Here is a 55847-nt window from a genome sequence, read left to right as displayed (position 1 = left end):
GCTGCATTCATTGAAGACGAAGGTGGAAGATTCACGCCGCCTCAATCCGGTGCATCAAGCGGCGGTGGAAGACATCGCGCGCATGTCGTTCAACGCCTACCAGAAACTGGCGCAGGACCCGGCGCTGATCACCTATTTCCAGCAATCCAGCCCGGTGGAAGAACTGGCGCTGCTCAAGATCGGCTCGCGTCCGTCACGCCGCTTCGGCGCCAAGGGCTTGAGCGATCTGCGCGCCATTCCCTGGGTGTTTGCCTGGAGCCAGAACCGCCATTTGCTCACCGGCTGGTTCGGCCTTGGTTATGCGCTGGATGATTTCCTCTCTGCGCGCGGCGGCGATGGCCTCAAGCTGCTGCGTGAAATGTTCGTGAAGTCGCCGGGCTTCCGGCTCGCCATCGACGAGGTGGAAAAGTCACTGTTCCTCGCTGACATGAAAGTGGCCGAGCAATATGCCTCGCTGGTGCAGAACCGCAACGATGCCGAGCGCTTGTTCGCGCTGATCAGTCACGAGCACAGGCGCACCTCGAAAGTGATCCTTGAACTATCCGGTGACAAGGTGCTGTGCGCCCGCTTCAACTCCTTCAGCCGCCGCTTCGAACGGGTGCGCGAAATGCTGGATCAGGCCAATCAGTGGCAGGTGAAATTGCTCCGCGAAAGCCGCAGCAATGGCAAAGCATCTGATGCGCCCAACATGCCGCTGCTGCTCACCATGAACTGCATCGCGGCGGGGCTGGGCTGGACGGGCTAAACGCCCGCCACCTGCATCACGAAATCTGCGAACAGCGAATTGGCCCAGGCAAACCAGGGCCTCGTAAACTGAGCCGGGTCATCCTTGTCGAAGCTCTCATGCATCAGGCCGGTGCCCCCATCAGTCTCGAGCAGTGTGCTCAGCAACGCCAGTTGTTCAGCGCGCGAGCTTGATGTGAGGCCCTGCATGCAGAGCGCGATCGGCCAGATGGAGTTCGGCGGTGTATGCGGGCTGCCGATGCCGCGCGCGGCGACGCCTGAAAAATAGAATGGGTTCGCCGCGCTCAGCGCAAAGGCGCGCGTGGCAAGGTAAGTGGGATCATCAGGCTCGCAATAGCCGAGATAAGGCATGGCCAGCAGCGACGGCACATTGGCGTCGTCCATCAGGTTGGAATTACCGAGCCCATCCACTTCATAGGCATAGATTTCGCCGAACTCCGGATGCTGCACTTTGCCATGCGTTTCGATGCCAGTGCGAATTTCACCAGCGAGCTTCAGCGCACGGCTTTTCAAAGCTGCATCGACAACGGGAAGGGCTGCAAGCTTCTGCAGCGCCACCACGGCCATCATGTTGGACGGCACCAGATAGTGATACTGGCAGCTATCATCCGATGGACGAAACCCGCTCCAACTCATGCCGGTGTAGCCCACCGGGCTGCCCAGCCCATCATGGCCCAATGTGTCGGTCGGCGGGCAATCGACGCGCTGGAATCTGTAAGATGAATTTTCGTGGCGCTGCTCTCGCTCCATCGTGTCCAGTATCACTTGCGCCGCAGCCATGAAGAACGGGTCGATATGGCCTGCATCGCCCGTCACCGCCCACAGGTCATGCGCCAGCAGCAAGGGCGCACAGAGCGAGTCGAGTTCGTATTTCCGCTCCCAGATCCACGGGCCCATATCCGTCTCGTCGCGCTTGTAGCAATGGCCATTTGGCGCCTCGTTGAAGGCATTGGCATAAGGATCAATCAGCACATTGACCACCTGGCGCTTGACCACGCCGGCGATCAGTTTTGCAAATTGCGAGTCATGCTTCGCCAGCTGCAAATAGGGGCGCACTTGCGCAGCGCTGTCGCGCAGCCACATCGCCGGAATATCACCGGTGATCACAAAGGTGCTGCCATCTTCCATTAACTTCAGCGTGGTGCTGAAGGTGTTGGCGAAAGTTGCGGGAAATACCGCGGCCAGGCGCGGAAACTGGGGCAGGGCAGAAACCACCCGTTCCGCCATTTCAGTCATCGATTGAGGCAAATCAGACAAGGCTAACCTTCCACCGGTCCCAAATGTTTTGCGCCGCGCTTTGAGGCGAGGTTGACCTGCTTTTGGCGTTCGCGGTTGGAGGCCTTTTGTTCCGGTGTGAGAGACGCAGCACAACTAGGGCAGCACACGCCTTCTTCGTAGAGAGGGCTCAAGCGGTCTCCCGCCGACACCGGCTTCAGGCAGCCATGGCACATGGTGAAATCCATCACTTCAAGTCCATGGCCCACGGCCACGCGCTCATCAAACACGAAACAGCCGCCTTCCCACAGGCTCTGCTCCTGCGGCACCTGTTCCAGATATTTGAGAATCCCGCCCTTCAGGTGAAACACATTCTCAAAGCCCTCATTCAACATGAAGGCGGATGCCTTCTCGCAGCGAATGCCGCCTGTGCAGAACATGGCGATGCGCGTTTCAGGCTTGGCCTTCAGCTTCTCGCGCACCCACAAGGGAAATTCACTGAAGCTTTCGGTTTGCGGATCAAGCGCGCCTTTGAACGTGCCCACGCCGAATTCATAGTCGTTGCGGGTGTCGATTACCACCACATCGGGCGCGCTGATCAGCGCATTCCAGTCTGCGGGCTCCACATAGGTGCCGACTTTTTCATTCGGATTGGCCCGCACATTGCCGATGGTCACGATCTCTTTCTTCAGCCGCACTTTCATCCGACGGAATGGCTTGTCGCCAGCGAAGGAAAATTTCGGCTCCAGAGATGAAATCGCGGTAATCTTGGCGATGGCGCCCAACGCTTGATCGATCTCTTCAGGCAGACCAGCGATGGTGCCGTTGATGCCTTCTTCGGCAAGCAGCACCGAGCCACAAATGCCCAAGGCTTTCAGTGCGTCCAGCAGCGGTGGCTGCAACGCCCGAAAATCCGGCAGCGGCGCAAACCGATAAAAGGCAGCAATTTTGTACGGGCCTGACATTCCCGGCTCATAGTCTTGCGACGGTTTGAAAACAATTCGCTTGTCACCCGGGGCAACTTTGGCTTTAAATCCATACATCTAGTTTTTTGGAGTAAAACATCATGAACATTGCAAAACTCGCACTTCTGGCTGCTGCTGGCCTTGTGGCCATGGCCGTCTCGGCCACCGCGGCCGATATGATCGGCAATTGTGAAGTCACTGGAAAGAAGGGTTCGTTCCCAATTGAAAAGCCTGCCAAGGCCGGCCAGTTCACCGTTGAAACAAATCTGCCCGGCCCCGTCTGGTGGAATGGCGACACGCCGGAGACCATCAAGGACGGCATGGAATATTGCATGGCCGCCGAAATCGCCTGGCGCGCTGGCTATGACAAGCTCGTCGTTGCCAACACCGATTGGGATCCGCTGATCGCTGGCCAGACCCATGATTTCGACGTGGCCTTCTCGCAAATCTCGATCACCGATGAGCGCAAGAAAGTGCACGACTTCTCCACACCTTACTTCAACTCGGACATTGGCGTTCTCGCCCGTGCCGACGCACCGGTTGATGCAGACAGCATCAAGAAGGTGAAGGTCGGCGTGCAGCAATCCACCACCGGCATGGCCTTCGCCACCGACAAGCTCGGCCTCACCAACACGCAAGTCTATCCGGACCAGGGCTCGATGTTTGCCGCCCTGCGCGCCAAGCAGATTGACGCCGCCATCACCGACACCTCGATCGTTCTCGCCCAGGAAGTTGAGAGCAAGGGCGGCAACAAGGTTGTCGGCCAGTATCAGACCGGCGAAACCTACGGCGGCATCTACCAGAAGGGCAACCCGAACAACCCCATCATCGACAAGATCATCCAGTCGATGAAGGATGACGGAACCATCACCAAGCTGGGCGCCAAGTATCTGGCTGCCAGTTGGGGCAAAGACCCCGCCTCGGTTCCCGTCTGGAAGCCCTGATCTAAAAGGTGGCAAAATCACCTGACATCAAGAGCGATGCGCCGTCTGACGGCGCATCATCCCTCCATCAGAGGGCTGACCTTCTCTCTCTGATCGCTGTGGCCTTTGCCGCAGTCTGCGTCGCTGCCGCCATCGGCACCGCTTTTCTCGTTGATTACGCGCTTTCCTACATGCAGGCCGAGTTCGGCTTCTTCTGGCCAATCGCCGCCGTGCTGGTTCTCTGCGTGGCGAGTCTTTTCCGTCCGGCGCTGAAATCGCTGTTTGGCGCAGGCCGCGCCCGTTCGGCGCTGGCATCCAAAGACATTACCAAGGCCCGCATCGAAACGGCGGACGCGCGCGAATATGCGCAGATCACACTTGGCTGGGGCGTCTTCGCTCTCATTCTGCTGGCCTTCGTCTGCTTTGTGTTGATGAACAATGTGGCCGTGGGCGATACGTTCTTCCGCTTGCCATTGATCCGTGACAAATGGTGGCTGATAACCTGGCGCTTCCTCACCCAGAATCTTTTCATATTTGTCGTGGCTGAAATCCTGGTTTTGGTCTGGGGCCTGATCGTTGCTCTGGCGCGTCTCGCGCCCGGCCGCGCTGGCCGCCCGATCCGCGCGCTGGCGATTGCCTATTGCGATCTGTTCCGCGGCCTTCCGGCCATTGTGACGCTTTACCTCATCGGCTTTGGCATTCCGACATCCGGAATCTCTGAAATCATTTTAACGCCCATTGTCGGCATGTTTGTCGATCTCAGCGCAATGGATGTGCATGAACGTGCCGCTGCCGTCCGCATCGATGTGATCTGGTGGTGCGTAATCGCGCTGACTTTGACTTATGGTGCCTATGTTGCCGAAGTGTACCGTGCCGGCATTGAAAGCATCCACCACAGCCAGTTCATGGCATCGCGCTCCCTCGGCCTCAGCTATATGCAGACCATGCGCCATGTCGTGGTCCCGCAAGCCGTGCGACGCATCGTGGCCCCGCTGCTGAATGACTTTATCGGCCTGCAGAAAGATACAGCCCTGGTGCAGGTGCTGGGCGTGACTGACGCCTTCAACCAGTCCAAGATCATTGCCTCCAACGCGTTCAATCTTTCGGCGGTGACGGTGGTGGCCTTCCTGTTCGTCATCATCACCATCCCGCAGGCGCGGCTTGTGGACAAGCTTGTCGAACGTGACAATGCCCGCATGAAGGCAGGGGGCTAGACCATGGCATTTCTGGAAATGACCAAGGTCGAGAAGGCTTACGGCCCGGTGCAGATCCTGCGCGGGCTAGACCTGAATGTGAATGAGCATCAAGTCGTGTGCCTGATCGGCCCATCCGGTTGCGGCAAGTCCACGCTGCTGCGCTGCATCAACCAGCTCGAAAGCATTCAGGGCGGCGAGATCCGTCTGATGGGTGACCGTGTGTCGGGCCGTGGCGTGGATGTAAACAAGCTGCGCCAGCGCGTCGGCATTGTGTTCCAGAGCTACAACCTGTTTCCGCATATGTCGGTGCTCGAAAATGTCACCCTCGCCCCCCGCAAGGTTCTCGGCGTGTCGAAGGATGAAGCCGAGGCCAAGGCCATGGTGCTGCTGAAGCGCATCGGCCTCGAAGCCAAGGCGACAGCGTTCCCTGACCGCCTCTCCGGCGGCCAGCAGCAGCGTGTGGCCATTGTGCGCGCGCTGGCGATGGAACCGAAGCTAATGCTTCTGGACGAGATCACGTCGGCACTGGATCCAGAGCTTGTCTCGGAAGTGCTGAATATCGTGCGTGATCTTGCAAGCCAAGGCATGACCATGCTGCTCGCCACCCACGAAATGGGCTTTGCCAAGGAAGTCGCCTCCAAGGTCTGCTTTCTTTACGAAGGCCAGGTGCATGAAGAAGGCCCGCCGGAACAGATATTTGGCACCCCGAAGATGGAGCGCACGCGCGGCTTCCTGAAGCGCATCATTGAGGCAGGGCGCCTCTAAGTCATCCCACTACAGCCTGAATTTCGCCTTACAAGCAATTAAGGTATACGGGCTCACGCAGTTTGCGTGATTCTGATTCAGAGGCAGGAATGACAATCATGAAGTTGAAGCTTGCGGCAAGTCTTGTCAGCATTGCACTTTCTCTCCCGGCGGCTCACGCCTTCGCACAGGCAGAAGCCCCCCAGGCGACGGATCAGGGCGAAGTGGCCGTGCCAAAGCCATTGCTGCAGCTCCTGGGTGACACGCGCGACGTCAAGGACATGGACGACAATGAGCTGAAGGGCCGCTACATGCGCCTGCATCAGGCGCTGAACGGGCTGGCCTTGCCGCCTGATGTCCATGCCAAGTTATTGGAACAGACCAAGCTGGCCAAGGCCGAGATCGATACCCGCAGCCAGGCGGCTCAAGCTCAGCCGCAGCAGGATCAGGCCGCTGACGCTACAGCCACCACCGCGCCAGCGCCTAACAAGATGAAGCGCAATGCCAAGCCAGAATTGAAACTGGCTCAAGCCCAGCAGGATGCGCCCGCTGATGCAGCCCCGGCCCAGGCCGAGCAACCCGCGCAGGATGCCGCACCCGCTGAGTTGCCGCCCGAAGTGGCCAAGCTTTTGAACGAGCAGCCGGACCTCACGCAGATGAGCCCGGATGAGCTCAAGGCCTATGAAAAGAAATTGCGCCGCGCTTCCGGCAACCCCGCTTTGCCGCCGGATGTGCGGGTGAAGCTGGTCGGCATGGCCAATGCCGCGGTTGCCGAGATTGGCATGCGTGCCCCGGCCGAAGAGCCGAAGAAGGCTGAAGCACCCAAACAGGCTGAACAACCGGCGCAGGCTGTCGATGACCAGGCTGCCGCTGATGCCAAAGCCGCCGCTGATGCGGAAGCCGCTGCCGCCGCCAAGGCCAAGAAGCTCGCCAAGATGAAGGAAGACGCCAAGGCCGCTGCCGAAGCCAAAGCCAAGGCCGCTGAAGATGCGCAGGCCGCTGCCGATGCCCAGGCTGCAGCAGATGCCAAGGCCGCTGCCGATGCACAGGCCGCTGCAGATGCAAAAGCTGCTGCCAAGGCCAAGGCTGCTGGCGATGAAAAGGCCGCAGCAGATGCGAAAGCTGCTGCCGACGCTCAGGCTGCAGCAGATGCGCAGGCAGCTGCTGACGCGAAGGCCGCCGCCGATGCCAAGGCCGCATCAGACGCGAAGCCCGCGGCCACTGCCGATGGCAAGACCGATGCCCAAGCCGCTGATGGCAAGAGCGACGCTGGCGCAACGCCATCCGCCAAGCCACCCAAAAAGACCGCTGAAGAGGCGCCTGCAGCGCCGCCCACGAAGCCTCTGGAAAAAGCTGCCGATGTGGCGCCGGCCCCGCCACCGCCAGCACCGCCGCCACCCGATGCCAAGAAGGTGGAGCAGCTGGACGCCAATCCGGTTGATCCCGCCGCCGAACAGAAGGCCAAGACCTACTTGGCAGATGCGTCCGATCTTACCAAGCTGAGCGATGACGACTTGCGCAAGCACCTTGAAGATGTGCGCGAACTTCTCGCCGCCAACCAGCTCTCGCAGGAGACTGAACGTGCCGTGCGCGGCAAGCTGATGAAGGAACGCGAAGTGCTGCGCCAGCGCCTCGCCAACGCAGAATCGGAAAAGCAAAAGCAGGCTGCCGCTGCCCCGCCGCCCGATCCGAAGGTGCAGCAGCAGATCGCCGAACAGGCTGTCGCTGTAACCAAGGCTCCGCCTCCGCCACCACCACCGCCGCCGCCGCCGTCGGGCCCGAAGCTGAACTTCAACATCCAGCTCAACTTCATTTCCAACGACACGCCGCCGGAAGATGTGCTGGGCGACCGGCGTCCGCCGCGTGACCTGCAGATTTCGGAATTGCAGCGCCGTATTCAGGTCTATGACGACGCCGTCACCGACGACCAGTATGATCCGAGCTACCGTGATTACTGGCGCCAGTCGCTGGCCTATGACCGCGAATTCCTGCGCCACCGCATGAAGCTGGAGCGCATGCAGCGCGCCAAGCAGCGCCAGGCGTCGCAGGAACAGTATGACATCGAGATCAATCCGGACCAGTACTGGGATGAAGACCAGCCGCGTTATGCCTATGCTGCGGAAGTCGATGACGCCACGCTGGAACGCATGCTCACCGCAGCGCCGCCGCCCAAATACAAGGCCAAGCGCGAGCATTCGGTGCGTGACATCGCGACCGATCCTTACCTGCGTGACGCGCTGCCCCGTATCGAAGTGGACACCATCCACTTCGGCTACAATGAAGGCTTCGTGCGCGAGGAGGAGCTGTCACACCTCGACGGCCTTGCCAGCCTGATCGAGCAGATCGTGGCGAAGTATCCCAAGGAAGTGTTCATGATCGAGGGCCACACCGATGCGGCAGGCTCGACCGATTACAATACCAAGCTGTCGCGCCTGCGCGCCGAAAGCGTGAAGACGATGATGACCACCTACTACAATATTCCAGCCAAAAACCTGCGCACTGTGGGCTTGGGCGAGGAATATCTGAAGATCCCGACGGCTGATCCGGAACCGGAAAACCGCCGCGTGTCGCTGGTGCGCATCACACCGCTGCTGGCGCAGGGGCAGTAGGGCGGCCTCGCCAACAACTGCTCCACCTGAACCATTGATCTGGCAGGGTTAAGTACATTACAATGGCGCAACGTGTGGGTGACCACACGTTGCTTTTTTGCGTGGGGACGCCTTTTTCAGATGGACAATGGGAACGATCCAAAATCGTCAGGATTGCCACTGTCTGTCGGGTCCGACATTGGCGACGTGGAACGCAGCATGGGCGCTCCGTTTTCTCCCGTTCTCGAAACCTACAGGGAAATTCCGGAAGGGTTGAAGATTTGCAAGGATGCCTTGTCCGCGGACGAAATCGCAGAGGCGGACGCCATCCGCCATGAGTTCCTCGTTGAGGGGCAGTCTGTACCCTATATGCAAGACATTGTCCGCGCCTTCCGCAAGTTAAAGGGAAAATGGACCTATGCGGAAATCGGCACGACTGATCGCAGCAACCTTGCATATGCAGCAAGCCTTCTTGCTGATGATGCCCTTCTGATCGGGGTTTTTTCCAACGCCGATGAAACAGCCGATGCAATGATCCGATCCAGGTTGAAGTCGGGGCAAAACTATATCTTTTTGAAGGGCGACCCCCGGAAAATTGACACGGCGTCCGAGATGTCGCGGTTGCTGGGCAAACGAAAACTCGATGCACTGTTCATTGATCGCGATAACACAGCCTATGCGGTAATGACCGACTACGCCTATTTCAGCCCCATGCTGGGGTCAGGCGGCTTCGCCATGTTCCATGATTGCCTTTGGGAAGGCAATCACCAGTACAAGGGTGCTGCGGATGCCCTGGCTGAAATCGACAGGTTTGAGCCAGTCTATCTTGTGCCTGGTTTTGGCGAATGCCGGCGGTTTGCCCGCCCGCTGTTTCGCGACCCAACCTGGGGCGTCGTGGGCTTCTGTTTCCCGGCACATACGCAGGCCGTGAACAAGAGCACCCAGAAACTTGCTCCTAAGCCCGCAAAGTCAGCGGCCATTGTCAAAGACCGCACAACACTTGAAACGCAAATCCCGCTCAAGCATCCCACCCTGATCTGTATCGGCGCCCAGCGATCCGGAACCACTTGGCTTGCGAAGGCGCTCCAGGAGCACGGGAGTTTCTGGCTCCCGGGCAACAAGGAGTACAACTACCTTGCCCGTTTTCCGCGCAACCGCGTGTTGGACCGTAAGGCATACGACCGGTTGGCACGGAAATCCTGGCTGTTTTTTGGCGGCAGGGACAAACACTGGTGGAAAATCTACACCCGTGACTGGAGCCTCGATAACTACGCCGAATTGTTCTCTCTGCACGAGGACAAGGAATACTCGGCCGATGTGTCTCCCAGCTATTCATTGCTGAGCGAAGGGGAGATCCGAGCCGCGCAGTATTATCTCGAAGGCAGGCCGCTCCTGTTCTTGGCCAGGAACCCCATCGACCGCGCCTGGTCTGCAACCCGCAAGATCATGGACGATGACCCTGAGAGGAATATGGACGTCGTCGCCTATCAAATGTTCGACGTTTATACCCGCGCTTTCTCGGATTATGCGGCAACCATCAAGCGCTACCGCGACGTGCTGCAGGACTGCAATCTCAAGATCGTATTCTTCGATGACATCGAAAGCCGACCGGCGCAGGTCATGTCCCTGTTGACCAGGTGGCTGGGAATAGGTCCCCATCCGGCAGAGCTCAATCCGTCGCTGATTAGCAGCAAGCGCAATGCCGCTCGTGAAATCACGTTGCCGGACGAATTGCGTGATGCGGCAGAGGCCTATTATGCGCCCTTCATCGAAGAGTTCCGCGAAGTCTGCAAGATTCCGGGCATCCTGTTGAGCGAAGATCTGCCGCTTTGGCTTACGGGCACTGCGCCGAAAACTAGGCCGCCCGCACCTGTCCCCCAACCGCAGCCCCAAGGGTTTTTCCGCAGGCTGCTGTCGCGCCGCACATGAATCCCAAATGAATCAAGGGTTCAGCGGGGGCTCAGGCGAAGGTATCTAAAAGCAACAACAAGACGAGACGCGACTGTCTCCGTTAAGAGGTTGTTAAGATGTCGAGCCAGCGCCAAGCCTTTGAAAAGAATCATTTTCCGAAAGGCAGAATCGGGGAACAATGCTCCCCATGAGAGACATTGAACGCGGAAAGACACGTCGGCTGTTCTTCGTCCTGGCCCTGTGCATGGGCCTGGCGATCCTGGCGCCTGTGGCGGTGCTGGCGGCCTAAGCCGTCAGCTTTTCTGCCGGAACGTAGTCATAGCCAAGGTCCTGGGCCACAGCCTTGTAGGTCACTTTGCCAGAAGCAACATTTAGTCCATTGCGCAGATGGGCATCATCAGCCAGCGCCTTTTTCCAGCCCTTGTCGGCAATGGCCACAGCGAAGGGCAGCGTGGCATTGTTCAGCGCAAAGGTTGAAGTGCGGGCCACACCGCCCGGCATGTTGGCCACGCAATAGTGAATGACACCGTCCACCACATAGGTCGGCTCGGCATGGGTGGTGGCATGTGAGGTTTCGGCACAGCCGCCCTGGTCAATGGCCACGTCCACAAATACTGAGCCTGGCTTCCAGTCTTTCAGCATCGCCTTGGTGATCAGCTTGGGTGCAGCAGCACCTGGGATCAGCACGCCGCCGATCACCAGATCAGCTGTGGCACATTCGTCTTCAATTACACTCTGGGTGGAATACAGCGTCTTCAACGACAGGCCAAAACGCGCGGTCAATTCTTCCATCCGATCGGTGGAACGTTCGATGATCGTCACATCAGCGCCCATGCCCAGCGCAATCGCTGCCGCATTGGTGCCCACCACGCCGCCGCCGAGGATGACGACTTTGGCAGGGGCCACGCCGGGAACACCGCCCAGCAACATGCCGCGCCCGCCTTGCGCCTTTTCCAAGCAATGCGCGCCCGACTGCACCGACATGCGGCCAGCCACTTGGCTCATCGGGGCCAGCAGCGGCAGGCCGCCACGGGCATTGGTCACCGTTTCATAGGCGATGCAGATGGCACCTGATTTCACCAGATCTTTGGTCTGTTCCGGATCGGGAGCGAGATGCAAATAGGTATAGAGGATCTGCCCGTCACGCAGCATGGCGCGCTCGGCAGCCTGCGGCTCTTTCACCTTCACGATCATGTCGGCTTTGGCGAAAATCTCTTTCGGCCCGTCAATGATCGAAGCACCTGCGGTCGTGTAATCTGCGTCGGAAGAACCGATCCCAGAACCGGCATTCTTTTCCACCATCACCTTGTGGCCATGGCGCACCAGCTCACGCACCGACAGCGGTGTCAGGCCAACGCGGTATTCGTGATTTTTGATTTCCTTGGGCAGGCCGATGAGCATGGGTTTTCTCCGTTGGATGCGATGCCAGAGACTAGGGGCAGATGGCTGGCGGTTTCTTCCAAACTTGCAGCTGTACATAGCCCGGCTTGGAAAAATATTCCGGAATGTGCTAGTTATTCGGCATGAAATTCGAAAAACGCGACAAATCTGACAAAATCATCCTCGCCGAATTGCAACGCCGCGCCACCATGCCACTAGCGGAACTGGCGGAAAAAGCGGGGTTGTCGGCATCCTCCTGCCACCGGCGGGTGAAGCTGCTGGAAGAGCAGGGCGTGATCATCGGCTATGCGGCGCGTCTCGATGGCCGCGCACTTGGTTTGGCCAATGAATTCTTCTGCGAAGTATCTCTCACTGCGCAAACCGAAGAAGCCTTCGAGAAATTTGAAAAGGCCGTCCAGCGCACGCCGGAAATTCTGGAATGCCATTTGATGAGCGGGCAGTTTGACTATTTGCTGCGCGTGGCCGCTGCCGATGCCAGCGACTATGAGCGCATCCACCGCACCAAACTCTCGCGCTTGCCGGGCCTGCAGCGCCTGCAATCATCACTCGCCTTGCGCGCGGTAAAAAGCTGGGGCGGTTATCCCGTCACCTGAATGGGTCCCGCCCGGCGCTGGTCCATCGCAATCATGAACAGGCCGGCACCGATCACGATGGCCGCACCGAGCAGCGTGTAGAAATCCGGATAATCGCCGAACAGCGTGATCCCGAAAATCGTGGCTGTGATGATCGCCGAATATTCCAGCGGAGCCACGAAGTTCACGGGTGCCGAGAAGTAGGCCCGTACAAAGAACACCGTAGAGACCATTGCGAACACGCCAATGGCCACCATAACCGCAAAGTCGCGAAGGCTGGGCCAAGCGAATTCAGCGGTGAGTGCCGCCAGCGCAGGCGTAGCACTGGCATCGATCTTCAACGCAGTAATCACAATGCCCAAAACCACAGAGCCGAGCAGGTAACAAACGCTCTGCATATTAGCGACGACCAGCGGATCAACCACCACCTTCACCTTGCGGCCAATCAACTGGGCAATGGCATAGGAAAAGCCGGAATAGATGGCGAGCAATGCGGAAGGCTGAAAGCTTTCCCCACCCGGCCGCACACTAATCAGCACGCCGCAGAAACCCAGCGCAATGGCAATCCAACGATAAGCCGGAACCTTTTCACCGAGCACAGGTCCCGCCAATGCGCCCACGAAGAACGGCATGGTGAAATACAGCGCAGTCGCATTCGCCAGCGGCAGCGTGGCAATCGCCAGGCAAAAGCCCAGATAGGATGTGAACAGCAGGAAACCGCGCCACACGATCAGGCTCGAACCACGCGGCAAACGGAACAAATTGCGCCCGTTCCACGCACCCCAAGCCATGAACAGCGCCATTGCAATGATGCCGCGGAACATGATGGTTTCCCAAGTTGGGTAACCGGCATTCATCGCCTTTACCAGCGCGTCCTGCGAGGTGGCAAAGAAAATTCCGGACAGAAGATAGGCCGCGGCCCGCGGCTTGTTATCGGCAGTCATGACGGTTGCTTGATCAGTTCCGATAACAGTTTGATGCCGGGCTCGATCTTCTTTTCATCAATGGAGGAAAAGGCGAGGCGGAAGTAATTGCGCGGCGCTTGAGCAGCGCCAAAGCAGATGCGCCCAGGATTGATCAGCACGCCTTTGGCCGTTGCCGCTTGCGACAGCGCATCGGCATCGAGCTTCGCCGGGCCTTTCACCCAATAGGACGTGCCACCGAATGATGGATTGCGCGCCGACGATGGCAAATGCTTCGACAAAGCAGCCCCCATGATTTCCCAACGGGTGCGATACGCCTTATGCAATTTGCGGATCAGCGCATCGTGATGGCCGAGCGACAGAAACAGTGCCGCCGTGCGCTGGTTGTTGGACGGCGCATGGCGCACCATCAAACGGCGCAGCGCGCGGGCTTCTGCGATCAGCGCTTTCGGCGCCACCATAAATCCCAGCCGCAGCCCGGGGAACAAGGTTTTCGACAGCGAGCCCACATAGATTACCCGCCCGTCATCATCGAGCGATTTGAGCGCGGGGCAGGGCTCGTTCACATAATTGGTCTCGAACTCGTAATCGTCTTCAACGACGATGAAGTTTTTCTCCGAAGCTTTCTTCAACAAAGCCATGCGCCGCTCCAGCGGCATCGTCACCGTGGTCGGGAATTGATGGCTCGGTGTAGTATAAACAATCTGCGCATTGTCGAGCTCCGGCCCCAACATCAAGCCCGATTGATCCACTGGTGCAAGGCCCACATTCTGGCTGCGCAGCTGGAAAATGTTGCGCATGTCCGGATAGCCCGGCTCTTCCATCACCACGCGCGTGTCTTGGTTCACCAGCAGACTGGTGATCAGATAGATTGCATTCTGCGCGCCCAGCGTGACGAGGATTTCATCGTCATGCGCCATGATCCCACGCCGGGGCAGAATGCGGCGGCGGATCTGCTCGACCAGCAGCGGGTCATCCTCATTGGTGAAGTCATTGGTCCAGTCGCCCAGCCATTTCTTGCCCAGCGCCTGCCTGGTGCAATCGCGCCATTCAGCCAGCGGAAACAGCGTATGGTCCACCTGGCCATAGATAAAGGGATAGGCGAAATCCTGCCAATTCCGCACCTTCACGGTATTGGGCTGGTGCGAGGGATGCTTATTGACCAGCCTTTCCCAATTGAGGCCTGTGCCCTTCGGCTTTTCTGGCGAGGCAGCTTTGCGCGCCTTCGGCATATGATCTTCCAGCGCCTTGTCGGAAACGAAATAGCCTGAGCGCTGCTTGGCCAGAAGATAGCCATCATCCAGCAAGCCCTGATAGGCCAGCACCACCGTGTTGCGCGACACGCCGAGCGATTTGGCCATCTTGCGGGTAGAGGGGATGGGTTCCTGCTGGTCCAACTGGCGGTCCAGGATGGCCGAAACCAGCGCCTCACGAATCTGCGTTTGCAGCGAAGCATATTCGCCGCGCTTGATATGGATCAGCCAGTCACGCATGGAGGAAGACTTTCAAACAGAATTGGACCTATATAGGTCCAGTTTGATCTCATTGGCTAGACCCGTGGCAGACATTGCAGCCTACATAAAAACGCATCTCGTCCTCGCACCTGCGAAGGCGGTGCCTGAGATTTTGCTTTATCAGGCGCATCCCAAAAGTGGCCTCACATCCTTTCTGGGTGAAGACGCGCCGCCCCCTTACTGGGCCTATGGCTGGGCCGGCGGCACGGTGCTGGCGTGCTACTTGCTGGATCATCCGGAACTGGTGGCCGGTAAGAATGTCAGGGATATCGGCACGGGCTCCGGCGTCGTCGCCATTGCTGCGGCCAAGGTCGGTGCCAAGGTGACAGCAATTGATATTGATCCGCATGCCGTCGCCGCCGCGCGGCTGAATGCGCAGGCCAACAATGTTCAGATTGAAGTGGAGCAGGGCGATGCCCTCGCTCTGGCGGTGGATGCCGACGTCATTACAGTGGGCGACTTGTTCTACGATGAGGCGCTGGCAAAGCGCAACTTGGCTTTCCTTCAAACATGCCGCGTGCAGGTCCTGATCGGCGATCCGAACCGCAAATCCCTGCCGCGCGAAGCTTTGGTCAAGCTGGCGGATTACAGCGTGCCCGATTTCGGCCAGTCCGCGCCGGCCCCCGCCGCCATCTATACTTTGGCGGGAAAAGCCGCCGAGCGCCGTTGAGGCCGGGACAACGCAATGATTGTGCGTTAACTTCTAGGCTTGCCGCACTGTCGGAAATCATATAAAGATATCTTTATATAGTTTTGAGAGGTCCACATGTCCCGCCCGTCTTTCACTGAAGCCCTGAACACCCGCCCCTGGCTTTTGGCCGATGGTGCCACTGGCACCAATTACTTCCAGATGGGCCTGGAATCGGGCGATGCGCCGGAAATGTGGAATTTTGAACATCCTGGCAAAGTGCGCGATCTGCACAAGCGCTTCATCGCAGCGGGTGCCGATATCGTTCTCACCAATTCCTTCGGTGGCAACCGCCACCGCCTGAAACTGCACAATGCCCAGGACCAAGTGCGCGAGATCAACATCGCCGCCGCCAAGAACGCCCGCGCCGAGGCTGATGCTGCCGGCCGCGCAGTCTATGTGGCTGGCTCAATGGGCCCCACCGGCGAAATCTTCGAACCCGTTGGCACTTTCTCCTATGCAGACGGCGTTGTTGCCTTTGAAGAGCAGGGCAAGGCCCTGAAAGAAGGCGGCGCTGATGTGCTGTGGATTGAAACCATGTCGTCGGAAGAAGAGCTGCGCGCCGCTGTCGAGGGTGCATCGAAAGCTGGCCTGCCGATCGTCACCACCATGAGCTTCGACACCAATGGCCGCACCATGATGGGCATCACCCCGCATGCCTTTGGCAAACTGACCAATGACCTTGCTGTGATGCCAGCCGCCATTGGCGCCAATTGCGGTACCGGCGCTTCGGAACTCGTCGCCACTGTCATGGGTATTGTTGAAGAACGCCCGGATGCAATCGTGGTGGCCAAGGGCAATTGCGGCATCCCGCAATATCATGATGGCCACATCCATTATTCCGGCACACCGGAATTGATGGCCGATTATGCCCGCATCGCATTCGATGCCGGGGCCCGCATCATCGGCGGCTGCTGTGGCACCAGCCCGGACCATCTGGCATCGATGCGCAAAGCACTCGAAGGCCACAGCAAGGGCGCAGCCCCTTCGATTGCCTATGTCGAGGAAAAGCTGGGTGCCGTGTCTCAGTTGGCGAAGGGCGTGGATACCGCCGCAGCTGGTGCTGCCAAGCGTGAACGCCGCCGCACCTGACCTTTTCTTAAGTCTCACCTAAGCCATGGCGTGATAAGCTCACGCCATGGATAATGCGATCACCCAATGGATTAATGCACCGGCAGGGCAGAATGACCTTCTGGACCCAGTGGCTTTAGCCACGACCACTTATGGCGTGCCGCTGATGGTGCTGTTCGTCATCGCGCTGTGGTGGCTGGGAAGCCCGGCACAGGAAGTGCGGCATGGATGCATCGCGGCAGGCATGTCGTTCCTGCTTGGCCTGGGCAGCGCGCAGATCATGCTGCTCTTCATCCATCGCATCCGGCCCTATGAAGCCGGCGTCAGCCATCTGATCGTTCCGCCAACGGCTGATTGGTCATTCCCATCCGATCATGCCATTGCCTCAACCAGCATTGTCTTTGCCCTTTTGCTGAACCGTGTGGTGCCAGTCTGGACTTTAGTTCTTGCCGCCATGGCGGCGCTGGTCTGCGTCTCGCGGATCTATGTCGGCATGCACTATGTGAGCGACATTGCGGGCGGCGCGGGCGTTGCCCTTATCGCCGCCCTGATTGTGCAATTCGCCTATCGCCGCGATACCGCGTTCGATAGATGGTTGGTCAGCAGGTTCTAGTGTTTGCCGATGCCGGCATCCCACACAAACTTCTTCACCACCACCGGCTTGGCCATCATATAGGCATCGCAGATCAGTTGCAGTGGGGCCGTATCGGTGTCTGACTTCTTGGCCTTCAACAGCTTGGCGAATTTCGCGTAGATGCGCTCATATTCTTCCAGCTTGGCTTCGATGATCAGCTTGCCATTGATGTAAAGCACGCTGCCCCCATGGGTGAGCTTCATCTTCATGCCATCGGTCGTTCCGATTTCGATTTCCCAGGTCTGCTCGCCGCGCTGGCGCCAGTCGAACACCGCTTGCATGTCGGCTGGCTTGCCGTCGCCGCGCTTGAAGCTGATCTCAACACCGATGGGCGTGGACCAGTTTTCAGGCACTTCGATCTTGCTGGCTTCTACAAAAACCGGTTCAGGCAGAATCTTAGTCACCGCCGACAAGGCATTGATCCCAGGATCAAAAACCCCAAAGCCGCCAGGTTGGGCAATCCATTCCTGGCCCGGATGCCACTTGTTCACGTCCTCGCGCCAGTTCACCCGCATGAAATTCACGGTCTTGCCCTTCAGGCGTTTCTTGGCGAGGTCCAGCGCATCATTGTAGCGCGAATGCCAGGTGGCATAGAGCACGCGCTTCTTCTTCTTGGCATATTCAATCATCGCCAACATTTCACCCACGGTTGGCGTGGGTGGCTTTTCAATCAGCACATGATATCCGGCATCCAGCGCTTCACGCGCGATGGCCAAGCGCACTGATGGTGGGGTGCACAGAGCCACACAATCCACCTTCACCTTGCTTTTGATCAATTCGCCAATAGTGGAGAAATGCGGCTTTCCGGCCAGCGCATTGTTGCGGCTGACGGTGGCGACAAGATCAAACTTCTTGTTCTTGCTGATGCAGGGCACATGCTGGTCGGTGGCGATCTTGCCCAGGCCGACGACGGCGATTTTATGACTCATAATTCCTCACTTCAGAATTTTATGGAGTGATGCGATCAGCGCATCGACTTCCTGTGACGTGTTGTAATGCGCCAGACCCACGCGCAGCACACCGCCCTTGTCCTGCAGCCCCATGCGCTTCACCGGCTCAAGAGCGTAATTGTGCCCGGACCAAACGAAGATATTATCCGCCGCGAGATGGCGCGCGATCTTGTCCGGATCGACGCCGTCCACGGTAAATGAAACTGTGGGCACGCGGCGGTGCATCGCGTTATCAGACGTCACGCCGCGGATGGTGAGGCCCTTGAAGGGCTTCAGCTTCTGGATCAGTTCCAGCGTCAGCTTCTGCTCATAAGCGGCGAGATTGCTCCACGCCGATTTGATCCGCGCCGCGCGCGTTGCACCAGTGCCGAATTGCTCGACATAATCGACCGCCGCCAAGGAGCCGGCCATGCCTTCGTGGCTCTGGGTGCCGGTTTCAAATTTGTGGCCGATATCGCTATCCGCAACGGCGCGCACTTTATAGGCGAAGGTTTCCTGCAACAGGTCCTTGCGGGCCCACAGGATGCCCTGGTGCGGGCCGAACCATTTATAGGCCGACGAAACCACCACATCCGCCCCCAGCGTCTGCACGTCGATGGCCAGATGCGGTGCATATTGCACGCCGTCGAGATAAACCAACGCACCCGCCGCCTTGGCCTGCTTGGTGAACAGCGCCACATCATGCACCGTGCCGGTGCAATTGGATGCCATGCCCATGGCGAGAAGCTTGGTCTTTGAGGACAGCACCTTGGTCAGGGCATCATCCGGGAATTCATAGGTTTCCGTATCGAAATCCAGCCACTTCACGACGAGGTCCAGATCCTCCGCCAGCAACAGCCAGGGGGCCACATTGGCATCATGGTCCATGCGCGACAGGATGATTTCATCGCCCTTCTTGAGCTGGCGGCCCAGGCAGCGCGAGAAGTGGAACGTCAGGCTGGTCATGTTCTGGCCGAACACGATTTCGTCAGCCGAGGCGGCATTGTAGAAATCGGCCATGGCCTGATGCGCTTCGTCCACCACCTTGACTGCAGCCTTGGTGGTGGCGAAATGCCCGCCGAGATTGGCATTCTTGGATTTGAGCACGTCCACCATGCGGTCAATGACGATCTGCGGCACTTGGGTGCCGGCCGGATTGTCAAAATAAACCCGGTTCTGGCCGCTATCTTTCAACGCCAGCGCTGGAAATTGCTGCCGGATGCCGTCTAAATTCAACGCTGCGCTCAAATTTCTCTCCCTTTTTGTACGACAATAGCGGGCAAGCTTGCTTGCCTCAACGGTCGGTTTCAGGCATGTCAATGTCGGTGGATGATCTGGCCTTTTCGCGAGGCGGACTAAACTGACGAAAACCTTTCTGCGGAGTTCTGCGATGAGCGATGGTGGTGATCTTGATCTCAATTCCCTCAATGACGAGGACTTGGTGCAGCAGGTCCATGACGACCTTTACGACGGCTTGAAAGAGGAAGTCGAAGCGGCTGTTCACATTCTCCTCGGCCGCGGCTGGACGCCCTATGACGTTCTGACCAAGGCCCTGGTCGAAGGCATGCGCATCGTCGGCGTGGATTTCCGTGACGGCATCCTATTCGTGCCGGAAGTGCTGCTGGCCGCCAACTCAATGAAGGCCGGGATGACCATCCTGCGCCCGCTGCTGGCTGAAACTGGCGCTCCTCGCGTAGGCAAGATGGTGATCGGCACCGTCAAGGGCGACATTCACGACATCGGCAAGAACCTGGTCGCCATGATGATGGAAGGTGCGGGCTTTGAAGTCATCAATATCGGCATCAACAATCCGGTCGATAACTATTTGAAGGCCATGGATGAGCACAAGCCAGACATTATCGGCATGTCAGCGCTGCTGACCACCACCATGCCCTACATGAAGGTCGTGATCGACACGATGAAGGAAAAGGGCCTGCGCGATGATTTTATTGTGCTGGTGGGCGGCGCGCCTCTGAACGAGGAATTCGCCAAGGCTATCGGCGCTGATGCTTACTGCCGTGACGCGGCCGTGGCCGTGGAAACCGCCAAGACCTTTATGGCCCGCAAGCACAACCAGCTGGCTGGCTAAACCAGCGCGTTCCGCAAAAGTTGCAGACTTTTGCGATCAGAACTCGCGCCCTTGTTAAAAACGCAAAAAGCGCCGGCAAAACCGGCGCTTTCCACTGTAATGGCTGCCCCAGTCCGAAGACCAGGGCGAAGCTTATTACTTGCCCGAAGCGATGTGCGAGCCGATGGACGAGAACTGGGTCGTCACCTGGCTGGCCAACTTCGGCATGATTACGACCAGGGCAACGCCCATGGCAGCGGCGATCACACCGTATTCAATTGCGGTAACGCCGGATTCGTCCTTGAGGAACTTCTTAAACATCTAAACTCTCCATTTTTACTTTGTTACTTACAGCACTGTTCAAGGACACTCCGTCGTCGAACAGGAACCAAACTACGCGACAGCTCTTAACGCGTCCTGAAATGCACGCCTCGAATTGTCCCGAACGGGGGGTTTGGAAGCGCGAAACGGCCCCATGGTTTCAGAATGGTAAAATTCGAAACGTTTTCGCGCGTGATGTGCGGCTTTTTGGTCTGACCAGTCGCTTGGAAACGCGCGCGAGCGGGCTTACATGGTTATTTTAGTGTGAAGAATAGCAGGTCATGACCGCCGTCGATCTCAAACCGTCTGACAGTTTCAGCAAGGCAGGCCACGCCGCGGAGGTGTTGCTGCTGGCCTGCGGGGCCCTGGCGCGCGAAATCGTAGACCTGGTAGACAGCAATGGCTGGAAGCTTTTTGATATCCAATGCCTGCCGGCCAAGTGGCACAACACCCCGCAATTCATTGTGCCGGCTTTGCGCGACAAGATCCGCGCCAATAAGGCGCTCTATAAGCGCATCTATGTGGTCTACGGCGATTGCGGCACCGGCGGCCAGCTGGATGCCATGCTGAAGGAAGAGGGCGTGGAGCGCATTGAAGGCCCACATTGCTATGCCTTTTATTCCGGCAACAAAGCCTTCGCGGCGCGTGAAGACACGGAGTTCACATGCTTCTTCCTCACGGATTATCTGGCCCGCCATTTCGAAAAGCTGATGTGGGAGGGCTTGGGGCTCGACCGCCATCCTGAGCTGCTGAAGGATTACTTCGGCAATTACACCAAGCTGATCTATTTGGCGCAGACGGATGATAAGGGCCTGCAGGCAAGGGCCGAAGACGCTGCCCGGCGCCTGGGGTTAGCATATGAATACCGCTTCACTGGCTATGGCGAACTTGCAACCGAGATGCAGCGCCTAGCTTAGCGCGTCCCTGATCCGGTAATAAGCCATCGCCGCCACCAGCAGCGGCGTGCGCAGGGCAGGCCCACCGGGGAAGGGCAGGTGTTTGATGCGGGCGAACAGATCGAAGCGTTCAGCCTGGCCACGGATCGCCTCGGCCATCAGCTTTCCATACAGCCCCGACAAAGCCACGCCTTGGCCGGAATAGCCGTGAGCATAATAGACCGTCGGTGAAAGCCTTCCACAATCCGGCACGCGGTTCGAGGTGATGGCGATGAAGCCACCCCAGGCATAATCGATCTTCACATCTTTCAACTGCGGGAACACCGTCGTCATCCGCGGGCGCATATATTCAGCGAGGTTGCCGGGCTCCAGTGTGGAATAACTGGCGCGGCCGCCAAACAGCATCCGGTGATCCGACGAGCGGCGATAGTAATCCACGATGAAATTGGTATTCGCTACCGCTTCATTATCACGAATCAGGGCCTCTGCACCCGCCTTGCCCAAAGGCTCCGTAGCAAGGATGTAGCTGGCCACTGGCATCACCCGCCCATAGAGCGGCTTTACCGTGCGGCCCAAATAGGCATTGCCGGCAATGACCATGAACTTCGCTGTCACCTTGCCATTGGTGGTGCGCGCGTAAGGCTTGGCCCCCGTCTCGATTTCAATCGCTGCCGAATGCTCATGGATTGTCACACCGGCATTCTGTGCCGCAGTGGCCAGACCCAGGCAATAGTTCAGTGGATGAAAATGCCCGGCGCGCGATTCCCGCAGCGCGCCATGATAAGCTTTGCTGCCCAGCTTCTCTTCCAGCTCGGCCTTCGTAAGGAGCGTGTTGCCGCCATAACCCAGCGCCTCATATTCTTCGGCCATCTCCTTCAAATGCTCGAACTGATGCGCCTTGGGGATGCAATGCATATAGCCCCAGGTGAGATCGCATTTGATTTTGTAGGCGGCGATGCGCTCTTCGATCAGCCGCTTCGACTCTTCCGCCATGTCGAAGCACAGTTTGGACGCGGCCTTGCCGAGTTGTGAATCCAGCGGCGATTGGCCGGAGGAAAACCCTGTGCAAATTTGCCCACCATTGCGGCCCGACGCGCCGAAACCAATCGTTTCCGCTTCCAGAACCACAACTTTGAATCCGGCCTTGGCCAGTTCGAGTGCGGCCGAGAGCCCGGTATAGCCAGCACCAATCACACATACATCGGTGCTCACATCGCCGGCGAGGGGAGATGTGACGATCCGCGCATTGGCAGTGGCTTGATAGTAGGATTGGGCTGAAATGGATGCAGGCATGGCCTGTGATAGCTGGCCCGGTTTGCTTGCGTCAACAAGACCGGGTAAGCTCTTTTTATCGCAACCCAATGAAGTGTCATGAACCAAGCCAAATTTGAAGACTATCTCGAAAGCAAGAAGATCAGCGAAGTCGAATGCCTTGTCGCTGACATGTCTGGAACCGCACGCGGCAAAATCTTGCCGCCCAAGAAATTCCTGAAGGGCAACAAGTCCAAGGGCCTGCGGGTTCCCGAAGAAGTCTTCACATTGACCATCAATGGCCGCTTCGTTTCTGACACAGAGGCTGTGAGCGACAGCGCCATCGACATCTATATGCAGCCAGATGTGGATACGATCCGCATTGTACCCTGGTACACCGAGCCCACCGCACAAGTGATCTGCGACGCGTTCCATCTGAACGACGATCCCGTGACCATTTCTCCGCGCTCAGTGCTGCGCCGCGTTCTGGAACTTTACAAAGACAAGGGCTGGCGGCCGGTGATCGCACCGGAGCTTGAATTCTATTTGGTCAAAAAGAATATCGATCCGGATTACCCGTTGGATGCGGCGGTGGGCCGTTCAGGACGCAAGGAATCAGGCGGGCAAGCTTACGGCATTGATGCCGCCAATGATTTCGACCCGATCGTGGAAGACATCTATGACTGGTGCGAAGCACAAGAGCTTGATGTGGACACGCTGTCCCATGAAGCCGGCCCCGCGCAGCTGGAAATCAATTTCAACCACGGCGATCCACTGGAACTGGCCGACCAGGTGTTCCTGTTCAAGCGCACGGTGCGCCAGGCCGCGTTGAAGCATGATGTCTATGCCACCTTCATGGCCAAGCCGCATGAGAATGAGCCGGGCTCATCGATGCATATTCATCAGTCGGTGGTGGATGCCAAGACGGGCCGCAGTATTTTTGCCGGCAAGGATGGCAAGCCCTCGAAGCTGTTCCTCAATCACATCGGCGGCATGCAGCGATATATGGCTGCCACTTTGCCGCTGCTGGCGCCCAATGTGAATTCCTATCGCCGCCTCGTGCCGGAGAGCGACGCACCGACCAATGTGCATTGGGCCATCGACAACCGCACTGTGAGTTTGCGTGTGCCATCATCCGATCCTGCCAATTTGCGCGTCGAGAACCGCGTGGCAGGTGCTGATGCCAATCCTTATCTCGCCTTCGCGGCCTCCCTCGCGGCGGGTTATCTCGGCATGGTGGAAAAGGTGAAACCGTCTGATCCGGTGACGGGCTCAGCCTATCGCTATGCCCACACGCTGCCGATCAGCCTGGACGAGGCGCTGGACAAGCTGTCCTACACCAAGACCTTGCGTCAGACGCTGGGCGAGCAATTCTGCGAAGCCTATATTGATGTGAAGTTCTCGGAGATGCAGCATTTCCGCCGCACGATTTCGAGTTGGGAGCGCGAGTTCCTGTTGCTGAATGTTTGACGTGCGTGCGCGGGACTTTACAGCGCCGCGCAGCTCTCCTTCAGCCACACCAAAGCCTCACCACTCATGCGGGGTGAAAGCTCTTTTTCAACCCGCTCGTGATAGGCGTTGAGCCAGGTCAGCTCATCCGGCGTCAGCAGTTTCACCTCGATCAGATGGCGGTCAATCGGCGCCCAGGTCAGGGTTTCAAAACCCATCATCTTGCGTTCACCACCTTCAATCTCGGATGGCTCCGTCACGATCAGCAGGTTTTCGATGCGGATGCCAAAATGGCCGGGCTTGTAATAGCCAGGCTCATTCGAAAGAATCATGCCGGGGCGCAGCGGCACGTGTGATGCCTTTGATATGCGCGCAGGGCCTTCATGCACCGACAGGAAGCTGCCCACGCCATGCCCGGTGCCATGATCGAAATCGAGGCCGGCCTGCCACAACGCATTGCGCGCCAGCGCATCAATATGGGCACCCGTAGTGCCTTCCGGAAAGCGCGCCACCGAAATCCCGATCACACCTTTCAGCACGCGGGTGAAACGGTCTTTCATTTCAGCCGTGGGCGTGCCCACGATCATCGTGCGCGTCACATCGGTGGTGCCGTCGCGGTACTGCCCGCCGGAATCCATCAGGAAGATTTCATTGTTTTTGATCGGCGCACTGCTTTCATCGGTGACGAAATAATGCGGGATGGCGGCATGTTCGCCAGCGGCCGAGATGGAAGGAAACGAAAGGTCCTCCAGCATGTTCGTCGCCTGGCGGAATTTCTGCAGCGAGGCGGCCGCAGCCTTCTCATCCAGCTGGCCCTTGGGGCCTTCGACCGACATCCAGTGCAGAAAATTGGAAAGTGCTGCGCCATCGCGCACCTGCGCATCGCGGGCCCCCTGTTGCTCCACCGCATTCTTCTGCGCCTTGGGCATGGTGCAGGGGTCAGTGCCGTAAACGACTTTGGCCTTCGCCGCTTCCAGCACGGCGCGCACGTGATCGGGTGCAGAATTCTCATCCAGCAGCACTTGGCCCTTCGCCAGCTTCTTGAGGCGCGCGGCAAGCTCCTTGGGATCATAAACCGTGGCGATGCCCTTCAGCGCCTTCTTCACTTCATCCGGCACGCGCGACGATTCAATGAACAGCTCAGCCTTGGCATTGGCATGCAGGATCGCATAGGCCAGCACCACTGGCGTGTAAGCCACATCAAGCCCACGCAGATTGAGCAGCCAGGCCACGGAGGAGGGCTCGGCCAGGAAGGCAGCAACATGGCCAGCCTTTTTTAATCCGGCCGCTAGGTCCTTCAATTTCTGCGCGGCGGATTTGCCGGCAAATTTGTCAGGCTGCACGAACAAAGGCTTCTGCGAGCGGGCAGGTTGGTCTTCCCAAATCTGATCGATGAGATTCTTTTTTACCGGCGCAAGCTTGGCGCCCACCTCGGCACAGGCCTTCTGGAAACGCCGCGCTTCAGAAACGGTGAGCAGCATGGGATCAAAGCCCAGCGTCTCGCCCTTCTTCAGATTGGCGCTCACCCAGGCTGTCGGCGGCGCATCCACCAGATGCTGCGGCGTATAAAGCTTGCCATCGGTCTGCACCCGTACTTGGGTCGTGTAGCGGCCATCAACGAAAATCGCGGCCTTCTTGTCGGTCACAATCGCGGTGCCCCAGGAGCCGGCAAATCCGGTGAGCCAGCGCAAACGTTCGGCATAGGGGGCCACATATTCGCCCTGGAACTCATCCTGGCGTGGCACGATGAATCCGTTGAGTTTTTCGGCCTTGAGCACATTGCGCAGGGCTTTGAGTTTGGCAGCAGCGGTCTGAATCATGCCGCAAAGCTTAACGCAGAATACACCACCAGGACAGATGTCGAAGTTGACCCGCTATGCGCATTTGACGGGTTTTGCAGCAATATGACGAGTTAAAAGGCTGAATTCACCACGCTATTTATGCGGATTACGCATAGCTAATGCCGTTCATCCTTTGTTAATCTTGAAATCTTTAAGAGAACTCTCATCGAAACGGATCGTTATCAGTCACAATTCTGCTATAATCCGCCACTATACAACAGCTTATCAGATTTCGGAGTTGCTATGCAGAAAGTGCATGCAATTTGACAATGGAAAACACTTTGGAGATGACTATGACTTTGTCGAGTTTGGAACGTGAAACCACCCGCCATGCGAACCGCACCGGCACCCTTCTGGGCCGTGTGCAGTCTCTGGTTTCGCGCACCCGTGCGATCCGCCAGCTGCATCAGCTTGATGACCGTTTGCTGGCCGATATCGGCCTGTCGCGCGGCGAGATCGAGTCGAGCGTCTGGGGTCGTCGTTAAACGCTACTAAGCGTCTTCGGCCCAGCCGAGACCCTTTGAACCTATAAGCTGCGCCTTGCGAGAGGCGCGGCTTTTATTTTGGCGCGATGGCTTGGTCATCACCAAAGCAATCCAGTTTTCACTGTTGATCACGCGCCGGGTAATCAACCCACGCGCCGTATAGACCGCCTTGATCCAGCGCAGCTGGTCCACCGTCAATCCCGACAGAATGAGATGCCCGCGCGGCTCCAGCATGGACACAATGCCCGGTGCCAGCATCGCCAGCGGCCGCGCCAGAATATTGGCAAAGATGAGATCATAGGGCGCCGCTTTGCGGATGGCGGCATCATGCAGGCCGGCAGCAGTGAGCCCCTTGAACCACGGTCCAGAGCCATTGTGGATGGCGTTGAGCTTCGCCACACGCACCGCTTCAGGATCAATATCGGTCGCTAACACGTGTGAGCGCAGCGCTTTGGCAGCGGCAAGCCCCAGCACGCCTGTGCCGGTGCCGAGGTCCAGCATGCGGGCAGGGCGGTGGCGCTTCAGAATGTCATCAAGTGCTTCAAGGCAGCCCCAAGTCGTGCCGTGATGTCCGGTTCCAAAGGCCGTGCCGGCGTCGATCTCCAATGAAATGCCACCGGCGCGGCGCGATGGGCGATCATGTGACCCATGCAGGAAGAACCGCCCCGCCACCACCGGGTTCAGCCCAGCGAGAGATTCTCGCACCCAGTCCCGGTCCGGCACCGGCGCAACGGCAGCGCCGGCCAAGTTGAAATGAGCACGCGCGTCCTCGGCTTCTTCAGCTGAAGAGAACCAGGCCACGGTTTCCCACAGCGCCTTGGCTTCGTCGGTTTCGTTGATGGTGACGGCAAGTGCGTCGATGGCAAAATCATTCTCGATCTTGTCCATCATCGCAAAGGCCCCGTCATGCGACAGGTTGCCGAAACTCAAAGTGAAGCGCGCCTCGCTCACGATCAAGTATCAGGTCAGCGGCAAAATGGTGATTTCCACACGGCGGTTCTGCGCACGGCCTGAAGGCGAAGCATTCGACGCAATCGGATCACCCGCGCCATGGCCCTCCACCGAGAACCGGTTGGGATCGAGCTGCTGGGCCGAAAGATATTGCGCCACCGAAGCCGCGCGCCGGCGCGACAGGTCATAATTGTAATTCGGATCGCCGGAGGAATCTGTATGGCCGATCACATTGATGAGCGTCTGTTTGTATTCCTTGAACACCAACACCACTGAATTCAGCGTGTTGTAGAATTGCGGCTTCAGCTCAGACTTGTCGGTATCAAACGTGATGTTGGACGGCATGTTGAGAACGATGCTGTCGCCCACGCGCGTCACTGAAACGCCGGTGCCCTGCAGGCGCTGCCGCAACTTGGCTTCCTGGTTGTCCATGTAAAGGCCGATGCCGCCACCGGTCAAAGCACCAATGCCTGCGCCAATCAGCGCAGCCTTGCGCACATCGGCACTCACGGCAGCACCGATCACTGCGCCGGTGATGGCGCCAATGCCCGCACCGCCAAGTCCACCGACAGCCGTGTTGGAGGCCTTTTGCTCGCCGGTGAATGGATCGGTCGTGCAGGCAGAAAGAAGCAAGGCTGCGGCAAGCACAGCCAGAACAGGTTTTTTCATCTGGATCCCTCAATAACCCAAAGCGATTTGTCTGCCACTTATGGCAGAATTGAGATCGCTGGAAAGAGGTTCTTACTGTGACAGCGCGGTAGACAGCGCGTTCACATCACCATTATGGTTCTGGATGATGCCGGTGAAATAGCTGCGCATTGCCCCGACCACCGAAATGCCCAGGATCAAAACGTCGGAAACGCGTTGTGGCCCGGCAAGGCGGAAGGTGATCGACGCGCCGGAATCAAAGCGCACGGTGGCCAGGCTACCGGAGCAGCTGACCGACGAGACGCCGGAGGTCGGAATATAGTTTGAATTATCGACCAGGAATTTGCCGATGAATTTGCGCGCCGATGCGAGATAGCGGCTTTGCTGCGCAGGCGTGAGCTGCGAACGATATTTGCCCAAAGCGGTAAGCGAAAGCGAGTTCAAGTCAATATAGCGCGAAGCAGCATTGATGAAGGCTTGCGGTGAACGCTGCCGGGCGGCACCCTGAATGGCGGTTGCAGCACTTTGCGCAAATTCACGCGAGGGGCAACTGTCAGCGAGAGCAGCGCCGCCGGACAGAGCAAGCGCGAGAACAAAAGTGGAGATAAAACGCTTCATCAACAATCAAAACTCCCACGGCCGTTCTTGGTTCCAGCTTGATTTGCTGGATTCAGTCACCACCGCCGGTCTTCCAGCCCTTGATACGGCCGTGACGCAAGTGCAGATCGTGAACAGGGCCCTTTATATCCTGCGGTTGAGCTAAAGCATAGGTCCTTTTGCGCAGTTCGCGGATCATATCTTCGCGTTCCGTCAAATGTGCGATCTCCGAAAATGGGATCGGCTTGCCGACGCGCACCTTCAGATCGGTTCCGATCCGCCTTGCGGTTTCCCGGAACACCAGCGAGAGCCGTAACGTCAGGCTCAAATGGCTGGCAATTTGGAACAGGCGGGAATTCTGCCCGGTGAAATAAATCGGAACAACTGTGGCTTCCGACATGCGCACCAGCTTGGCGGTGAAAGGCGCCCAGGGCAGGTCCATCGCGGTGCCGCGATGCGCGCGTTCGGAGGTGGAAACGCCACCACCGGGGAAAATGCCGACAGCACCACCTTCCTTCAAAAGCTTCTGTGCCTCATGGCGGGAACGCACATTGGTTTCGCGCGCCTCACGGGTGGGGGCAAATGCTACGGGCAGGAGATTCTTGGCGGCATTGGCATCCTGGCACAGAACATCGTTGGCCAGCACTTTGGTGTCAGGCCGCACTTTCAGCGCCAGCCAAGTGAGAGTCACGCCATCCAGTACGCCGTAAGGATGATTGGAAATGAACAGAACCGGCCCGGTGCGCGGCACTTGCCCCAGGGCCGCACCATCAAAATCCACATTGATGCGCAGCAAGTTGATGGCTGAGTCGAAGAAATTCGCGCCGCGATCGACATTTTCCTGGTGGCGCACATAGAGCTTCTTGAGCTTGCGCTGCCCGCCGAGTTTTTCAATGGCTTGAATAACAGCGCGCTGGATGAAGGGTTGATCCGCCGTCGAATAAGTAAAGCGTACTTTGCGCGCCACAGCTTGTTCCATGGGTTTCCCGTGTCTGGCCTTAAGGTTGCGGATTATAGCTGGTATTACTCCTAGTCCAAGGGATATGTCGGTTCGATGACGGTTGAATCCAAGGGTATGTGGCTGGGCCTGGTTGGCGTGGCGATTTTTGCACTCACTTTGCCTCTCACAAAGCTGGGCCTGCAGCATGGCTTTGCTGCTCTGTTTCTGTCATTTGGCCGAACGGTGGTGGCCGCAGCGGTAGGCTTTCCTTTTTTGTTGCTCACCCGCCAGCCCTGGCCATCGTGGAAAGATGTGGGCCAGCTTGCCTTTGTGATGGGTGGCGTGATCTTTGGCTTTCCGGTGCTTTCCGCATTGGCGCTGCAATATGTGCCGGCCTCGCATGGCAGCGTGGTTCTGGGCACGCTACCACTCGCCACCGCCCTAATGAGCACTATTTTCGCCGGCGAGCGCCCCTCACCAGCCTTTTGGGCTTGGAGCGTGCTGGGTGCAGCTGCGGTTGCAGCCTTTGCGCTCTGGGATGGCGGGGCAGAAATCCACGGCGGTGATCTGCTGCTGGTGCTCGCGGTTTTCGCCGCCGCCATGGGCTATGCCGCAGGTGCGCAGCTGGCCAAGAAACTGGGTGGCTGGCAGGTCATTTCCTGGGCATTGCTGCTGGCCTTGCCTGTCACCTTGCCGGTGACCATCTGGCTGGTGATGAATTTCAAGGGCGATGAAAGCCTGATCGGCTGGGGCTGCTTTGCCTATCTCGCGCTGCTCAGCCAATTGGGCGGCTTCTATTTCTGGTATCGCGGCCTCAGCCTCGGCGGCATTGCCCGCGTGGGCCAGGTGCAATTGCTGCAGACCTTTTTCACTTTGGTGGCGGCTTACTTCATTCTTGCCGAGCCGATCACCCCGCGCGCCATCGTCTTCGCGTTGATCGTGGCAGCCTGCGTCTGGTTCGGGCGCAAGGCTGCCGTTGCACTAGTGCAGCAGCAGCCTGTCGCTGTTGATTAGAGAACCGGCTCCGGCTCGTGGCGGTGCGGCGGCATCGTCGCACCATCTTCAAAGTCGGCAGGCTTGGTCTGGTCCGTGCCAGAATTCGGCAAGACGAAGCTCAATATTACCGCGATGATCGCATTCACGATCACCGAGAAGAAGCCGATGTAAACCGCAAAGCCCAGTGGCGTCATCCAGGTCGGCACCCAGGCCTTGGCGCCTGCCGCAAGGAAGATGCCCAGCGCCATGCCCACCAGCCAGCCGATGAGCAATGGCGTGCCATGGATGCGGCGCGTGTAGAGGCCGAACACCATGGCCGGGAAGATCTGGATCATCAGGATGCCGCCCAGCAACTGGAAGTCCAGGGCGAACTGCGTGTTGATGAACAGAATGATCACCAATGCGCCAAGCTTCACAATCAGCGACATTAGCTTGGCCAAGTCAGATTCCTGCTTGGACGACATGTTGGGATTGACAAAGGGCCGCCACACATTGCGGGTGAATGTGTTGGCCGCACCAATCGACATCACCGCCGCCGGCACCAAGGCACCGATGGCGATGGCCGCGAAGGAAAAGCCGACAAACCAGTCCGGGAACATCTTGAGGAACAGCTGCGGCACCACATCCTGCGGGTTCTTGAGTTCAAGCCCGGCAGCGCGGCCCATCAGGCCGAGCAGGGCAATAAGGCCCAGCACGAGCGAATAGGCCGGCAGCGTCATCGCATTGAAGCGAATGGTGCGCGGGTTCTTCGACGACAGCACGCCGGTCAGCGAATGCGGATACATGAACAATGCCATAGCCGAACCAATGGCCAGCGTCATGAACGGCACGACCTGGCCTTGAGTCAGAGTAAGGCCGGCCGCGATCTTCTGCGGTGGATCCATCGCGGCACCAGCGGCCACCTTGGCTTCGAAGGCTTTGCCGGCCAGTTCAAAGATCGCACTGAAGCCACCCAGCTCATAAGGAATGAGAATGATCGCCGCGATCACGAAGACATAGATCATGATGTCTTTGACGAAGGCGATCAGGGCAGGGGCGCGCAGGCCTGAACTGTAAGTGTAAAGGGCAAGGATGACGAAGGCCACGGTGAGCGGCACATGCGACACCCAGCCTTCGCCGGAAAAGCCCAAAGCCTGGATCACCTTTTCCATGCCGACGAGCTGCAGCGCAATGTAAGGCATGGTGGCGGCAATGCCGGTGATGGCCACGGCCAACTCCAGCCACTTATTGCCAAAGCGGCCATAGGTGAAATCAGCTGCGGTGACGTAGCCATGCCGCGCCGAGACATTCCACAGCCGCGGCATGATCAGGAACACCAGCGGGTAAATGAGAACCGTGTAGGGCACGGCGAAGAAGCCGTAAGCACCGATGGCATAGACCACGGCGGGCACGGCAATCACTGTGTAGGCGGTATAGAGATCGCCACCCAGCAGGAACCAAGTGATCCACGGGCCGAACTGGCGTCCCCCTAAGCCCCATTCATCAATCTTGTTGAGATCGCCCGCCTTCCATCGCGCCGCCCAGAAACCCAGCGCCGTGACCAGCACGAAAAACAGAACGAAAACTGTTGTGGCAACAATGTTCATTTGCTGCCCTCCACCTTGAAGGCCGCATAGATGAAGATCACCGAAATCGGCACCAGCACCAGGTTGAACCAGTAGAAGAAGGGGAAGCCGAACAATTGCGGCTCAATGGAATTGTACCATGGCGTGGCGACCGCCAGGATGCATGGGATCAGCAGCAGAATGTGTTTCATATGTCCTCCCCAGCCCATCCGGCTTTTTGCCGCCGGTTTTGGCTTTCGAGAAGATTAGGCGGGGAATCGCTTTTCTGGCAAGGGCGTTTCGCTTGAGTTGCGATGGCTGATCAGCTCACAGCACTCTCAATGGCAGTAAGGTCCGCCGCCACGGCGGTCATGCTGAAGGTCGAGGTGGATATGATCCTTGTGGAAGCGGTCTGAACCTGGCCCCAGCACGGTGTGGAAGGGGCCACAAGCTTCCTGCCGGATGCGGTGAAGGAACTGTTGGTCATCCAGCTTGCCATAATAATCGCGCACTACAGAAACCTCACGGCCATCGGCAAGTGTGAAACCACCGAAGTCGATGGCGTTTCCAAAACCGTGTTCGGAAAGTTTTGCTCCGCGAATATTATCACGCGCGCGGCACGCATAAGAAGATGCGATCTCGGCCGAAACAACCTTCTGGCCGTAAGCGGCCTGTGCTGCCGGCTGAACATTGCGGGTGATCCAGCCGCTCACACTGTCAGCCAGATCGCAATTGACCACCGCACTGGGTGAAAACTGCACGTCATTCACGGCACTGATTTTATAGGCCGGGCTGACGCGGCAGCCATTGCCTTCTTCAATGTCGGGCAGAGGAGTGGCTTGGGCGAAACTTTGCGGATCAACTGCGCAAGTGCTTTTCGGCGCTTGCACGCCTTCAAGTGTAAATTGCGCGGAACGGGGCCCGGTGGAACAGGCAGCGAGAAGAGTAAGGCCTGCACCCGCAAACAGCCTTGCGGGCTTCAAGGTCATTGCCGGTTGAGGGCGACGATCAAGGCCTTCACATCACCATCATGCTTGGCCAGGAAGGAACTGAATAGATTGCGTTCCATCGAGGTCATCGAGAAACCCAGGAAGCGGGCATCGGCCACCTTGTACGAACCGCCAACCCAATTCAGTTTCCAGGTCACACTGTAAGTCTGGCCAGACATCAGGAACACTTTGGAATCAACCAGGACATTCTTGTCCTTGTCGACAGTGGCTTCGCCCACTTCGAATTTGGCAACCTGATAGCTGCGGCTCTGGTCGGCGAAATAACGCGAAATGAAAGTGGCAACGCCGCGCTTGTAGCGGGCCATGTCACCGTCACCTACTTTGTAGGTACCGATCGATTCATCAGCGATCGAATTGATATCAGCATACCGTTGAATTACGCGCATAAACGCCGAAGTGGTGCCCTGCCGATGGGCGTGCAGTAGTTCATCGCCCATGCGGTTCATGAAAACCACAGACGGATGATCCGCAGCCATCGCGGGCACGGCAAAAACGGCAGGCATCAAGGCCAGGAAGAATCGGCGTGAAATCATGATTCGAGCTCTCTCCCCCAAATCTCAGGCCAACGGGGTTAATGCAAGGTTAATTACCAGGTGTCCGCTTCACGCAGTTTTGCATAGAGCGGCTGGAAATCGCCATGCGAAGCATTGAGCGTGTCGTCGAACATCTTTTTCATGGCAATCGACAGCCACACGCCTTTGACCTTGACGTCGGCCACGCGCCAGGAACCCGGGCCACCGGTCACGCGCCAGCTCAACGGCTCATTGCTGCCGACGATCACTGTATCTACCGTGGTGAAGGCACCCTGCTGGCCCATCTTGGTCACCTTCAGGTCGCTGCCCTGGAAGTCATCCACATACCAGACGAACAGGGCTGCGGCGTAATTCGAAAGCAGGCTGGAGAACATGCCTTTGTCGCCCGACGGCATGCTGGCCCGGTTGCGGCCCAGCGCCATCGAGCCAAGTTGGCCAAGATTGACATACTGGTTGAGAAGATTGCCGAAGCGGCTCTGCAAGCCCTTGTCGCCGCGTTTGCCGCCTTTGACCATCTTGAGCACTTGCGTCCCCAGGCCATGCACGTAATCGTCCGCGCCGCCGTCAGCGAGCGCAGGCAATGTGGCCACCCCCATGAAGGGCAAGGCGACGGTAGCAATCAAAAGGCGGCGACGTGAAAGACGCATAGTTATGATCCTTGAATTACGGGTCAAATTGGCGGCTGACTGTGGCAATGTGAAGATGTTTTGGCAAAATATTCGGGCAGCCCGCAAGCTTTTTCCATTTACGACGCTTTTTAGCTGGAAATCGAAGTTCCGGCAAGCTATATAAAGATATGTTTATATAGTTTTGGTGCTGCAACATGGATGAATTACTGGCTGGTTTGAGAGCAGTAGCCGAAATCACCCGGCTTCGCATTCTTTTTGCCCTCTCGCATGGCGAGATGAATGTGACGGAGCTGACCCAGGTGCTGGGCCAAAGCCAGCCGCGTGTGTCGCGCCATCTGAAGCTGATGGCTGAGGCTGGCCTGATCACCCGCCACAAGGAAGGAAACTGGGTTCTCTTCCGCCAGCGCGAGCAGGGCATGGGTGGCGCGCTCTCGCGGGCGCTGGTTGAAATGTTGCCCGGCCATGATGATCAACTGAAAGGCGATCTCGCGCGCCTCGAACAGATCAGAGGCCAGCGCCAGGATGCCGCTGCCGCCTATTTCGCCGCCAATGCCGAAAGCTGGCAGGAGCTGCGCTCGCTGCATGTGCATGAGGAGGAGGTGGAAGCCGCGTTCCTAGCCATGTTGGGTGACGCACATTTTGACACCGTGGTGGATCTGGGCACCGGCACCGGCCGTATTCTTGAACTGCTGAATGGCAAGGCCACGCATCTGTGGGGCATCGATCAGAGCCGCGACATGCTGGCCATCGCGCGCGCCAAGCTGGAAGCAACGTCACTCAAGAATGCTCAGGTCAGACAGGGCGATATTTACGCTCTGCCGTTTGCCGACAGCACCGCCGACCTGATTTCCATTCACCAGGTGCTGCACTTTCTGGACGATCCGCAGCGGGCCCTGATGGAAGCTCGCCGCATACTGAAACCGGGGGGAAAAATGATCGTGGTGGATTTCGCACCCCATGAACTGGAAGACTTGCGCGCCGCCCATGCCCATCGCCGTTTGGGGATTTCTGCTGAGCAGATGTCATCTTATCTCGCGCGCGCCGGCCTTACTTTGAGTGAACACCGCGTCTTGCCGCCGCCATGGCTGAAATCCGGAACCGGACTCACTGTGTCCCTTTGGCTTGCATCGGCACCCGCGACGAAAGTTCAGCCCGCTGCTCTCAGCAAGGCCAGGCAGCAATGAGCAAGCTTTCTGTCTCTTTCGAATTCTTCCCACCGAAAAATGATGACGCTGAAGTGGGCCTGTGGAAGGCACTGCGCAAACTCGAAAGCGTGGCACCGCGTTTTGTCTCGGTGACCTATGGGGCAGGGGGCACCACCCGTGACCGTACGCTGGGCACGGTGCGCCGCATCGTGGAGGAAACCAGCCTCAAGCCTGCCGCGCATTTGACCTGCGTGAGTGCATCGAAGGCTGAAGTGAACGAAGTCGTCCGCGCCTTTCACGAAGCCGGCGTCCGCCACATCGTGGCTCTGCGCGGTGATCCAGCCCAGGGCGTGGGCACGCGCTTCCAGCCGCATCCCGATGGCTACCGCAACGCCGCAGATCTGGTGCGCGGGATCCGCAAGATCGGTGACTTTGAAGTGACGGTCTCGGCCTATCCCGAGAAGCATCCTGAGTCAGTTTCCATTGAGGAGGACTTGGCCTTCCTTGCCGACAAGGCAGACCATGGCGCCACCCAGGCGATCAGCCAGTTCTTCTTTCACAACGCGTTTTTCCTGCGGCTGCGCGACCGTATCGCGGCGCGCGGCATCAATATCAAACTGTTGCCCGGCATTCTGCCGATCACCAATTTTGCCCGCGCCCAGGAATTTGCGGCCAAATGCGGCGCGCATATTCCACCCGAAATGACCAAGCGCTTCTCCGGCCTCGACCAGGAGCCGGAAACCCGGAACCTGGTTGCTGCCATGGTGGCCGCCGAGCAGGTGCAGGCTCTACAGCGCGAGGGGGTGGAGGATTTCCATTTCTACACGCTGAACCGTTCTGATCTTGTTTATGCCATTTGCCGCATGCTGGGCCTCGGCACTGGCAGCACTCCGGACTGACCTTCACACCCTTGTCACCGCGCGGGCGCATGGTTAAGGTCGCTTAACCATAAGAGATGCGGCAACATCCTTTTGTGGGAGTGTGTGATGAAGCTGAGTGTTTTGGGTATGGCCCTGATAGGGGCCCTGTTGTGCTCCACAGCGGCTGAAGCCGCCGCCAAGAATGGCGGTGGGGGCGGCAACCATCGCGGCGGGGGCCATTTCAGCGGCGGTTTTGGCGGCGGCTTCAGGTATGAACAGCGCCGCGAGATCATCATCGTGCACCGGCGCACCCGGCGTTATTTGCCACCTCCGATTTATTACTATGCGCCGCCTATGCCGCCCCCGATTTACGCCTACTTGCCACCGCCGCCTCCACCGCCCATGTATTATCCCTATCCGCCCTGCAACTGCGATTGCCCGTAGTTGAGGTTGGAGAGAAGCAGGGGACGATGGAACTTGCCCCCTGCCAAAAGGTTGTTGATACATGACGCAATGGAAGACGCGCGGTGACATGAAAGTTTTGGTTTTGGCCCTGAGCTTGGCAGGATTGCTGCTTGGTGCGGGTGATGCCTTGGCCGGGGGATGCCAATCCCCGCGACACCACCATGTTCACAAGAAGAAGCATGTTCATCACTCTGGATTGCGCAACCATTCGCCATATCCAGTCTACAGCTACAGCGTCCCGAAATTTGGCGCCTATTCCGGCTATGCTTTCTATGACGGCTACTATCCGGCTTATCTGCCTAAATGGCCGCGCGATGCGGAAAATTCGTTCGCGACAAATGGTTCTGATGATGACCTGCCGTATCAATACCTGGGCAACTCCAACCGCAACGATTTGCTGCGCAACTGATCTGGACCAGCGACAAGCCGCCTTACGAAAATTTCACGTGTACTGGCGAAACTTTGCCATGAACCTGCGGTTCTATCATCAATCATCCCTGATGAAAGGACATTCCATGAAGAAGCTTCTGATCGCTGTTGGCGCCGTGGTGCTTTTGGCAGGCACGGCTTCCGCGCCAGCTGATGCTCACAAACGGCATCATTATGTCAAACACCATCACTGGCGGCACCATTATGTGCCTTATGCTTATTCGCCGGGGTATTATCCATATTATGCCCAGCCCTATCCGTATTACCAACCCAATCCGGTGATCAGTTTCGGCTTCGGTTTTGGCGGCGGCGGGTGGGGCGGCCATCGGCACTGGCGCCACATGCACCACTGGTAGGCTCTGAACAGATATGCCGCCGGCCTTGATTAATCAGGGCCGAAGCGGCATATGTGCCTGCATGAGCCAGGAAGTCATTACGCCCGAACGCACGCCGAAATCCGGCAAGCAAGCCTTCAGCCCGCTTGGCTGTTTCATCGCCGCTGCGGGCGCTACGCTGGTCACCTTTTGCCTGATTGGTGCTGCCGTTGTGGCCTCGGTCTGGGCCTTTTCGAAAATGATCGGTTTGCCGGATATAGTCATTCTGGTGCTTCTGGCCTTGTCGGTCGTCCCGATTGCCATGGCCACGATTTGGACCGCCGGCCGCGCCTGGCATGTGGAACAGCGCCTGGCGCAGGGTCTCGATATCGACGTGCCCGTCTACCACTGGCTGTATTATTTCCGCAAGAAAGCCTGAACCCTTCCCCTTGTTTCCGAATCCGCTAGACTGATACAATGACGGTCTGGTCCCGCATTACTGAATTTGTCCAATCCCTTGGCGACAGCCTTTCAGGCTCGCTTGAAGGCGTGACCGGTGGCGCAAAGCCGCCGGAGAAGTCTGTTGCCTTCACCATCGGCATGATTGCGCTTGGTGCCAAGATGGCCAAAGCCGATGGCGTGGTGACAGATTCTGAAGAGCGCGCCTTTTTCCAGGTATTCCATGTGCCTGAAAAAGATTCCGCCGCTGTGACCCGCGTGTTCAATACCGCAAAGCAGGACATTGCCGGGTTTGAAACCTATGCCGCGCAAGTGGCTAAACTTTTCGGCCCCAAATCGCATGTGCTGGAAACGGTGCTCGACGGGCTGTTCCACATCGCCAAGGCCGACAAGGTGGTCCACCCGGCAGAGATTGCCTATCTCGAAGAAGTGGCGGGGATTTTCGGCTTCACTGGGGCTGAGTGGCTGCGCATCCGCGCCCGCCATGTGGCGATCAAGGACGATCCTTTCGAAGTGCTGGGCGTGGAGCCGGAGACCAAGCTGGCCGAAGTGAAACGCCACTACAAGCAGCTGGTGAAGGAGCTGCATCCCGACAAGCAGATCGCAGCCGGCGTTCCCGAAGAAATGGTCAAGCTGGCCACCGACAGGCTGGCTCGCATCAACAGCGCCTATGCCGAGATTGAGCGGATGCATACGCCGTGATCGGCACCGGCCTGCCGCACCGCGTGCAGCTTTCGCCCAATATCAATGAGCGGCGTGTGGGCAAGCCCATCTCGGTCCTGGTTCTGCATTACACCGGCATGAGCAGCGCGCAGAAAGCCTGCGACTGGCTGTGCAACGCGCAGAGCGAAGTGTCCTGCCACTATCTGGTCGATGAGCAGGGTGCGATTGTGCAGATGGTCGACGAGGCGGCGCGCGCCTGGCATGCAGGCGTTTCGCTGTGGCATGGCGATGAGGACATCAACTCGCTCTCGATCGGCATCGAAATCCAGAACACCGGCCATTCCCTTGGCTATGAGGATTTCCCGTTGCCGCAGATGCAGGCGGTGGCGGCATTGTCGAAAGACATCATCCAGCGCAACGCCATTAAGCCGCGCAACGTGCTTGCGCATTCTGATATAGCGCCGGGTCGCAAGATTGATCCGGGCGAAAAATTCGATTGGGGCTTTCTGCACGAACAAGGCGTCGGCCATTACGTTGCACCAGAGCCGCTCAGCGGCGGCAGTTTCCTTCAGATGGGAGACAGCGGCGATCCGGTGATGGCGCTGCAGGCCATGCTGAAACTTTATGGCTATGGTCTCGAAGTGAATGGCAGCTTTGATCAGCGCACGCGGATCGTGGTCGAAGCCTTCCAGCGCCACTTCCGCCGCGAGAGAGTGGACGGTATCGCCGATGCTTCTACGGTGACCACGCTGCACAAGTTGCTGCGCGCCCTTTAATTATCCGGCTGCGCAATCCCGTTGCAGCTTTCGATGAAACCGTCGAAATCGGCATCCGTCAGTGGATAGGTCGAACTGTGGGTCAGCACAGTCACCGTCACGGCATCGCCCTTGCGCAGATCCTGGACCAAAGATGATTTCTGGGTGAACTTGCCTTCCACAGTGAAAAGCCCGCTGGCATCGTCCTTGTCTGCACTGGCGGGGAGAGTGGTGGTTTTGCCATTTGTGAGGATTTTCATCGGCAGTTTCTGGCCGCGCTTCAGCTTCAAATTGGGCTCTGGCAGGAAGGCTGACATGCCGGGCTTGCCAGGCTCGCACCAGAAGCTCAAACCCACATCGTCAGTGTCGGGTACACCGAACACCAGAAAAGTCTGGGTATCTGTGGTGTTGAGACTCCACTCGCGTTCCTGGGCCAGCAACGGAGTTGCTTGCGCCATGATGACCGCGGCAAGCAGGGCAGTTCTAAGGCTCATGCACGCAAGCATAGTCGATTGAACGCTCAAGTCCACCGAGTGGCCGGGATTAATTATTCCACCATCACGCCTTGGGCGCGCAGGAATTCTGCCAACATCTCCACGTTGCGGATATTTGCCATGTAAAGCGTATCAAGCACGATGCCCACCACGGGAATGGCGCCGAGGCCGGCTTCAACCGCTACGTTGCCGACCATGCGGGCTAGAAGGCCACGCGGTGCCCCCATCTCATAGGCCTTCCACACCATGTAAAGCGAAGCCATGGTCATCACGGCGTTGCCGGCGAAGGGCACGGCGTTGGAGAGCGTGTCGACGCCGAAGCGGAACCGTGTGAACGGAATACCAAATTTCGAATCCATGACGAGGGCCATCCATTTCAGCCTTTTCATGGTTTTGATCGTCTCGGTATGTTCCATCTCTGCTTCAGGCCTCCTTGGGCCGCGCATCACATGGCCCTTAACCAAGGGATTTCAAGTGGAGATTGACCCCGGGCCTTTCGCAGCCTAACGGCAGGCAGTCAGTTGGCTGGATGGCCGCTCTTGTCCCTCGGGGCGGGAGAGGAAAGTCCGGGCTCCACGGAAATAAAGTGCCAGGTAACGCCTGGCGGGGGTAACCCCAGGGAAAGTGCCACAGAAACAAACCGCCATGCTTGCATGGCAAGGGTGAAAAGGTGCGGTAAGAGCGCACCGCGCCCCTGGTAACAGGGGCGGTCCAGGCAAACCCCACTTGGAGCAAAACCAAATAGGGGTGGCATGGTGACTTCGGTCACCGGGGCTTTTCCGGCTGGCCACCCGGGTTGGTTGCACGAAGCCTGTGGCGACACAGGCTCCAGATGAATGGTCATCCAGAGCCGGGCAACCGGCTTGGACAGAACCCGGCTTACAGGCCAACTGGCATCTCTTTTGAGGCGGCTGCAAAGCCCTGAAACGAATCGCATTTGAAACGATTTGTTAAGAGACGGCGGGGCATGTTGGGGTGGTTAACAACCCGTAACACCCATGCCCCCGAAATCTGCGAATTCGCCCCCGATTTACGACCGCCATGTGCCTGTCATGCTGCCCGAAGTGCTGTCGGCGCTTGCGCCGCAGCTTGGCGGGATTTTCATCGATGGCACCTTCGGCGCCGGCGGCTACACGCAGGCCATTTTAGAATCTCCCCAAGCGCAAGTGATCGCCATTGATCGCGACCCAACCGCCATCGCTGCAGGGCAGGTGCTGGTGGAAAGTTCTGCTGGCCGTTTGCGCTTGGTGCAGGGCACATTCTCCACGCTTCAAGACGTCGCGCGTGACCTCGGCCTCGAAAAAGTGCGGGGCGTGGTGCTCGACATTGGCGTGTCCTCCATGCAGCTCGATGAGGCAGACCGCGGGTTTTCTTTCCAGAAGGACGGCCCGCTCGACATGCGGATGAGCAAGGACGGTCCCTCCGCCAAAGACTATGTCAACGCGCTGGCCGCCGAAGACTTGGCCAATATCATTTTCGTTTTGGGTGACGAGCCGCGCTCACGCGCCATTGCCCGCGCCATCGTAAAGGCCCGCACGGAAGCGCCATTATTGACGACGTTCGATCTGGTGCGCGCTGTTGAGCGCGCCACCGGCAAGCAGCGCGCCACCGACCGCACACACCCCGCCACCAAGACCTTCCAGGCACTCCGCATTCACGTGAATGCCGAGCTTGAGGAATTGGCCGAAGCCCTTGGTGCCGCCGAGGAAATTCTGGAAGAGGGTGGCCGTCTGGTGGTCGTCACTTTCCATTCGCTGGAAGACCGCATCGTGAAGCGCTTTTTCCAGCTTCGCAGCGGCAAGGCCCCGCAAGCCTCGCGCCATATGCCCTTGCTAGAAGCTCAGAATGCGCCGGGTTTCACGCAGGTGGAGCGCGGTGCTGTGGCAGCCAGTGAAGCCGAGGCCCGCACCAATCCGCGTGCGCGTTCGGCCAAGCTGCGTTTTGGCATTCGCACATCGGCACCGCCGGTGAAATTGGATGGCGCGGCGCTCGGCGTTGCGCGCCTGGGGAGGCACTGATGTTCAAGCTGTTCAACGCAGCCCTGGTTTGCACGGTACTGGTCTCGGCATTTTTCCTCTATTCGCTGGAACATGCCACGCGCGCCCTTGAGCGCAACATCACCAAGGCCGAACGCCAGATCACCCAGGAACGCGAGAAGATCAAACTGCTCAACGCCGAATGGGCCAATCTGACCCAGCCAGAACGCGTGCAGAAAATCGCCCAAGAGCAGCTGCATCTGCAGAATATGAAGGCGCAGCAATATGTGCCACTCGCCGAATTGAAAGACCACCTGCCGGAAGAACCGCCGGTGAAGCTGGAGGCGCAAGGATCTGATGCCATCGGCGCCATGTTGGAGAAGCTGCAGTGAGTGCCACGCAACGCGAATTCGTCTCCGCCACGGCCAAGGGCAAGCTGAAGGGCCAGAACCGCATCCGCCTTTTGGGCATTTGCTTCTCGGCCTTCTTCGCAGCGATCGCCATTCAAGCTGGCCAGCTCACGCTGCTGCATCGTGCAGCGCCCGCCAACCCGGAACTCGCTGAACATGAGCCGCGCCAGCCGCGCCCCGACATTGTGGACCGTAACGGCAATGTGATGGCCACCGACATTTCGGTGTCTTCACTGTTTGCCGATCCCCGCAAGATTATCGATGTGGATGAGGCGGTGGAACTGCTCACTGCGCAGATCCCTGAACTGGATTCCAAGGGCCTGCGTGACAAGCTCACCCAGCCCGGCCGCGCCTTTGTCTGGCTGAAGCGCCAGGTTGGTCCTGAACTGCGCGATGCCATTTACAATCTCGGCATTCCCGGCGTCGGGTTCGTCGATGAGCGCAAACGCGTTTACCCGATGGGCCGCCTGGGTGCCCACACAGTCGGCTATGTCGATGTGGATACCAAGGGCATCGCCGGCATCGAAAAATTCCTCGATGATCAGGGTGCGATCTATACTGCCTCGCTGAACGAGCCGACCACACACACATCCGCGCCTGCGCAATTGGCCATGGATGCCAGCGTGCAACAGGTGGTGACCGACGAGGTCGCCAAGGCGGTTGAAAAATTCAAGGCGCGCGCCGGCGGTGGCATCATCCTCAATGTGCATACCGGCGAGATCGTCGCACTGGCCTCGTTGCCCGACTACAATCCCAACGCCAATGACAAGCGTCTCACCTCGGAACAGCAGAACATGCTGACCAGCGGTGTTTATGAATTGGGCTCGGTGATCAAGGCCGTCACCTTCTCGATGGCGATTGATGCGGGCACCGCTTCGCTCGCCTCAAAATATGAAACCGGAGCACCGCTGCAGATCGGCAAATTCCGCATCCACGATTTGCATCCGCATGCCGTGCAGACGCTCGAAGAAGTCTTCACCAATTCGTCCAATATCGGCACTGCCAAGATGGCGCTTGCAGTGGGCCTTGATGGGCATATGGACTTCCTGAAGCGCGTAGGCCTGCTTGATCGTCTCGTCACCGAAGTGCCGGAAAGCGCCAAGCCCTTGCTGCCGCGTAATTGGGGCAAGCTCGCTTCCGCCACCGCCGCCTTCGGCCATGGTTTTGCCGTACAGCCGCTGCAAGGCTTGTCTGTGATTGCAGATTTGGTCAATGGTGGCATGGCGGTTCCTCCGACTTTCCTGAAGCGCTCGAAAGAGGAAGCGCAGGCCTTGTCGCATCGTCTCATTAAATCCGAGACGTCGGATGTGATGCGCTTCCTCTTCCGTGAAAATGTGACCAAGGGCACCGGCGAATTTGCCGACGTGCTGGGTTACCGCGTGGGCGGCAAGACGGGCACCGCCGAAAAAGTGGTGCATGGCCGCTATTCCAAGGACAAAGTTCTGTGCAGCTTCATCGGCGCCTTCCCAATGGAAAATCCGCAATATGCCATCCTGGTGATGCTGGATGAGCCGCAGGCTGCTGAAGGCACGCATGGTTTCACCACCGCCGGCTGGAACGCCGTGCCTACCGCGTCGAAAATCATTGAGCGGGCAGCACCCTTGCTGGGCATCACGCCGCAATTCACCGCTGAAGATCTGGCCAAAATCGCCAAGCAGGCGAAAGCCAAACAGAAGAACGGATAGCGATGGGAATTCCTCTCAGCCGGCTTCTGAAAGGCGATGCGCCACTCCCCAAGGGTGGCGATCTTGCCATTTCGGGCCTCACGGCAGACAGCCGCGAGGTGAAGCCGGGCTTCCTGTTTGCCGGCCTTCCCGGCACCAAGGCCAATGGCGCAACCTTCATCGACAAGGCTTTTGCTGCCGGCGCCGTGGCCGCGATTGCGCAGAGCGGTTCTTACACCGGCAGCAACCCGGTTATCGCTGTTGATAATCCGCGCCGGCTTTTGGCTCTCGTGGCATCACGTTTTTACGACCGCCAGCCGGAGACCATCGTGGCCGTCACCGGCACCAATGGCAAAACCTCGGTCTCGGTTTTCGTGCGGCAGATCTGGGCCACCATGGGCTTCCGCGCCGCCAGCCTGGGCACCATTGGTGTCGTCGGACCTGAAGGTGCGAAATATCTCGCTCACACTACACCTGATCCCATCCAGCTTGCAGCCCTCGCGGCAGAGCTGCGCGATGACGGTGTCAAACACCTCGCCATCGAAGCCTCAAGTCATGGCTTGGAACAAAACCGCCTTGATGGATTGGTCATCGCTGCGGGCGCTTTCACCAATCTCACCCGCGACCATCTCGACTATCACGGCACATTCGAAAATTATTTCGCTGCCAAGCTTCGCCTGTTCGACACGCTGCTGCCACAAGGTGCAGGCGCTGTGATCAACATGGATTCACCCCAGGGCGAAGAAGTTCTTGCGCACGTCAAGCGGGCGGGCCTGGTTCCCTTCCGCGTCGGCAACAAGGGCGTTGAATTGCGGCTGGTCGATCTAAAGTCTTCCGGCCTGACGCAATTGCTGACGGTCGAATATGGCGGTCAGACCTATCAACTTGATCTGCCGCTGGCCGGTGATTTCCAGGTGTCGAATGCGCTGGTTGCTGCAGGACTCGTCATTGCGGCAGGCGGTGAAGCACATCTCGCTTTGCATGCGCTCGAAAGCCTGAAAGGCGCCAAGGGCCGTCTTGAACTGGTCGGCATCAAGCCAACCGGCGGCAACATTTTTGTCGATTACGCCCACACGCCAGATGCGCTTGAAACCGCGCTCTCGGCCTTGCGCCCCTCTACCCAGAAGCGGCTCATCGTCGTGTTCGGTTGCGGTGGTGATCGCGACAAGGGCAAGCGCCCGCTGATGGCCGCCGCCTGCGCGCGCCTCGCCGATCATGTGATCGTGACTGATGACAATCCGCGCAGCGAAGATCCGGCCACCATCCGGAGGGAAGCGCTTGCGGGCGCCCCCGGCGCACAGGAAATCGGCGATCGCGCCAAGGCGATCCGCACCGGCGTTGAAATGCTGCAGGAGGGCGATGTCTTGCTCGTGGCTGGCAAGGGCCACGAAGAAGGCCAGACGGTGGGCAACAAGGTGCTGCCTTTCATCGATCATGACGCGGTGGCAGCGGCATTGCGCGGAGAAGATTATCATGGCTGAGCGCGCGCTGTGGACTTTGCAGGAACTCGTGGCCGCCACTGGTGGCCATGTCGAAGGCAATACATCTGCTTCGATGAATGGCGTTTCCATTGACTCGCGCAGCATTGCGCCGGGGGATATTTTCGTCGCCATCAAGGGCGACACTCATGACGGCCATGATTTTGTACCCAAAGCTTTGAGTGCTGGCGCAGGCATCGCCATCGTTTCCAACGCCACCGACGAAATGAAAGCTGCAGGCGCGCTTCTGGTTGTGAAGGATGATCCTCTCCGCGGGCTTGAGGCCATGGGTCGTGCCGCGCGTAACTGGAACAAGGGAAAATCCATCGCCGTCACCGGCAGCGTGGGCAAAACCTCCACCAAGGAAATGCTGCGCGTGGCCTTTGCCGCCTCTGGCGCCACGCACGCATCTGCCTCGTCCTTCAACAATCATTGGGGCGTGCCGCTCACACTGGCGCGCCTGCCGCGCGACACGGCCTACGGTATTTTCGAAATCGGCATGAACCATGCGGGCGAAATCACCCCGTTGGTGGGCATGGTGCAGCCGCATGTGGCGATCATCACCACCATCGCTGCAAGCCATCTCGGCCATTTCAAATCACTCGATGACATTGCCGAAGCCAAGTCTGAAATCCTCAGCGGCGTGGTGCCCGGTGGTGCTGCCGTCATCAACCGGGATTCGCCCTATTTCGATTTCCTGAAAGACCGCGCCAAGATCAATGGCATTGTTCATGTCATCGGTTTCGGTCGCCACGAAAAGGCTGATGTGCGGCTCACCCAACTGGCGCTCCACCCCACTTGCTCTTGCATCTCCGCCGATGTGATGGGAGAGCCCGTTACTTTCAAGCTCGGTGTGCCCGGCGAACACATGGCGCTCAACAGCCTTTCCGTTCTGGCATCCATCAAACTCGCAGGCGCTGATCTGGCCCGTGCTGCTCTGGCACTTTCGCAAGCCCAGCCCGCCAAGGGCAGAGGTGGCCAGGAACTCTTGCAGATCGAGCGCGGCGATGTGCTGCTGCTCGACGAAAGCTATAACGCCAATCCTGAATCCATGGCTGCAGCGCTCAATCTGCTGGCCGTAGCCTCTGGTGCGCGTAAAGGCCGCCGCATCGCCGTGCTGGGTGACATGCTGGAACTCGGTGCGTTCAGTGCCGATCTGCACAAGGGCCTCGCCCCTGCGCTTGAAGCCGCACGCATCGACAAGCTCTATGCGGCTGGCCCGATGATGCAGCATCTGTGGGATGCGGTGCCTGAAAAGCGCCGCGCCGCCTATGCCTCCACCTCGATGGAACTGGTTGACAAATTGAGTGCCGATCTGCAAGCGGGCGACAGCCTGGTGGTCAAAGGATCGCTGGGCAGCAAAATGGGGCCGCTAGTGGCTGCCTTGCGCCAGCGCTTCCCAGAGAAAATGAAAGAGACTTGAGACAATGCTGTATTTGCTGCTGGTAAATTTGACGAGCGAAGTCTCTGCTTTCAACGTGTTCCGCTATCTGACCACGCGCACCGGCATGGCGATCCTGACCGCCCTGTTCGTGATCTTCATTGCAGGTCCTAAGATCATTTCACTGCTCAAGGTGAAGCAGGGCAAGGGCCAGCCGATCCGCACCGATGGGCCGCAACGCCACATCGTCGAAAAGCAGGGCACGCCGACGATGGGCGGGTTGATGATTCTGTTCGGCGTTTTTGTATCGACGCTGCTCTGGGCCGATCTCACCAATCTTTATGTGTGGGCCGTGCTCTTCGTCACGCTGGGTTATGGTGCCATCGGTTTTTATGATGACTATCTGAAAGTCACCCGCGCCACCGTGCATGGCTTTTCGGGCCGCGCGCGCCTTGGCGCTGAATTCCTGATTGCCGGCCTTGCCGTTTTCATCTTCATGGAAATCGGCGCGCAGCCTTTGTCGCAATCATTGGCCGTGCCCTTCACCAAACAATTCCTGATTTATTTCGGCCCGCTCTTCGTGCTGGTCGGCACGGTTGTAATTGTGGCGGCTGGCAACGCGGTGAACATCACCGATGGCCTGGACGGCCTTGCCATCATGCCGGTGATGATTGCCGCCGCATCCTATGGTTTCATCGCGTATCTGGTCGGCAACGCCGAATTCTCGCGCTACCTCGTACTGCCTTTCGTGAAAGGCACGGGTGAACTCGCAGTGATCTGCGGTGCATTGGTTGGCGCAGGATTGGGCTTCCTGTGGTTCAACGCGCCGCCCGCCATGATTTTCATGGGCGACACAGGTTCACTTTCGCTGGGCGGCGCGCTTGGTGCCATCGCAGTGGCGGTGAAGCATGAAATTGTGCTGGTGATTATCGGCGGGCTGTTCGTGCTGGAAACTGTATCCGTCATCGTGCAGGTGGCGTCATTCAAACTCACCGGCAAGCGGGTCTTCGCCATGGCGCCGCTGCATCATCATTTCGAACAGAAAGGCTGGAAGGAACCGACCATCGTGATCCGTTTCTGGATCATTTCGCTCGTTCTGGCCCTCATTGGTCTCTCAACACTGAAGCTGCGCTAAATGTTTCCAGCCAAATCCTTCTCGGGAAAAAAAGTCGCCGTCTTCGGGCTTGCCCGTTCCGGCATTTCCTGCGCCACCGCTTTGAATCTTGGCGACGCTGAGGTCTTCGCGTGGGATGACAGTGATCCCGCCGTTGAAAAGGCCAAGGCCGAAGGCCTCAGCATCACCAATCTGCACAATGTCGATTTCAAAACGCTGGATGCATTGGTGCTCAGCCCGGGCGTGCCGCTCACCCATCCCGCTCCACATTGGACAGTGATCAAGGCGCAGCAGGCCGGAATTGAAATCATCGGCGATACCGAAATCTTCGCACGCGAACTGAATGCGGCGGGATCAAAGCTGGTCGCCATCACCGGCACCAATGGCAAATCCACGACAACCGCACTCACTGGCCATGTGCTGAAATCCGCAGGCCTTGATGTCGATGTTGGCGGCAATATTGGCCTTGCAGTGTTCAATCTGCGCGAGCCTGCACCCGGCCGCATCTATGTGCTCGAATTGTCGTCGTTTCAGATTGACCTGATGCCCAGCCTGAAGCCGGATGTGGGCATCCTCACCAATATCACGGCGGACCACTTGGACCGTCACGGCACCATCGAAAATTATGCCGCCGTAAAGGCACGCATGTTTGACCAGATGAAAGACAATGATCTGGCGCTTATCAGCGTGGATGATGAATTCTCCGCAGCCATCGCCGCGCATGTGGAACAACATCACTTCGCCATGCCGGTTTCTGTGAAGCAGGATCTCATCCACGGCTTTTCCGCCCCAGAAGGCGTGTTGCATCATCGCTATCAAGGCGAACTGTTTGCCGAGATTGACTTGCGCGCCATGCCTGCCCTCAAGGGCCATCACAATTGGCAGAACGCCTGCATGGCTTACGGTTCGGCGATTGCCATGGGCGTGTCACGCGAGCAGATTGAAGCGGCAATGCAAAGCTTCCCCGGCCTTGCCCACCGCATGCAGCAGATCGGCCAGGCTGGCAACGTGGCCTTCATCAATGACAGCAAGGCCACCAATGCCGACGCGGCGGAAAAGGCCTTGGGCTCGTTCGAGAACATCTATTGGATCGCCGGCGGCATCGCCAAGGCGGGCGGCATCGAACCGCTGGAAAGCTTTTTCCCGCGCATCAAACGCGCTTATCTGATTGGCGCGGCGGCTCCCGATTTTGCCAAGACGCTCGAAGGCAAAGTCGATTTCGTGATAAGCGAAACGCTGGACCATGCCGTGGCCCAGGCGGCCCATGATGCGGAAGGCGATGCGCCTGTCGTGCTGTTCTCGCCCGCCTGCGCCTCGTTCGATCAATACAAGAATTTCGAAGTGCGCGGCGATGCTTTTGTCAGCGAAGTTGCGAAATTGCCCGGCATCCACATGATTCAAGGAGACGCTCCATGAGCCTGATTTCTCGCAGTGACCGCGGCATGCTGGCGCGCTGGTGGTTCACCATTGATCGCGCCTTGCTCTCATCCGTGCTGCTGCTGATGGCAATCGGCGTGCTCGTCTCCATGGCGGCCAGCCCGCCGGTGGCAGAGCGCATCGGACTCGACTCATTCCACTTCATCAAGAGCCAGATGGTGTTTCTGTTTCTGGGGTTCATTGGTTTGATGGTCGTGTCCTTCTTCGATCACGCCATGGTCCGGCGCGCTGGCATTGCTGCTTTTGGCGCGGGCATAGTGTTGATGCTGTTGGCCCTCAAGATGGGCCCGGAAATCAAGGGCGCGCATCGCTGGATTTATCTGGGCCCACTCAACTTGCAGCCTTCGGAATTGGCCAAGCCCGGCTTTGTGATCGTGGCGGCCTGGTTCCTCTCTGAATTTACCAAGCGGCCCGATATGCCAGGCCCGGCCATTGCCTTTGGCGCGGCGGCACTTTTCATCGGCGCACTCGTGCTGCAGCCGGATTTTGGCCAGACCGCCTTGGTCACGCTCACCTTCGGCGCCATGCTTCTGGTCTTTGGAATTTCCTGGATTTGGGTTTTTGGCCTTGGTGCGGCCATCGCGTTCGGCGGTGCGATTTCCTACGTGCTGGTGCCGCATGTGGCCTCGCGTATTGACCGCTTCCTCAACCCGGAAAGTGGCGACACGTTCCAGACGGAAACCGCCGTCTCCGCCTTCAACAATGGCGGCTGGATGGGGGCAGGGCCGGGCGGCGGCACCGCCAAGATGGTGCTGCCAGATGCGCATACCGATTTTGCCTTCGCCGTTGTGGGCGAGGAATATGGGCTCATTGCCTGCCTGGGCCTGATGGCGCTTTTCATCTTCATCATCATGCGCGTGCTGAAACGCGCCAAGGCAGGCGAGGATGCATTCTCGTCCTTGGCCATGACCGGCCTTGTGTCGATGTTCGCCTTCCAGGCTTGCATCAATATGGGCGTGAATGTCGGGCTTCTCCCGGCCAAGGGCATGACGCTGCCGTTTATCTCTTATGGCGGTTCATCACTGCTCGGCACGGCTCTGGCCATGGGCTTCGTGCTGGCTTTGGCGCGGCGTGATCATCACACTGTAGCTGCGCGCGAAGCATCAGGCGTCGCTTACGCATGAGCAGGGGTATTGTTGTTCTGGCGGCCGGCGGTACCGGCGGCCATCTGTTTCCCGCCCAGGCGCTGGCCGAAGTTCTAGTGAAGCGTGGCTTTCACGTTCACCTGATGACTGATGAGCGCGTGCGTGGCTACGGCAAGGATTTTCCTGCCGAGCAAGTGCATGTGATCCCTTCGGCAAGCCCATCATTCTCCAAGCCATGGCTCCTGCCCATGCGGATGCTGCGGCTGTACAATGGCTATCAAGCGGCCAAGCGCGCGCTGACGGCTTTAAAGCCTGTCGCGGTGATTGGCTTTGGAGGCTATCCATCCTTTCCGCCGCTGCTCGCTGCGCGGAGTTTGAAAATTCCAACGGCGGTGCATGAGCAGAACGCCGTCATGGGCCGGGCCAATGGCTTCCTAGCCGCGCGCGTCAACGCCATCGCCACATCTTTCAAAGAAGTGCAGGGCATTGCGGAAGCGGCCAAGGACAAAGTCACCTATACTGGCAACCCGGTGCGTGCCATCGCGATGGCCGAAGCCGCAAGCCCTTACACGGTGCCCAAGGAATATGGCCCCTTCCAACTTGTTGTCTTCGGTGGCAGCCAGGGTGCGAAATTTTTCTCGGAATTCATGCCGCAGGTTGCTGCGGGGATGACGCCGGATTCGCGCAAACGCCTGCGCCTCGTGCAGCAATGCCGCACGGAAGATGTGAAATCCGTACAAGCCGCTTATGACAAGCTGGGCCTCACTGCGGAATTGCATTCCTTCTTTTCCGATATGCCCAAGCGCCTCGCCAATGCGCAGCTAGTTGTCTGCCGTTCGGGTGCATCATCGATTGCTGAATTGGGCGTCATCGGCCGGCCCGCCGTGCTGGTGCCGCTGCCGCACGCCATCGACAATGACCAGCTGAAAAATGCCCAGGCTTTTTCAACCGCCGGGGCAGGCTGGGTGTTCCCCCAATGGGAGCTTCAGCCGCTTGAATTTGCGTCCTTTTTGTCACGGTTGATGGCGGATGGCGCAGGCCTTAAGAAGGCCGCCGACCAAGCCCTGAAACAGGGCGTTCCGGATGCCGCCGAGCGCTTGGCCAATCTGGTGGAAGAGTTGTCGCTGCAGGCGGCATAAGGAGAGATGACACTATGAAATTGCCACGCGACGTTGGCCCCATCCATTTCATCGGCGTGGGCGGCATTGGCATGAGCGGCATTGCCGAAGTGATGGCAACGCTGGGCTACAAGGTGCAGGGCTCGGATATTTCCGACAATTACAATGTGGCCCGCCTGCGCAAGGCCGGCATCGAAGTGATGATCGGGCACTCAGCCGCAAACGTAAAGGATGCCTCGGTTGTCGTGGTGTCTTCCGCGGTGAAGTCCGACAATCCGGAACTGATGGAAGCCCGAGCCCATGCGCTGCCCATCGTGCGCCGCGCCGAAATGCTGGCCGAGCTGATGCGCTTCAAATCCTGCGTGGCTGTCGGCGGCACCCATGGCAAGACAACCACGACCTCGCTCGTGGCCTCGCTCCTCGACGCCGGAAAGTTCGATCCCACCGTCATCAATGGCGGCATCATCAACGCCTATGGAACCAACGCGCGCCTCGGCAAGGGTGAGTGGATGGTGGTGGAAAGCGACGAGTCTGACGGCACCTTCGTCAAGCTTCCCGCCGACGTGGTGATCGTCACCAATATCGATCCCGAGCATCTCGATCATTACGGCACCTTCGACAAGGCCAAGGAAGCCTTCCTGCGTTTTGTCGAAAACATTCCCTTCTACGGTTTTGCTGTGATGTGCATCGATCACCCTGTCGTGCAGGATCTGATCGCCCATGTGAAGGACCGCCGCATCGTCACTTATGGCCGTAGCCCGCAGGCTGATTATTGCCTGCTGGGTGGAGATTTTGTGGATGGTGCAACCCGTTTCTCGGTGCGCGTCACTGACCGGCGCACTGGCAAAGTGCATGAGATCGAAAAGCTGGCGCTCGGCATGCCAGGTGATCACAACGCGCTGAACTCTGCTGCGGCACTCGCCGTGGCGCGTGAGCTTGGCATCGGCGATGACGCCATCCGCAAGGGCTTGGCTGACTTTGAAGGCGTCAAACGCCGCTTTACCCGCACGGGCGAACATAATGGCGTGACTGTCTATGATGATTACGGCCACCACCCGGTTGAAATCTCGGCTGTGCTGTCCGCCGCGCGCCGCGTCACCAAAGGCAAGGTCGTCGCTGTCATGCAGCCGCATCGTTACACCCGTTTGCAAAGCCTTTTCAATGACTTCTGTACGTGCTTCAACAATGCGGATGAAGTGATCGTCGCTCCGGTTTACGCCGCTGGCGAAGCCCCGATCGAAGGCATCAGCCATGATAGCCTGGCCGAAGGCCTGCGTAGCCACGGCCACCGTGCGGTGAACAAGATCGACAATCCGGATCAGCTCGCACCTTTGGTGCGCGGCATGGTGAAGCCGGGTGATATCGTAGTGTGCCTCGGCGCAGGTACCATCACCCAATGGGCCTATGCCTTGCCCGGCCAATTGGCCGATATCGACAAGGCTTGACGCGATGACGAAGCTGGATGGGACAAGCCTGCTCAAGAAACTCCCCACGGTTCGTGGCCGCTTGGACGCAAATGCACCGCTGCAGGATCTCACCTGGTTCCGCGTCGGCGGCCCGGCGGAAGTTCTGTTTGCGCCCGCGGATGAAGAAGATCTCGGTGCCTTCCTGAAGGGCACGCCTGAAGATGTGCCGGTCTATGTGATCGGCGTTGGCTCCAATCTTCTGGTGCGTGATGGAGGTGTGCCCGGCGTGGTGATCCGCATGGGCCGCGCCTTCATGGATGCCGTGCTGGAAGGCGAGAACCGCATCCGCGCCGGCACTGCCGCACTCGATGTGCGCGTGGCCCGCTTTGCGGCAGACAATAGTATCGATGCATTAACCTTTCTGAGAGGTATCCCCGGCACGATAGGCGGCGCGCTGCGCATGAATGGTGGCGCCTATGGCGGTGAAACCAAGGATGTGCTGGTCGAGGCCCGCGGCTTCAACCGGAAAGGCGAACTCAAAGTGCTCTCCAATGCGGATATGAAATATACCTACCGTCATTGCGGCGCGCCTGAGGACCTGATCTTCACGTCTGCATTGTTGCAAGGCAAGCCCGGCAACAAGGACGAGATCATTGCGGCGATGGACAAGATCACCGCCAGCCGCGAAGCGACCCAGCCGATCAAATCCAAAACCGGCGGTTCCACGTTCAAGAACCCGCCGAACAACAAATCCTGGCAATTGATCGACAAGGCAGGGATGCGCGGCTTCAATGTCGGCCCCGCCAAAGTGTCGGAACAGCATTGCAACTTCCTGATCAATGAAGGCGGCGCCACTGCCGCGCAGATCGAAGAACTGGGCGAAACGATCCGCGCCCGCGTGCTGGAAACCTCCGGTATCCAGCTCGATTGGGAAATCAAGCGCATCGGTATCCCGGCATCAGCATGATGAAGCGCATTCCTGAGCAAACGACTGTTGCCGTCTTGATGGGCGGCTGGTCGGCGGAGCGCAACGTGTCGCTGTCATCGGGCGAAGCCTGCTATAAGGCGCTGATCAACGCCGGCTTCAAGGCCGTGATGGTTGATCCCAAGCGCGAAACCTTGTTCGGCGTGCTGGCCGATCTGAAGCCCGATGTGATCTTCAATGCGCTGCATGGCAAATGGGGCGAGGACGGCAAGGCCGCCGCCATTTTTGAAACCATGCGCATTCCCTATACGCATTCCGGCGTGCTGCCCTCCGCCATCGCCATGGACAAGCAGAAATCCAAGCTGGTGTTTCAGGCTGCAGGCATTCCCTTGGCCGAAAGCCTTGTGGTGCCGCTTGAAGACGCAGCGACGCGCCACGTCATGGCGCCTCCTTACGTGGTGAAGCCGGTGGCCGAAGGCTCCAGCGTGGGCGTGCATATCGTGCGCACCACTGCCAATGGTCCGGCTGCCAGCATTCTCGATGAACGTGATATTTTTGGTGATGAAGCCATGGTTGAGCGCTTCATTCCTGGCCGTGAACTCACCTGTGCGGTGATGGGTGACGTGGCGCTCGGTGTGATCGACATCGTGTCCAACAAGGGCAACTTCTACGACTATGAATCCAAATATTCAGAGGGCGGTTCTGACCATATTCTGCCCGCGCAGATTCCCGCCGATATTTATCGGAAGTGCCAGAAGTTTGCGTTGATGGCGCATATTGCCATGGGCTGCCGTGGCGTCTCGCGCTGCGATTTCCGTTACGACGACACAGCTAAAGACAAGGGCGAATTGGTGCTGCTTGAAATCAACACGCAGCCGGGCATGACCGGCACATCGCTGGTGCCCGACATGGCGCGCCACGCCGGCCATACATTTGAAGAACTGGTGACCTGGATGGTCAATGACGCTTCGGTGGACAGATGAGAGACGCAAAGAAAATTGGGCTTTCCGTGTTGAATGCGCTGGATGGTTTTTTCATCCGCAATCTCGCGCGGCTGGGTGCGCTCACTTTGGTGGGCATGACCATCCTGCATGGCGCGACCCGCAGCGGCGCTTTCGAAGATGAGAACAGCCCGTGGTTCAGCCTGCCGGGCCGGGTGGCCAGTGTGGTAGGTCTTGCTGCTGACGATATTCAGATCTCCGGCCTCAGCCAGCATGACGCCTCCGAGGTTCTTTCCGTGCTGGCGATCCGGCCAGGCAAACCCATGCTGGGTTTTGATGCCAATGTGGCGCGCAAGACCTTGGCCACTTTGCCTTGGCTGGAAAGCGCATCTGTCGCGCGCGAATATCCTAACGTTCTGAAGATCAGCATTCGTGAACGTGTGGCCGTGGCCATCTGGCAGCATAGTGGTGCCACCGATCTCATCGATGCCTCCGGCGTGACCATGGGCCAGCCCGGACTGGTGGCCACACGGCAGCTGCCATTGGTGACGGGCGAGGGCGCAAACTTGTCCGTAGCTGACTTTATTAACCTGATGTCAGCCTTTCCTGAGTTAACTAAGAAAGTAAGTGCAGCGGCCCGTGTGGGCATGCGGCGTTGGACGCTCTACCTCGACAACGGGGTGAAAGTGGCACTTCCGGAGCAAGGCGCACCGGAAGCGCTGAAGACGGCTTGGGGATTGGATCAGTCTCAAGGTCTCTTCGAAAAAGGTATCAGCATGATTGACATGCGGGTACCGGGGCAGATGACGGTGCAGGTCGCGGTTGCTGACGCTTCAGGAAGTCCGCTTCCTGCGTCCGGAGTAAAACAGTAATCACCGCGCTATCTGCGTAGGGTGAGTGAGTTGAGTAGGGTTGCGTAAGACTATGAATGTTGTGCATTTGGCAGGCCGGCAAAACCGATTGGCGAGCCCGCTTCAGCCGTCAAAAATCATTGCAGCCCTGGACATTGGTTCCAGCAAGATTTCCTGCCTCATTGCCGAATTGCAGGCCCCGAAAACCCGTGGCCCCCAAGATCCGCGCCAGCTTCTGAAAGTGATCGGGCTTGGCCAGACCGCCGCGCGTGGTGTGCGTGCAGGGGCCGTGATCGACGT

The 55847-nt window shown here is 58.4% G+C and carries 58 protein-coding genes and 1 other RNA gene (2 of these 59 cut by a window edge); 38 read left to right on the top strand and 21 right to left on the bottom strand.

The window, feature by feature from the left end; translation table 11 throughout:
- Positions 1-745, top strand: the 3' end of a protein-coding gene (locus F8B91_RS06690; protein ID WP_196502899.1) for a phosphoenolpyruvate carboxylase. It extends 1967 nt beyond the left edge of the window; 745 of the gene's 2712 nt are visible here — the last part of the coding sequence; its start codon lies beyond the left edge, outside the window; it ends in the stop codon at positions 743-745.
- On the opposite strand, the gene F8B91_RS06685 is transcribed toward F8B91_RS06690, so the two are convergent.
- Both F8B91_RS06685 and F8B91_RS06680 read right to left on the bottom strand, forming a co-directional pair.
- Positions 742-2001: a glycoside hydrolase family 125 protein gene (locus F8B91_RS06685; protein WP_196502898.1), complete on the bottom strand. Its 1260-nt coding sequence runs from the start codon at positions 1999-2001 to the stop codon at positions 742-744. The genes F8B91_RS06690 and F8B91_RS06685 overlap by 4 nt on opposite strands.
- A gap of 2 nt (positions 2002-2003) precedes the next feature.
- Positions 2004-2924, bottom strand: a complete 921-nt coding sequence (locus tag F8B91_RS06680; protein WP_196502897.1) for a rhodanese-related sulfurtransferase — start codon at positions 2922-2924, stop codon at positions 2004-2006.
- A gap of 101 nt (positions 2925-3025) precedes the next feature.
- On the opposite strand from F8B91_RS06680, the gene F8B91_RS06675 reads away from it, so the two are divergent.
- From F8B91_RS06675 to F8B91_RS06655, 5 genes are all read left to right on the top strand, one after another.
- Positions 3026-3868: an ABC transporter substrate-binding protein gene (locus tag F8B91_RS06675; protein ID WP_196502896.1), complete on the top strand. Its 843-nt coding sequence runs from the start codon at positions 3026-3028 to the stop codon at positions 3866-3868.
- Positions 3869-3876: 8 nt separating this feature from the next.
- Positions 3877-5061, top strand: coding sequence for an amino acid ABC transporter permease (locus tag F8B91_RS06670; protein WP_348641723.1), 1185 nt, complete (start codon positions 3877-3879; stop codon positions 5059-5061).
- Between the two features lie 3 nt (positions 5062-5064).
- The gene (locus F8B91_RS06665) at positions 5065-5808 is read left to right on the top strand and encodes an amino acid ABC transporter ATP-binding protein (protein ID WP_196502895.1); all 744 of its coding nucleotides are present in this window, start codon (positions 5065-5067) and stop codon (positions 5806-5808) included.
- 98 nt (positions 5809-5906) lie between these two features.
- Complete coding sequence (locus tag F8B91_RS06660) at positions 5907-8396, top strand: OmpA family protein (protein WP_196502894.1); 2490 nt, start codon at positions 5907-5909, stop codon at positions 8394-8396.
- A 198-nt stretch (positions 8397-8594) separates the two neighbouring features.
- Positions 8595-10304, top strand: a complete 1710-nt coding sequence (locus F8B91_RS06655; RefSeq protein ID WP_196502893.1) for a sulfotransferase — start codon at positions 8595-8597, stop codon at positions 10302-10304.
- Between the two features lie 267 nt (positions 10305-10571).
- On the opposite strand, the gene ald is transcribed toward F8B91_RS06655, so the two are convergent.
- Complete coding sequence (gene ald / locus F8B91_RS06650; RefSeq protein ID WP_196502892.1) at positions 10572-11687, bottom strand: alanine dehydrogenase; 1116 nt, start codon at positions 11685-11687, stop codon at positions 10572-10574.
- Between the two features lie 122 nt (positions 11688-11809).
- Between ald and F8B91_RS06645 the strand changes: the two genes are divergently transcribed.
- On the top strand, positions 11810-12280 hold the full coding sequence (locus F8B91_RS06645; RefSeq protein ID WP_196502891.1) for an Lrp/AsnC family transcriptional regulator: 471 nt from the start codon (positions 11810-11812) through the stop codon (positions 12278-12280).
- Here the strand turns inward: F8B91_RS06645 and F8B91_RS06640 are convergent.
- Both F8B91_RS06640 and F8B91_RS06635 read right to left on the bottom strand, forming a co-directional pair.
- Positions 12265-13203, bottom strand: coding sequence for a DMT family transporter (locus F8B91_RS06640; RefSeq protein WP_196502890.1), 939 nt, complete (start codon positions 13201-13203; stop codon positions 12265-12267). The genes F8B91_RS06645 and F8B91_RS06640 overlap by 16 nt on opposite strands.
- Positions 13200-14675: a PLP-dependent aminotransferase family protein gene (locus tag F8B91_RS06635; protein ID WP_196502889.1), complete on the bottom strand. Its 1476-nt coding sequence runs from the start codon at positions 14673-14675 to the stop codon at positions 13200-13202. The genes F8B91_RS06640 and F8B91_RS06635 overlap by 4 nt, the downstream gene beginning before the upstream one ends.
- A 64-nt stretch (positions 14676-14739) precedes the next feature.
- Between F8B91_RS06635 and F8B91_RS06630 the strand changes: the two genes are divergently transcribed.
- From F8B91_RS06630 to F8B91_RS06620, 3 genes are all read left to right on the top strand, one after another.
- Positions 14740-15366, top strand: coding sequence for a class I SAM-dependent methyltransferase (locus tag F8B91_RS06630; protein ID WP_348641722.1), 627 nt, complete (start codon positions 14740-14742; stop codon positions 15364-15366).
- Between the two features lie 96 nt (positions 15367-15462).
- Complete coding sequence (bmt, locus tag F8B91_RS06625) at positions 15463-16476, top strand: betaine--homocysteine S-methyltransferase (protein ID WP_196502887.1); 1014 nt, start codon at positions 15463-15465, stop codon at positions 16474-16476.
- Positions 16477-16522: 46 nt separating this feature from the next.
- Entirely contained in the window at positions 16523-17068 is a 546-nt protein-coding gene (locus F8B91_RS06620; protein WP_196502886.1) for a phosphatase PAP2 family protein, read from the top strand.
- On the opposite strand, the gene F8B91_RS06615 is transcribed toward F8B91_RS06620, so the two are convergent.
- Both F8B91_RS06615 and F8B91_RS06610 read right to left on the bottom strand, forming a co-directional pair.
- On the bottom strand, positions 17065-18018 hold the full coding sequence (locus F8B91_RS06615; RefSeq protein ID WP_196502885.1) for a Gfo/Idh/MocA family protein: 954 nt from the start codon (positions 18016-18018) through the stop codon (positions 17065-17067). The genes F8B91_RS06620 and F8B91_RS06615 overlap by 4 nt on opposite strands.
- 6 nt (positions 18019-18024) lie before the next feature.
- Positions 18025-19266, bottom strand: coding sequence for a cysteine desulfurase-like protein (locus tag F8B91_RS06610; protein ID WP_246714983.1), 1242 nt, complete (start codon positions 19264-19266; stop codon positions 18025-18027).
- Positions 19267-19408: 142 nt separating this feature from the next.
- On the opposite strand from F8B91_RS06610, the gene F8B91_RS06605 reads away from it, so the two are divergent.
- On the top strand, positions 19409-20107 hold the full coding sequence (locus tag F8B91_RS06605; RefSeq protein ID WP_196502884.1) for a corrinoid protein: 699 nt from the start codon (positions 19409-19411) through the stop codon (positions 20105-20107).
- Between the two features lie 135 nt (positions 20108-20242).
- Here F8B91_RS06605 and F8B91_RS06600 read toward each other — a convergent pair whose 3' ends face one another.
- The gene (locus F8B91_RS06600) at positions 20243-20407 is read right to left on the bottom strand and encodes a Flp family type IVb pilin (RefSeq protein WP_196502883.1); all 165 of its coding nucleotides are present in this window, start codon (positions 20405-20407) and stop codon (positions 20243-20245) included.
- Positions 20408-20688: 281 nt separating this feature from the next.
- Here F8B91_RS06600 and F8B91_RS06595 point away from each other — a divergent pair, with 281 nt between their 5' ends.
- Positions 20689-21324 carry a DUF1638 domain-containing protein gene (locus F8B91_RS06595; protein WP_196502882.1) on the top strand — a complete coding sequence of 212 codons (636 nt, stop codon included), beginning with the start codon at positions 20689-20691 and terminating at the stop codon, positions 21322-21324.
- Here F8B91_RS06595 and F8B91_RS06590 read toward each other — a convergent pair.
- Positions 21316-22596 carry an NAD(P)/FAD-dependent oxidoreductase gene (locus tag F8B91_RS06590; protein ID WP_196502881.1) on the bottom strand — a complete coding sequence of 427 codons (1281 nt, stop codon included), beginning with the start codon at positions 22594-22596 and terminating at the stop codon, positions 21316-21318. The genes F8B91_RS06595 and F8B91_RS06590 overlap by 9 nt on opposite strands.
- A gap of 78 nt (positions 22597-22674) precedes the next feature.
- On the opposite strand from F8B91_RS06590, the gene F8B91_RS06585 reads away from it, so the two are divergent.
- Positions 22675-24024, top strand: a complete 1350-nt coding sequence (locus F8B91_RS06585; RefSeq protein WP_196502880.1) for a glutamine synthetase family protein — start codon at positions 22675-22677, stop codon at positions 24022-24024.
- Positions 24025-24041: 17 nt separating this feature from the next.
- On the opposite strand, the gene F8B91_RS06580 is transcribed toward F8B91_RS06585, so the two are convergent.
- The gene (locus tag F8B91_RS06580) at positions 24042-25823 is read right to left on the bottom strand and encodes an aminopeptidase P family protein (RefSeq protein WP_196502879.1); all 1782 of its coding nucleotides are present in this window, start codon (positions 25821-25823) and stop codon (positions 24042-24044) included.
- A gap of 314 nt (positions 25824-26137) precedes the next feature.
- On the opposite strand from F8B91_RS06580, the gene F8B91_RS06575 reads away from it, so the two are divergent.
- On the top strand, positions 26138-26329 hold the full coding sequence (locus F8B91_RS06575) for a DUF1127 domain-containing protein (RefSeq protein ID WP_196502878.1): 192 nt from the start codon (positions 26138-26140) through the stop codon (positions 26327-26329).
- A gap of 6 nt (positions 26330-26335) precedes the next feature.
- Here the strand turns inward: F8B91_RS06575 and F8B91_RS06570 are convergent, their stop codons facing one another.
- The 4 genes from F8B91_RS06570 to F8B91_RS06555 all read right to left on the bottom strand — a co-directional run bounded on the left by F8B91_RS06570 (position 26336) and on the right by F8B91_RS06555 (position 29504).
- Positions 26336-27280: a 50S ribosomal protein L11 methyltransferase gene (locus F8B91_RS06570; protein WP_196502877.1), complete on the bottom strand. Its 945-nt coding sequence runs from the start codon at positions 27278-27280 to the stop codon at positions 26336-26338.
- Between the two features lie 9 nt (positions 27281-27289).
- Entirely contained in the window at positions 27290-27949 is a 660-nt protein-coding gene (locus tag F8B91_RS06565) for an OmpA family protein (protein ID WP_196502876.1), read from the bottom strand.
- Positions 27950-28021: 72 nt separating this feature from the next.
- Complete coding sequence (locus F8B91_RS06560) at positions 28022-28546, bottom strand: ABC transporter substrate-binding protein (protein ID WP_196502875.1); 525 nt, start codon at positions 28544-28546, stop codon at positions 28022-28024.
- A 52-nt stretch (positions 28547-28598) separates the two neighbouring features.
- Positions 28599-29504, bottom strand: coding sequence for a lysophospholipid acyltransferase family protein (locus F8B91_RS06555; protein WP_196502874.1), 906 nt, complete (start codon positions 29502-29504; stop codon positions 28599-28601).
- A 75-nt stretch (positions 29505-29579) separates the two neighbouring features.
- Between F8B91_RS06555 and F8B91_RS06550 the strand changes: the two genes are divergently transcribed.
- Positions 29580-30479, top strand: a complete 900-nt coding sequence (locus tag F8B91_RS06550) for a DMT family transporter (RefSeq protein WP_196502873.1) — start codon at positions 29580-29582, stop codon at positions 30477-30479.
- Here F8B91_RS06550 and mctP read toward each other — a convergent pair.
- From mctP to F8B91_RS06525, 5 genes are all read right to left on the bottom strand, one after another.
- Positions 30476-32047, bottom strand: a complete 1572-nt coding sequence (mctP, locus tag F8B91_RS06545) for a monocarboxylate uptake permease MctP (protein ID WP_196502872.1) — start codon at positions 32045-32047, stop codon at positions 30476-30478. The two genes, F8B91_RS06550 and mctP, sit on opposite strands and share 4 nt — an antisense overlap.
- On the bottom strand, positions 32044-32217 hold the full coding sequence (locus F8B91_RS06540) for a DUF3311 domain-containing protein (RefSeq protein WP_196502871.1): 174 nt from the start codon (positions 32215-32217) through the stop codon (positions 32044-32046). Before F8B91_RS06540 ends, mctP begins: the two co-directional genes overlap by 4 nt.
- 126 nt (positions 32218-32343) lie before the next feature.
- A complete protein-coding gene (locus tag F8B91_RS06535) occupies positions 32344-32994 on the bottom strand; it encodes an extensin-like domain-containing protein (RefSeq protein ID WP_196502870.1) in 651 nt (216 codons plus the stop codon).
- The gene (locus F8B91_RS06530) at positions 32991-33548 is read right to left on the bottom strand and encodes an ABC transporter substrate-binding protein (RefSeq protein WP_196502869.1); all 558 of its coding nucleotides are present in this window, start codon (positions 33546-33548) and stop codon (positions 32991-32993) included. The genes F8B91_RS06535 and F8B91_RS06530 overlap by 4 nt, the downstream gene beginning before the upstream one ends.
- Before the next feature lie 53 nt (positions 33549-33601).
- Positions 33602-34195 (bottom strand): ABC transporter substrate-binding protein, encoded by a 594-nt coding sequence (locus F8B91_RS06525; RefSeq protein WP_196502868.1) that lies wholly within the window; start codon positions 34193-34195, stop codon positions 33602-33604.
- Between the two features lie 176 nt (positions 34196-34371).
- On the opposite strand from F8B91_RS06525, the gene F8B91_RS06520 reads away from it, so the two are divergent.
- The 8 genes from F8B91_RS06520 to F8B91_RS06485 all read left to right on the top strand — a co-directional run bounded on the left by F8B91_RS06520 (position 34372) and on the right by F8B91_RS06485 (position 39288).
- Complete coding sequence (locus tag F8B91_RS06520) at positions 34372-35361, top strand: ArsR/SmtB family transcription factor (RefSeq protein ID WP_196502867.1); 990 nt, start codon at positions 34372-34374, stop codon at positions 35359-35361.
- Positions 35358-36221 (top strand): methylenetetrahydrofolate reductase [NAD(P)H], encoded by an 864-nt coding sequence (gene metF, locus F8B91_RS06515; protein WP_196502866.1) that lies wholly within the window; start codon positions 35358-35360, stop codon positions 36219-36221. Before F8B91_RS06520 ends, metF begins: the two co-directional genes overlap by 4 nt.
- 87 nt (positions 36222-36308) lie before the next feature.
- Positions 36309-36626, top strand: a complete 318-nt coding sequence (locus F8B91_RS06510; RefSeq protein WP_196502865.1) for a hypothetical protein — start codon at positions 36309-36311, stop codon at positions 36624-36626.
- A 61-nt stretch (positions 36627-36687) separates the two neighbouring features.
- Positions 36688-37056, top strand: coding sequence for a hypothetical protein (locus F8B91_RS06505; RefSeq protein WP_196502864.1), 369 nt, complete (start codon positions 36688-36690; stop codon positions 37054-37056).
- A gap of 58 nt (positions 37057-37114) precedes the next feature.
- The gene (locus F8B91_RS06500) at positions 37115-37432 is read left to right on the top strand and encodes a hypothetical protein (protein ID WP_246714982.1); all 318 of its coding nucleotides are present in this window, start codon (positions 37115-37117) and stop codon (positions 37430-37432) included.
- 61 nt (positions 37433-37493) lie between these two features.
- Positions 37494-37829, top strand: a complete 336-nt coding sequence (locus F8B91_RS06495; protein WP_196502863.1) for a hypothetical protein — start codon at positions 37494-37496, stop codon at positions 37827-37829.
- A 38-nt stretch (positions 37830-37867) separates the two neighbouring features.
- Positions 37868-38551, top strand: a complete 684-nt coding sequence (locus F8B91_RS06490; RefSeq protein ID WP_196502862.1) for a J domain-containing protein — start codon at positions 37868-37870, stop codon at positions 38549-38551.
- Entirely contained in the window at positions 38548-39288 is a 741-nt protein-coding gene (locus tag F8B91_RS06485) for an N-acetylmuramoyl-L-alanine amidase (protein ID WP_348641720.1), read from the top strand. Before F8B91_RS06490 ends, F8B91_RS06485 begins: the two co-directional genes overlap by 4 nt.
- Here F8B91_RS06485 and F8B91_RS06480 read toward each other — a convergent pair.
- Both F8B91_RS06480 and F8B91_RS06475 read right to left on the bottom strand, forming a co-directional pair.
- Positions 39285-39725, bottom strand: coding sequence for a hypothetical protein (locus F8B91_RS06480; protein WP_196502861.1), 441 nt, complete (start codon positions 39723-39725; stop codon positions 39285-39287). The genes F8B91_RS06485 and F8B91_RS06480 overlap by 4 nt on opposite strands.
- Before the next feature lie 89 nt (positions 39726-39814).
- A complete protein-coding gene (locus F8B91_RS06475) occupies positions 39815-40177 on the bottom strand; it encodes a DUF4112 domain-containing protein (RefSeq protein WP_196502860.1) in 363 nt (120 codons plus the stop codon).
- A 101-nt stretch (positions 40178-40278) separates the two neighbouring features.
- On the opposite strand from F8B91_RS06475, the gene rnpB reads away from it, so the two are divergent.
- The 15 genes from rnpB to ftsA form a co-directional block, all read left to right on the top strand.
- Positions 40279-40659: RNase P RNA component class A (rnpB, locus tag F8B91_RS06470), an RNA gene on the top strand.
- Between the two features lie 100 nt (positions 40660-40759).
- Entirely contained in the window at positions 40760-41779 is a 1020-nt protein-coding gene (rsmH, locus tag F8B91_RS06465) for a 16S rRNA (cytosine(1402)-N(4))-methyltransferase RsmH (protein ID WP_196502859.1), read from the top strand.
- Entirely contained in the window at positions 41779-42129 is a 351-nt protein-coding gene (ftsL, locus tag F8B91_RS06460) for a cell division protein FtsL (RefSeq protein ID WP_196502858.1), read from the top strand. Before rsmH ends, ftsL begins: the two co-directional genes overlap by 1 nt.
- Positions 42126-43832: a penicillin-binding transpeptidase domain-containing protein gene (locus tag F8B91_RS06455; protein WP_196502857.1), complete on the top strand. Its 1707-nt coding sequence runs from the start codon at positions 42126-42128 to the stop codon at positions 43830-43832. The genes ftsL and F8B91_RS06455 overlap by 4 nt, the downstream gene beginning before the upstream one ends.
- Before the next feature lie 2 nt (positions 43833-43834).
- Entirely contained in the window at positions 43835-45292 is a 1458-nt protein-coding gene (locus F8B91_RS06450) for a UDP-N-acetylmuramoyl-L-alanyl-D-glutamate--2,6-diaminopimelate ligase (protein WP_196502856.1), read from the top strand.
- On the top strand, positions 45285-46712 hold the full coding sequence (locus F8B91_RS06445; RefSeq protein ID WP_196502855.1) for a UDP-N-acetylmuramoylalanyl-D-glutamyl-2,6-diaminopimelate--D-alanyl-D-alanine ligase: 1428 nt from the start codon (positions 45285-45287) through the stop codon (positions 46710-46712). Before F8B91_RS06450 ends, F8B91_RS06445 begins: the two co-directional genes overlap by 8 nt.
- Positions 46713-46716: 4 nt before the next feature.
- Positions 46717-47805, top strand: coding sequence for a phospho-N-acetylmuramoyl-pentapeptide-transferase (mraY, locus tag F8B91_RS06440; protein ID WP_196502854.1), 1089 nt, complete (start codon positions 46717-46719; stop codon positions 47803-47805).
- Positions 47806-49200: a UDP-N-acetylmuramoyl-L-alanine--D-glutamate ligase gene (gene murD / locus F8B91_RS06435; RefSeq protein WP_196502853.1), complete on the top strand. Its 1395-nt coding sequence runs from the start codon at positions 47806-47808 to the stop codon at positions 49198-49200.
- A gap of 2 nt (positions 49201-49202) precedes the next feature.
- The gene (locus F8B91_RS06430; protein ID WP_196503913.1) at positions 49203-50345 is read left to right on the top strand and encodes a peptidoglycan glycosyltransferase FtsW; all 1143 of its coding nucleotides are present in this window, start codon (positions 49203-49205) and stop codon (positions 50343-50345) included.
- Positions 50342-51445 carry an undecaprenyldiphospho-muramoylpentapeptide beta-N-acetylglucosaminyltransferase gene (gene murG, locus F8B91_RS06425; RefSeq protein WP_196502852.1) on the top strand — a complete coding sequence of 368 codons (1104 nt, stop codon included), beginning with the start codon at positions 50342-50344 and terminating at the stop codon, positions 51443-51445. The genes F8B91_RS06430 and murG overlap by 4 nt, the downstream gene beginning before the upstream one ends.
- A gap of 14 nt (positions 51446-51459) precedes the next feature.
- Positions 51460-52869, top strand: coding sequence for a UDP-N-acetylmuramate--L-alanine ligase (murC, locus tag F8B91_RS06420; RefSeq protein ID WP_196502851.1), 1410 nt, complete (start codon positions 51460-51462; stop codon positions 52867-52869).
- Between the two features lie 4 nt (positions 52870-52873).
- On the top strand, positions 52874-53797 hold the full coding sequence (murB, locus tag F8B91_RS06415; protein WP_196502850.1) for a UDP-N-acetylmuramate dehydrogenase: 924 nt from the start codon (positions 52874-52876) through the stop codon (positions 53795-53797).
- Positions 53794-54738 carry a D-alanine--D-alanine ligase gene (locus tag F8B91_RS06410; protein WP_246714980.1) on the top strand — a complete coding sequence of 315 codons (945 nt, stop codon included), beginning with the start codon at positions 53794-53796 and terminating at the stop codon, positions 54736-54738. Before murB ends, F8B91_RS06410 begins: the two co-directional genes overlap by 4 nt.
- On the top strand, positions 54735-55568 hold the full coding sequence (locus F8B91_RS06405) for a cell division protein FtsQ/DivIB (RefSeq protein WP_196502849.1): 834 nt from the start codon (positions 54735-54737) through the stop codon (positions 55566-55568). Before F8B91_RS06410 ends, F8B91_RS06405 begins: the two co-directional genes overlap by 4 nt.
- Before the next feature lie 88 nt (positions 55569-55656).
- Positions 55657-55847: the beginning of a cell division protein FtsA gene (ftsA, locus tag F8B91_RS06400; RefSeq protein ID WP_196502848.1), read on the top strand. It continues 1096 nt past the right edge of the window; 191 of the gene's 1287 nt are visible here — the first part of the coding sequence; the start codon lies at positions 55657-55659; the stop codon falls past the right edge of the window.

It is taken from the genome of Aestuariivirga litoralis (assembly GCF_015714715.1).
GTDB classification, from domain to species: Bacteria; Pseudomonadota; Alphaproteobacteria; order Rhizobiales; family Aestuariivirgaceae; genus Aestuariivirga; species Aestuariivirga litoralis_A.
Note: the sequence above shows the minus strand (reverse complement) of the source record. Positions and strands in the feature narration are given on the sequence as shown.

What these genes read in the sequence shown, in the direction of transcription:
- murB (WP_196502850.1), top strand. Translation starts at nt 52,874, where the DNA reads ATGACGAAGCTGGATGGGACAAGCCTGCTCAAGAAACTCCCCACGGTT.
- F8B91_RS06680 (WP_196502897.1), bottom strand. Translation starts at nt 2,924, where the DNA reads ATGTCAGGCCCGTACAAAATTGCTGCCTTTTATCGGTTTGCGCCGCTG.
- F8B91_RS06550 (WP_196502873.1), top strand. Translation starts at nt 29,580, where the DNA reads ATGACGGTTGAATCCAAGGGTATGTGGCTGGGCCTGGTTGGCGTGGCG.
- F8B91_RS06475 (WP_196502860.1), bottom strand. Translation starts at nt 40,177, where the DNA reads ATGGAACATACCGAGACGATCAAAACCATGAAAAGGCTGAAATGGATG.
- F8B91_RS06500 (WP_246714982.1), top strand. Translation starts at nt 37,115, where the DNA reads ATGAACCTGCGGTTCTATCATCAATCATCCCTGATGAAAGGACATTCC.
- F8B91_RS06535 (WP_196502870.1), bottom strand. Translation starts at nt 32,994, where the DNA reads ATGACCTTGAAGCCCGCAAGGCTGTTTGCGGGTGCAGGCCTTACTCTT.
- F8B91_RS06520 (WP_196502867.1), top strand. Translation starts at nt 34,372, where the DNA reads ATGGATGAATTACTGGCTGGTTTGAGAGCAGTAGCCGAAATCACCCGG.
- F8B91_RS06645 (WP_196502891.1), top strand. Translation starts at nt 11,810, where the DNA reads ATGAAATTCGAAAAACGCGACAAATCTGACAAAATCATCCTCGCCGAA.
- F8B91_RS06675 (WP_196502896.1), top strand. Translation starts at nt 3,026, where the DNA reads ATGAACATTGCAAAACTCGCACTTCTGGCTGCTGCTGGCCTTGTGGCC.
- F8B91_RS06480 (WP_196502861.1), bottom strand. Translation starts at nt 39,725, where the DNA reads ATGGCGCAAGCAACTCCGTTGCTGGCCCAGGAACGCGAGTGGAGTCTC.
- mraY (WP_196502854.1), top strand. Translation starts at nt 46,717, where the DNA reads ATGCTGTATTTGCTGCTGGTAAATTTGACGAGCGAAGTCTCTGCTTTC.
- F8B91_RS06525 (WP_196502868.1), bottom strand. Translation starts at nt 34,195, where the DNA reads ATGCGTCTTTCACGTCGCCGCCTTTTGATTGCTACCGTCGCCTTGCCC.
- F8B91_RS06655 (WP_196502893.1), top strand. Translation starts at nt 8,595, where the DNA reads ATGGGCGCTCCGTTTTCTCCCGTTCTCGAAACCTACAGGGAAATTCCG.
- murD (WP_196502853.1), top strand. Translation starts at nt 47,806, where the DNA reads ATGTTTCCAGCCAAATCCTTCTCGGGAAAAAAAGTCGCCGTCTTCGGG.
- F8B91_RS06445 (WP_196502855.1), top strand. Translation starts at nt 45,285, where the DNA reads ATGGCTGAGCGCGCGCTGTGGACTTTGCAGGAACTCGTGGCCGCCACT.
- ftsL (WP_196502858.1), top strand. Translation starts at nt 41,779, where the DNA reads ATGTTCAAGCTGTTCAACGCAGCCCTGGTTTGCACGGTACTGGTCTCG.
- F8B91_RS06615 (WP_196502885.1), bottom strand. Translation starts at nt 18,018, where the DNA reads ATGAGTCATAAAATCGCCGTCGTCGGCCTGGGCAAGATCGCCACCGAC.
- F8B91_RS06620 (WP_196502886.1), top strand. Translation starts at nt 16,523, where the DNA reads ATGGATAATGCGATCACCCAATGGATTAATGCACCGGCAGGGCAGAAT.
- F8B91_RS06640 (WP_196502890.1), bottom strand. Translation starts at nt 13,203, where the DNA reads ATGACTGCCGATAACAAGCCGCGGGCCGCGGCCTATCTTCTGTCCGGA.
- F8B91_RS06585 (WP_196502880.1), top strand. Translation starts at nt 22,675, where the DNA reads ATGAACCAAGCCAAATTTGAAGACTATCTCGAAAGCAAGAAGATCAGC.
- F8B91_RS06530 (WP_196502869.1), bottom strand. Translation starts at nt 33,548, where the DNA reads ATGATTTCACGCCGATTCTTCCTGGCCTTGATGCCTGCCGTTTTTGCC.
- F8B91_RS06510 (WP_196502865.1), top strand. Translation starts at nt 36,309, where the DNA reads ATGAAGCTGAGTGTTTTGGGTATGGCCCTGATAGGGGCCCTGTTGTGC.
- ald (WP_196502892.1), bottom strand. Translation starts at nt 11,687, where the DNA reads ATGCTCATCGGCCTGCCCAAGGAAATCAAAAATCACGAATACCGCGTT.
- murG (WP_196502852.1), top strand. Translation starts at nt 50,342, where the DNA reads ATGAGCAGGGGTATTGTTGTTCTGGCGGCCGGCGGTACCGGCGGCCAT.
- metF (WP_196502866.1), top strand. Translation starts at nt 35,358, where the DNA reads ATGAGCAAGCTTTCTGTCTCTTTCGAATTCTTCCCACCGAAAAATGAT.
- F8B91_RS06665 (WP_196502895.1), top strand. Translation starts at nt 5,065, where the DNA reads ATGGCATTTCTGGAAATGACCAAGGTCGAGAAGGCTTACGGCCCGGTG.
- F8B91_RS06405 (WP_196502849.1), top strand. Translation starts at nt 54,735, where the DNA reads ATGAGAGACGCAAAGAAAATTGGGCTTTCCGTGTTGAATGCGCTGGAT.
- F8B91_RS06410 (WP_246714980.1), top strand. Translation starts at nt 53,794, where the DNA reads ATGATGAAGCGCATTCCTGAGCAAACGACTGTTGCCGTCTTGATGGGC.
- F8B91_RS06580 (WP_196502879.1), bottom strand. Translation starts at nt 25,823, where the DNA reads ATGATTCAGACCGCTGCTGCCAAACTCAAAGCCCTGCGCAATGTGCTC.
- F8B91_RS06490 (WP_196502862.1), top strand. Translation starts at nt 37,868, where the DNA reads ATGACGGTCTGGTCCCGCATTACTGAATTTGTCCAATCCCTTGGCGAC.
- F8B91_RS06590 (WP_196502881.1), bottom strand. Translation starts at nt 22,596, where the DNA reads ATGCCTGCATCCATTTCAGCCCAATCCTACTATCAAGCCACTGCCAAT.
- F8B91_RS06450 (WP_196502856.1), top strand. Translation starts at nt 43,835, where the DNA reads ATGGGAATTCCTCTCAGCCGGCTTCTGAAAGGCGATGCGCCACTCCCC.
- F8B91_RS06555 (WP_196502874.1), bottom strand. Translation starts at nt 29,504, where the DNA reads ATGGAACAAGCTGTGGCGCGCAAAGTACGCTTTACTTATTCGACGGCG.
- F8B91_RS06540 (WP_196502871.1), bottom strand. Translation starts at nt 32,217, where the DNA reads ATGAAACACATTCTGCTGCTGATCCCATGCATCCTGGCGGTCGCCACG.
- F8B91_RS06600 (WP_196502883.1), bottom strand. Translation starts at nt 20,407, where the DNA reads ATGTTTAAGAAGTTCCTCAAGGACGAATCCGGCGTTACCGCAATTGAA.
- murC (WP_196502851.1), top strand. Translation starts at nt 51,460, where the DNA reads ATGAAATTGCCACGCGACGTTGGCCCCATCCATTTCATCGGCGTGGGC.
- F8B91_RS06660 (WP_196502894.1), top strand. Translation starts at nt 5,907, where the DNA reads ATGAAGTTGAAGCTTGCGGCAAGTCTTGTCAGCATTGCACTTTCTCTC.
- F8B91_RS06575 (WP_196502878.1), top strand. Translation starts at nt 26,138, where the DNA reads ATGACTTTGTCGAGTTTGGAACGTGAAACCACCCGCCATGCGAACCGC.
- F8B91_RS06505 (WP_196502864.1), top strand. Translation starts at nt 36,688, where the DNA reads ATGACGCAATGGAAGACGCGCGGTGACATGAAAGTTTTGGTTTTGGCC.
- F8B91_RS06560 (WP_196502875.1), bottom strand. Translation starts at nt 28,546, where the DNA reads ATGAAGCGTTTTATCTCCACTTTTGTTCTCGCGCTTGCTCTGTCCGGC.
- bmt (WP_196502887.1), top strand. Translation starts at nt 15,463, where the DNA reads ATGTCCCGCCCGTCTTTCACTGAAGCCCTGAACACCCGCCCCTGGCTT.
- rsmH (WP_196502859.1), top strand. Translation starts at nt 40,760, where the DNA reads ATGCCCCCGAAATCTGCGAATTCGCCCCCGATTTACGACCGCCATGTG.
- mctP (WP_196502872.1), bottom strand. Translation starts at nt 32,047, where the DNA reads ATGAACATTGTTGCCACAACAGTTTTCGTTCTGTTTTTCGTGCTGGTC.
- F8B91_RS06495 (WP_196502863.1), top strand. Translation starts at nt 37,494, where the DNA reads ATGAGCCAGGAAGTCATTACGCCCGAACGCACGCCGAAATCCGGCAAG.
- F8B91_RS06595 (WP_196502882.1), top strand. Translation starts at nt 20,689, where the DNA reads ATGACCGCCGTCGATCTCAAACCGTCTGACAGTTTCAGCAAGGCAGGC.
- F8B91_RS06565 (WP_196502876.1), bottom strand. Translation starts at nt 27,949, where the DNA reads ATGAAAAAACCTGTTCTGGCTGTGCTTGCCGCAGCCTTGCTTCTTTCT.
- F8B91_RS06605 (WP_196502884.1), top strand. Translation starts at nt 19,409, where the DNA reads ATGAGCGATGGTGGTGATCTTGATCTCAATTCCCTCAATGACGAGGAC.
- F8B91_RS06635 (WP_196502889.1), bottom strand. Translation starts at nt 14,675, where the DNA reads ATGCGTGACTGGCTGATCCATATCAAGCGCGGCGAATATGCTTCGCTG.